Source organism: Pseudescherichia sp. AS216 (assembly GCF_037152055.1).
Lineage (GTDB): Bacteria > Pseudomonadota > Gammaproteobacteria > Enterobacterales > Enterobacteriaceae > Pseudescherichia.
This window is the reverse complement of sequence record NZ_JBBCMV010000002.1, coordinates 399,040-455,211: the sequence shown is the minus strand read 5'-3', so window position 1 is coordinate 455,211 and position 56,172 is coordinate 399,040. Positions and strand designations below refer to the sequence as shown.

57 protein-coding genes and 1 pseudogene (2 of these 58 cut by a window edge) are annotated in these 56,172 nt (G+C 56.9%); 31 read left to right on the top strand and 27 right to left on the bottom strand.

Features of this window, described 5'->3' with window-relative positions; translation table 11 throughout:
- A protein-coding gene (gene thrC / locus WFN61_RS07715) for a threonine synthase (RefSeq protein WP_144816256.1) crosses the window boundary here: on the top strand, positions 1-127 show its 3' end. 1,160 nt of this gene lie to the left of the window's left edge; the window shows 127 of its 1,287 coding nt (coding positions 1,161-1,287); its start codon lies off the left edge, out of view; its stop codon occupies positions 125-127.
- 61 nt (positions 128-188) lie between these two features.
- Here the strand turns inward: thrC and yaaA are convergent, their stop codons facing one another.
- Positions 189-962, bottom strand: coding sequence for a peroxide stress protein YaaA (gene yaaA / locus WFN61_RS07710; protein ID WP_312235200.1), 774 nt, complete (start codon positions 960-962; stop codon positions 189-191).
- Positions 963-1,055: 93 nt separating this feature from the next.
- Positions 1,056-2,483: an alanine/glycine:cation symporter family protein gene (locus WFN61_RS07705; RefSeq protein WP_144816252.1), complete on the bottom strand. Its 1,428-nt coding sequence runs from the start codon at positions 2,481-2,483 to the stop codon at positions 1,056-1,058.
- A 194-nt stretch (positions 2,484-2,677) separates the two neighbouring features.
- On the opposite strand from WFN61_RS07705, the gene tal reads away from it, so the two are divergent.
- The 4 genes from tal (at position 2,678) to WFN61_RS07685 (ending at position 6,308) form a co-directional block, all read left to right on the top strand.
- The gene (gene tal / locus WFN61_RS07700) at positions 2,678-3,631 is read left to right on the top strand and encodes a transaldolase (protein WP_144816250.1); all 954 of its coding nucleotides are present in this window, start codon (positions 2,678-2,680) and stop codon (positions 3,629-3,631) included.
- A 108-nt stretch (positions 3,632-3,739) separates the two neighbouring features.
- Entirely contained in the window at positions 3,740-4,327 is a 588-nt protein-coding gene (gene mog, locus WFN61_RS07695; protein ID WP_238081551.1) for a molybdopterin adenylyltransferase, read from the top strand.
- Between the two features lie 139 nt (positions 4,328-4,466).
- Positions 4,467-5,780, top strand: coding sequence for an MFS transporter (locus tag WFN61_RS07690; RefSeq protein ID WP_144816245.1), 1,314 nt, complete (start codon positions 4,467-4,469; stop codon positions 5,778-5,780).
- 105 nt (positions 5,781-5,885) lie between these two features.
- Positions 5,886-6,308: an Rpn family recombination-promoting nuclease/putative transposase gene (locus tag WFN61_RS07685; RefSeq protein ID WP_337038581.1), complete on the top strand. Its 423-nt coding sequence runs from the start codon at positions 5,886-5,888 to the stop codon at positions 6,306-6,308.
- A gap of 46 nt (positions 6,309-6,354) precedes the next feature.
- Here WFN61_RS07685 and satP read toward each other — a convergent pair whose 3' ends face one another.
- The 3 genes from satP to WFN61_RS07670 all read right to left on the bottom strand — a co-directional run bounded on the left by satP (position 6,355) and on the right by WFN61_RS07670 (position 8,221).
- Positions 6,355-6,921, bottom strand: coding sequence for an acetate uptake transporter (gene satP / locus WFN61_RS07680; protein ID WP_144816241.1), 567 nt, complete (start codon positions 6,919-6,921; stop codon positions 6,355-6,357).
- 147 nt (positions 6,922-7,068) lie between these two features.
- A complete protein-coding gene (msyB, locus tag WFN61_RS07675) occupies positions 7,069-7,782 on the bottom strand; it encodes an acidic protein MsyB (protein ID WP_144816238.1) in 714 nt (237 codons plus the stop codon).
- 34 nt (positions 7,783-7,816) lie between these two features.
- Positions 7,817-8,221, bottom strand: coding sequence for a DUF2541 family protein (locus WFN61_RS07670; RefSeq protein WP_144816236.1), 405 nt, complete (start codon positions 8,219-8,221; stop codon positions 7,817-7,819).
- A gap of 338 nt (positions 8,222-8,559) precedes the next feature.
- On the opposite strand from WFN61_RS07670, the gene dnaK reads away from it, so the two are divergent.
- The 3 genes from dnaK to nhaA all read left to right on the top strand — a co-directional run bounded on the left by dnaK (position 8,560) and on the right by nhaA (position 12,992).
- Positions 8,560-10,476, top strand: coding sequence for a molecular chaperone DnaK (gene dnaK, locus WFN61_RS07665; RefSeq protein ID WP_144816234.1), 1,917 nt, complete (start codon positions 8,560-8,562; stop codon positions 10,474-10,476).
- A gap of 84 nt (positions 10,477-10,560) precedes the next feature.
- Complete coding sequence (dnaJ, locus tag WFN61_RS07660; protein ID WP_144816231.1) at positions 10,561-11,697, top strand: molecular chaperone DnaJ; 1,137 nt, start codon at positions 10,561-10,563, stop codon at positions 11,695-11,697.
- Between the two features lie 125 nt (positions 11,698-11,822).
- A complete protein-coding gene (nhaA, locus tag WFN61_RS07655) occupies positions 11,823-12,992 on the top strand; it encodes a Na+/H+ antiporter NhaA (RefSeq protein ID WP_144816229.1) in 1,170 nt (389 codons plus the stop codon).
- A gap of 59 nt (positions 12,993-13,051) precedes the next feature.
- Here the strand turns inward: nhaA and rpsT are convergent, their stop codons facing one another.
- Positions 13,052-13,315: a 30S ribosomal protein S20 gene (rpsT, locus tag WFN61_RS07650; protein ID WP_042388178.1), complete on the bottom strand. Its 264-nt coding sequence runs from the start codon at positions 13,313-13,315 to the stop codon at positions 13,052-13,054.
- A 79-nt stretch (positions 13,316-13,394) separates the two neighbouring features.
- Here rpsT and WFN61_RS07645 point away from each other — a divergent pair.
- From WFN61_RS07645 to ispH, 6 genes and pseudogenes are all read left to right on the top strand, one after another.
- Positions 13,395-13,635: pseudogene (locus tag WFN61_RS07645) on the top strand (DUF2575 domain-containing protein).
- A gap of 7 nt (positions 13,636-13,642) precedes the next feature.
- Positions 13,643-14,581, top strand: a complete 939-nt coding sequence (gene ribF, locus WFN61_RS07640) for a bifunctional riboflavin kinase/FAD synthetase (RefSeq protein WP_257758515.1) — start codon at positions 13,643-13,645, stop codon at positions 14,579-14,581.
- Positions 14,582-14,619: 38 nt separating this feature from the next.
- A complete protein-coding gene (gene ileS, locus WFN61_RS07635) occupies positions 14,620-17,436 on the top strand; it encodes an isoleucine--tRNA ligase (protein ID WP_144816222.1) in 2,817 nt (938 codons plus the stop codon).
- The gene (gene lspA, locus WFN61_RS07630; protein ID WP_144816220.1) at positions 17,436-17,936 is read left to right on the top strand and encodes a signal peptidase II; all 501 of its coding nucleotides are present in this window, start codon (positions 17,436-17,438) and stop codon (positions 17,934-17,936) included. Before ileS ends, lspA begins: the two co-directional genes overlap by 1 nt.
- Positions 17,937-18,007: 71 nt before the next feature.
- Positions 18,008-18,457 (top strand): FKBP-type peptidyl-prolyl cis-trans isomerase, encoded by a 450-nt coding sequence (gene fkpB / locus WFN61_RS07625; protein WP_042388172.1) that lies wholly within the window; start codon positions 18,008-18,010, stop codon positions 18,455-18,457.
- A 1-nt stretch (position 18,458) separates the two neighbouring features.
- Positions 18,459-19,409, top strand: coding sequence for a 4-hydroxy-3-methylbut-2-enyl diphosphate reductase (ispH, locus tag WFN61_RS07620; RefSeq protein ID WP_144816217.1), 951 nt, complete (start codon positions 18,459-18,461; stop codon positions 19,407-19,409).
- Positions 19,410-19,412: 3 nt separating this feature from the next.
- Here ispH and WFN61_RS07615 read toward each other — a convergent pair whose 3' ends face one another.
- Positions 19,413-20,321 (bottom strand): LysR family transcriptional regulator, encoded by a 909-nt coding sequence (locus WFN61_RS07615; RefSeq protein WP_337038455.1) that lies wholly within the window; start codon positions 20,319-20,321, stop codon positions 19,413-19,415.
- A gap of 92 nt (positions 20,322-20,413) precedes the next feature.
- Between WFN61_RS07615 and WFN61_RS07610 the strand changes: the two genes are divergently transcribed.
- From WFN61_RS07610 to folA, 9 genes are all read left to right on the top strand, one after another.
- A complete protein-coding gene (locus WFN61_RS07610; protein WP_337038453.1) occupies positions 20,414-21,043 on the top strand; it encodes an alanyl-tRNA editing protein in 630 nt (209 codons plus the stop codon).
- A gap of 158 nt (positions 21,044-21,201) precedes the next feature.
- The gene (gene dapB, locus WFN61_RS07605; protein WP_144816211.1) at positions 21,202-22,023 is read left to right on the top strand and encodes a 4-hydroxy-tetrahydrodipicolinate reductase; all 822 of its coding nucleotides are present in this window, start codon (positions 21,202-21,204) and stop codon (positions 22,021-22,023) included.
- 454 nt (positions 22,024-22,477) lie between these two features.
- The gene (gene carA / locus WFN61_RS07600) at positions 22,478-23,626 is read left to right on the top strand and encodes a glutamine-hydrolyzing carbamoyl-phosphate synthase small subunit (protein ID WP_337038451.1); all 1,149 of its coding nucleotides are present in this window, start codon (positions 22,478-22,480) and stop codon (positions 23,624-23,626) included.
- Positions 23,627-23,644: 18 nt separating this feature from the next.
- Entirely contained in the window at positions 23,645-26,869 is a 3,225-nt protein-coding gene (gene carB / locus WFN61_RS07595) for a carbamoyl-phosphate synthase large subunit (protein ID WP_144816206.1), read from the top strand.
- A gap of 186 nt (positions 26,870-27,055) precedes the next feature.
- Positions 27,056-27,289: a YgdI/YgdR family lipoprotein gene (locus WFN61_RS07590; protein ID WP_144816204.1), complete on the top strand. Its 234-nt coding sequence runs from the start codon at positions 27,056-27,058 to the stop codon at positions 27,287-27,289.
- A 195-nt stretch (positions 27,290-27,484) separates the two neighbouring features.
- Positions 27,485-27,706 (top strand): YgdI/YgdR family lipoprotein, encoded by a 222-nt coding sequence (locus tag WFN61_RS07585; protein WP_144816200.1) that lies wholly within the window; start codon positions 27,485-27,487, stop codon positions 27,704-27,706.
- 87 nt (positions 27,707-27,793) lie between these two features.
- A complete protein-coding gene (gene kefF / locus WFN61_RS07580; RefSeq protein ID WP_144816197.1) occupies positions 27,794-28,324 on the top strand; it encodes a glutathione-regulated potassium-efflux system oxidoreductase KefF in 531 nt (176 codons plus the stop codon).
- Positions 28,317-30,179, top strand: coding sequence for a glutathione-regulated potassium-efflux system protein KefC (gene kefC / locus WFN61_RS07575; RefSeq protein ID WP_312273179.1), 1,863 nt, complete (start codon positions 28,317-28,319; stop codon positions 30,177-30,179). Before kefF ends, kefC begins: the two co-directional genes overlap by 8 nt.
- A gap of 141 nt (positions 30,180-30,320) precedes the next feature.
- The gene (gene folA, locus WFN61_RS07570) at positions 30,321-30,800 is read left to right on the top strand and encodes a type 3 dihydrofolate reductase (protein WP_154058558.1); all 480 of its coding nucleotides are present in this window, start codon (positions 30,321-30,323) and stop codon (positions 30,798-30,800) included.
- 110 nt (positions 30,801-30,910) lie between these two features.
- Here folA and apaH read toward each other — a convergent pair whose 3' ends face one another.
- The 6 genes from apaH to lptD all read right to left on the bottom strand — a co-directional run bounded on the left by apaH (position 30,911) and on the right by lptD (position 37,668).
- Positions 30,911-31,759 carry a bis(5'-nucleosyl)-tetraphosphatase (symmetrical) ApaH gene (gene apaH, locus WFN61_RS07565; protein WP_144816190.1) on the bottom strand — a complete coding sequence of 283 codons (849 nt, stop codon included), beginning with the start codon at positions 31,757-31,759 and terminating at the stop codon, positions 30,911-30,913.
- A 3-nt stretch (positions 31,760-31,762) separates the two neighbouring features.
- Entirely contained in the window at positions 31,763-32,140 is a 378-nt protein-coding gene (gene apaG / locus WFN61_RS07560; protein WP_144816188.1) for a Co2+/Mg2+ efflux protein ApaG, read from the bottom strand.
- A 3-nt stretch (positions 32,141-32,143) separates the two neighbouring features.
- The gene (gene rsmA / locus WFN61_RS07555) at positions 32,144-32,965 is read right to left on the bottom strand and encodes a 16S rRNA (adenine(1518)-N(6)/adenine(1519)-N(6))-dimethyltransferase RsmA (RefSeq protein ID WP_337038449.1); all 822 of its coding nucleotides are present in this window, start codon (positions 32,963-32,965) and stop codon (positions 32,144-32,146) included.
- The gene (pdxA, locus tag WFN61_RS07550) at positions 32,962-33,948 is read right to left on the bottom strand and encodes a 4-hydroxythreonine-4-phosphate dehydrogenase PdxA (RefSeq protein WP_337038447.1); all 987 of its coding nucleotides are present in this window, start codon (positions 33,946-33,948) and stop codon (positions 32,962-32,964) included. The genes rsmA and pdxA overlap by 4 nt, the downstream gene beginning before the upstream one ends.
- Complete coding sequence (gene surA, locus WFN61_RS07545) at positions 33,948-35,234, bottom strand: peptidylprolyl isomerase SurA (protein WP_144816181.1); 1,287 nt, start codon at positions 35,232-35,234, stop codon at positions 33,948-33,950. The genes pdxA and surA overlap by 1 nt, the downstream gene beginning before the upstream one ends.
- Before the next feature lie 85 nt (positions 35,235-35,319).
- The gene (gene lptD, locus WFN61_RS07540) at positions 35,320-37,668 is read right to left on the bottom strand and encodes an LPS assembly protein LptD (protein WP_144816179.1); all 2,349 of its coding nucleotides are present in this window, start codon (positions 37,666-37,668) and stop codon (positions 35,320-35,322) included.
- Between the two features lie 197 nt (positions 37,669-37,865).
- On the opposite strand from lptD, the gene djlA reads away from it, so the two are divergent.
- Positions 37,866-38,684: a co-chaperone DjlA gene (gene djlA, locus WFN61_RS07535; protein WP_144816177.1), complete on the top strand. Its 819-nt coding sequence runs from the start codon at positions 37,866-37,868 to the stop codon at positions 38,682-38,684.
- A 49-nt stretch (positions 38,685-38,733) separates the two neighbouring features.
- On the opposite strand, the gene hemW is transcribed toward djlA, so the two are convergent.
- Genes hemW through WFN61_RS07515 form a run of 4 tightly spaced genes read right to left on the bottom strand, consistent with a single transcriptional unit; the run spans position 38,734 to position 41,785 of the window.
- Positions 38,734-39,870 (bottom strand): radical SAM family heme chaperone HemW, encoded by a 1,137-nt coding sequence (gene hemW, locus WFN61_RS07530; protein WP_337038446.1) that lies wholly within the window; start codon positions 39,868-39,870, stop codon positions 38,734-38,736.
- Entirely contained in the window at positions 39,863-40,456 is a 594-nt protein-coding gene (locus tag WFN61_RS07525) for an XTP/dITP diphosphatase (RefSeq protein ID WP_144816173.1), read from the bottom strand. Before WFN61_RS07525 ends, hemW begins: the two co-directional genes overlap by 8 nt.
- A gap of 39 nt (positions 40,457-40,495) precedes the next feature.
- Positions 40,496-41,062 carry a YggT family protein gene (locus WFN61_RS07520; protein WP_144816171.1) on the bottom strand — a complete coding sequence of 189 codons (567 nt, stop codon included), beginning with the start codon at positions 41,060-41,062 and terminating at the stop codon, positions 40,496-40,498.
- 18 nt (positions 41,063-41,080) lie between these two features.
- The gene (locus WFN61_RS07515) at positions 41,081-41,785 is read right to left on the bottom strand and encodes a YggS family pyridoxal phosphate-dependent enzyme (RefSeq protein ID WP_337038444.1); all 705 of its coding nucleotides are present in this window, start codon (positions 41,783-41,785) and stop codon (positions 41,081-41,083) included.
- Positions 41,786-41,804: 19 nt separating this feature from the next.
- On the opposite strand from WFN61_RS07515, the gene WFN61_RS07510 reads away from it, so the two are divergent.
- Entirely contained in the window at positions 41,805-42,797 is a 993-nt protein-coding gene (locus WFN61_RS07510) for a type IV pilus twitching motility protein PilT (RefSeq protein ID WP_337038443.1), read from the top strand.
- 2 nt (positions 42,798-42,799) lie between these two features.
- Here WFN61_RS07510 and ruvX read toward each other — a convergent pair whose 3' ends face one another.
- The 8 genes from ruvX to hprR form a co-directional block, all read right to left on the bottom strand.
- On the bottom strand, positions 42,800-43,216 hold the full coding sequence (gene ruvX, locus WFN61_RS07505; RefSeq protein WP_144816164.1) for a Holliday junction resolvase RuvX: 417 nt from the start codon (positions 43,214-43,216) through the stop codon (positions 42,800-42,802).
- Positions 43,216-43,779, bottom strand: coding sequence for a YqgE/AlgH family protein (locus WFN61_RS07500; RefSeq protein WP_144816162.1), 564 nt, complete (start codon positions 43,777-43,779; stop codon positions 43,216-43,218). Before WFN61_RS07500 ends, ruvX begins: the two co-directional genes overlap by 1 nt.
- 133 nt (positions 43,780-43,912) lie before the next feature.
- Positions 43,913-44,860, bottom strand: a complete 948-nt coding sequence (gene gshB, locus WFN61_RS07495) for a glutathione synthase (protein ID WP_144816160.1) — start codon at positions 44,858-44,860, stop codon at positions 43,913-43,915.
- 31 nt (positions 44,861-44,891) lie between these two features.
- Positions 44,892-45,623 (bottom strand): 16S rRNA (uracil(1498)-N(3))-methyltransferase, encoded by a 732-nt coding sequence (gene rsmE / locus WFN61_RS07490; protein WP_257758508.1) that lies wholly within the window; start codon positions 45,621-45,623, stop codon positions 44,892-44,894.
- 78 nt (positions 45,624-45,701) lie between these two features.
- Positions 45,702-46,400: a deoxyribonuclease I gene (gene endA / locus WFN61_RS07485; RefSeq protein ID WP_144816155.1), complete on the bottom strand. Its 699-nt coding sequence runs from the start codon at positions 46,398-46,400 to the stop codon at positions 45,702-45,704.
- 86 nt (positions 46,401-46,486) lie between these two features.
- Positions 46,487-46,996, bottom strand: a complete 510-nt coding sequence (locus tag WFN61_RS07480) for a SprT family zinc-dependent metalloprotease (protein ID WP_238081503.1) — start codon at positions 46,994-46,996, stop codon at positions 46,487-46,489.
- 50 nt (positions 46,997-47,046) lie between these two features.
- Positions 47,047-48,411 (bottom strand): heavy metal sensor histidine kinase, encoded by a 1,365-nt coding sequence (locus tag WFN61_RS07475; RefSeq protein ID WP_442961816.1) that lies wholly within the window; start codon positions 48,409-48,411, stop codon positions 47,047-47,049.
- The gene (gene hprR, locus WFN61_RS07470) at positions 48,392-49,072 is read right to left on the bottom strand and encodes a response regulator transcription factor HprR (RefSeq protein ID WP_257758506.1); all 681 of its coding nucleotides are present in this window, start codon (positions 49,070-49,072) and stop codon (positions 48,392-48,394) included. Before hprR ends, WFN61_RS07475 begins: the two co-directional genes overlap by 20 nt.
- A gap of 133 nt (positions 49,073-49,205) precedes the next feature.
- On the opposite strand from hprR, the gene hiuH reads away from it, so the two are divergent.
- Positions 49,206-49,616 carry a hydroxyisourate hydrolase gene (gene hiuH, locus WFN61_RS07465; RefSeq protein WP_257758505.1) on the top strand — a complete coding sequence of 137 codons (411 nt, stop codon included), beginning with the start codon at positions 49,206-49,208 and terminating at the stop codon, positions 49,614-49,616.
- 54 nt (positions 49,617-49,670) lie between these two features.
- On the opposite strand, the gene galP is transcribed toward hiuH, so the two are convergent.
- Both galP and metK read right to left on the bottom strand, forming a co-directional pair.
- On the bottom strand, positions 49,671-51,065 hold the full coding sequence (gene galP / locus WFN61_RS07460) for a galactose/proton symporter (RefSeq protein ID WP_144816147.1): 1,395 nt from the start codon (positions 51,063-51,065) through the stop codon (positions 49,671-49,673).
- A gap of 343 nt (positions 51,066-51,408) precedes the next feature.
- Positions 51,409-52,563 carry a methionine adenosyltransferase gene (gene metK, locus WFN61_RS07455; protein WP_144816145.1) on the bottom strand — a complete coding sequence of 385 codons (1,155 nt, stop codon included), beginning with the start codon at positions 52,561-52,563 and terminating at the stop codon, positions 51,409-51,411.
- A 344-nt stretch (positions 52,564-52,907) separates the two neighbouring features.
- Between metK and WFN61_RS20950 the strand changes: the two genes are divergently transcribed.
- The 5 genes from WFN61_RS20950 to WFN61_RS07435 all read left to right on the top strand — a co-directional run.
- Positions 52,908-53,075: a hypothetical protein gene (locus tag WFN61_RS20950; protein ID WP_436880865.1), complete on the top strand. Its 168-nt coding sequence runs from the start codon at positions 52,908-52,910 to the stop codon at positions 53,073-53,075.
- A gap of 94 nt (positions 53,076-53,169) precedes the next feature.
- Positions 53,170-53,301, top strand: a complete 132-nt coding sequence (yqgB, locus tag WFN61_RS07450) for an acid stress response protein YqgB (RefSeq protein WP_144816825.1) — start codon at positions 53,170-53,172, stop codon at positions 53,299-53,301.
- Between the two features lie 8 nt (positions 53,302-53,309).
- The gene (gene speA / locus WFN61_RS07445; protein WP_144816143.1) at positions 53,310-55,286 is read left to right on the top strand and encodes a biosynthetic arginine decarboxylase; all 1,977 of its coding nucleotides are present in this window, start codon (positions 53,310-53,312) and stop codon (positions 55,284-55,286) included.
- 218 nt (positions 55,287-55,504) lie between these two features.
- Positions 55,505-55,849: a type II toxin-antitoxin system PrlF family antitoxin gene (locus tag WFN61_RS07440; protein WP_144816141.1), complete on the top strand. Its 345-nt coding sequence runs from the start codon at positions 55,505-55,507 to the stop codon at positions 55,847-55,849.
- Between the two features lie 8 nt (positions 55,850-55,857).
- Positions 55,858-56,172 carry the 5' portion of a type II toxin-antitoxin system YhaV family toxin gene (locus WFN61_RS07435; RefSeq protein WP_144816139.1) on the top strand. The gene runs 165 nt beyond the window's last position, so only the first 315 of its 480 coding nucleotides appear in the window; its start codon is at positions 55,858-55,860; its stop codon lies beyond the right edge, outside the window.

Genomic DNA, 56,172 nt, shown 5'->3' with positions numbered 1-56,172 from the left:
GGCGATCCTTGGCGATACGCTGGATCTGCCTGCCGCGCTGGCTGAGCGCGCCGAGCTGCCGCTGCTCTCTCACAGCCTGCCTGCTGATTTTGCCGCCCTGCGCGCGCTGATGATGCAAAAAGCGTAAAGGTAACTGCTCTCTCCAGGCCCGGTAAGGCGTCGCCGCCTCCGGGCTTTCGGCGCGGCGTTTAACCTTCGCGACGCTTAAAGACCAGCTCGTTCTTTTTCGACATCTCTTCATCAAAGACGTAGCCGTCCACATCAAATGCCTTAAGCTGCTCCGGCGTCGTCAGACGGTTTTCAATGATGTAGCGGCTCATTAGCCCACGCGCTTTCTTGGCATAGAAGCTAATCACCTTAAAGACACCGTTTTTCTCATCAAGGAATACCGGTTTCACGATCTCGCCAGCCAGCAGCTTCGGCTTCACCGCCCGGAAGTACTCATCCGACGCCAGGTTAACGATGATGTTATCGCCCTGCGCCGCCAGCGCCTCGTTGAGCGTATGGGTGATGGTCTCCCCCCAGAATTGATACAGGTCGCTGCCTTTTGGGTTCTGCAGGCGAATGCCCATCTCAAGCCGGTAGGGCTGCATCAGATCGAGCGGGCGCAGCACGCCGTAGAGGCCGGATAGCATCCGCAGATGCTGCTGGGCAAAGGTAAAATCGTCGTCGCTGAAGGTCTCGGCCTGCATACCGGCATAGACATCGCCCTTAAAAGCCAGGATAGCCTGACGGGCGTTGTCCGGCGTGAAGTCCGGCTGCCAGTCGTGAAAGCGCGTAGCGTTGAGATCCGCCAGCTTATCGCTGATACCCATCAGGGTCTTGATTTGCGGCGCGGAGAGCTGGCGGGCAACGTCAATCAGCTGTTGGGCGTGATCCAGCAGCACCGGCTGCGTATAGCGCTGGGTGGCCAGCGGGCTTTGGTAATCCAGCGTCTTGGCCGGCGAGATCAGAATCAGCATGTCCACTCCTCAGGAAAATATGCGCAGACTGTCGCAAAAAACGGACTTTAGCAAAAAAAGCGCCTGTGTTGATCGATAGTTGCAATTGCTGCCCTAGCGGTCCGGCAGGTTGTCCCACGCACCGGGAGCGAGCTGGCGTTGGATCTCCGGGTAGCGCTGGGGAGTAAACACCGGGCGCACCCCCAGCCTGCGCTGGCGCAGGTAGTCATTGGCGATAATTCTCACCGCCGGCGACAGCAGCAGGATGGCGCTGAGGTTAACAATCGCTATTAGCGCCATCATCACGTCCGCCATCTGCCAGACCATCGGCAGGCTCAGTAGCGATCCGGTTATCACCATCAGCAGCGTGCCGCCGCGCATCAGCCAGAGGTTGCGTCTGCTGTGCAGGCGCAAAAAGATCAGGTTATTTTCGGCATAGATGTAGTTCACCACGATGGTGGTAAAAGCAAACAGCGCGGTAATCACCGCGACAAACCCGGCGGCCCAGCTGCCGGTCAGAGAGACCATAGCCTGCTGCACCAGCTCAATGCCATCGAGGGGAGTGTGCGGCGACGACGCGTTGGCAAGCAGGACAATGAGCGCGCTGGCGGTACAGACGATAAGGGTATCGGTAAAGACGCCGATCATCTGCACGATCCCCTGCGCGGCCGGATGGGGAGGCCACGATGCCGCTGCGGCCGCCGCATTAGGCGTGGTGCCCATTCCCGCCTCGTTCGACAGGATGCCCCGCTGAAAGCCGCTGGTCAGCGCCTGGCTGACGGTATAGCCGAGCGCGCCTGCCGCCGCTTCGTGCCAGCCGAAGGCGCCTCGGAAGATGGCGTTGACGATGCCGGGCAGCTGCTCAACATGCCATGCGCCGATCAGCAGGCTGGCAAGCACCCACACGAGCATCATGGCCGGGACCAGCCACTGCATAATGCGGGCGACACCGCGAATGCCGAGCCTTATCGCCAGCAGCGTGGCGGCAGCTAAAAGCACACCGCTGAGCAGCTCCGGTATCTCCCAGGCGTAGCGCAGAGCATGGGCCACGGTGTTGGACTGAACGGTATTGAAAATGAGTCCATATACCAGCAGAAAGAGGGCGAATATAATGCCCAGCCAGCGCATGCCGAGGCCGCGAGTGATATACCAGGCGGGGCCGCCGCGAAACTGGTTATGTTCGTCACGCTCTTTATAGAGCTGCGCCAGCGCGCATTCGGCAAAGGTTGTTGCCATACCGATCAGCGCAGAGACCCACATCCAGAACACGGCGCCCGGCCCACCGGCGGAGATGGCCAGCGCCACGCCCATCAGGTTGCCGTTGCCGGCGCGCGCCGCGAGGCTGGTGCAGAGCGCCTGGAATGAGGTCAGGCCGCCAGGCTGGGGCGTCACGCTGTTTTTCAGACTTTTGCCGACGTGGCGCAGGTAGCGAAACTGAATAAATCCACTGCGCACGGTAAACCAGATCCCTGCTCCGATAAGCAGGTAGATCATCACCGATTCCCAGAGTATTTCATTGATAAAAAGGAAAAAATCTGGCATTCACATTCCTCTTGTTCATGCCGATCGGCCAGTGTAAGCGCTGCCATTTTTGGCGCGGTGCAACGCGTCGTTGATTGAGTCTACCATACTCCAGGATAGGGCACTGTCTGCGGTTGCGCTGACAGTGCGTCGTGATATCATCAGGGAAGACCGGTTACATCCCCCTAACAAGCTGTTTAAAGAGAAACACGATTATGACGGATAAATTGACCTCCCTGCGTCAGTTCACCACCGTGGTGGCCGACACCGGAGATATCGCGGCAATGAAGCTGTATCAGCCGCAGGATGCTACAACCAACCCTTCTCTGATCCTCAACGCAGCCCAGATCCCTGAATACCGCAAGCTGATTGACGATGCCGTAAGCTGGGCCAAAAGCCAGAGCAGCGACCGCGCGCAGCAGATCGTTGACGCCTCTGACAAGCTGGCCGTGAACATCGGTCTGGAGATCCTGAAACTGGTGCCGGGCCGTATCTCTACTGAAGTAGACGCACGTCTCTCCTATGACACCGAAGGCTCCATTGCCAAAGCCAAGCGTCTGATCAAGCTCTACAACGACGCGGGTATCAGCAACGATCGCATCCTGATCAAGCTGGCCTCCACCTGGCAGGGCATCCGTGCCGCTGAGCAGCTGGAAAAAGAGGGCATCAACTGTAACCTGACCCTGCTGTTCTCCTTCGCTCAGGCACGCGCCTGTGCTGAAGCGGGCGTGTTCCTGATTTCACCGTTCGTTGGCCGTATTCTTGACTGGTACAAATCCAACACCGACAAGAAAGAGTACGCACCGGCAGAAGATCCGGGCGTGGTCTCCGTTACCGAAATCTACGAATACTACAAGCAGCACGGCTACGAGACCGTGGTAATGGGCGCAAGCTTCCGTAACGTTGGCGAAATCATTGAGCTGGCAGGCTGTGACCGTCTGACCATCGCCCCTGCGCTGCTGAAAGAGCTGGCAGAGAGCGAAGGTACCATTGAGCGTAAGCTCTCCTTCAGCGGTGAAGTGAAAGCGCGTCCGGAACGCATCACCGAAGCTGAGTTCCTGTGGGAACACAACCAGGATCCGATGGCGGTAGATAAGCTGGCGGACGGTATCCGCAAGTTTGCCGTGGACCAGGGTAAGCTGGAAGCCATGATCGGCGATCTGCTGTAATCCCGCTGCGTGGCCGGGTCTCCGGTCACGCTCCTGCTTTTCGAGCCTGTCTGTTATTCCCCTCTGCGTGTATCATTCCCGTATCGATATTGTTTGAACGGAAATACTATGAATACGTTACGCATCGGCTTAGTCTCTGTCTCTGACCGCGCCTCCAACGGGGTCTATCAGGATAAGGGTATTCCTGCCCTCGAAGCCTGGCTGGCCTCTGCCCTCGCAACCCCCTTTACTATTGAAACCCGTCTTATTCCGGACGAGCAAGCGATCATCGAGCAGACGCTGTGCGAGCTGGTGGATGAGATGAGCTGCCATCTGGTCCTGACCACCGGTGGCACGGGCCCCGCACGCCGGGATGTCACCCCCGACGCGACGCTTGCCGTTGCCGATCGCCAGATGCCAGGCTTTGGCGAACAGATGCGGCAGATCAGCCTGCACTTTGTTCCCACTGCGATCCTGTCGCGCCAGGTGGGGGTAATCCGCAAGCAGGCGCTGATCCTCAATCTTCCCGGCCAGCCGAAATCGATCCAGGAGACGCTGGAGGGGGTTAAAGAGAGTGACGGGAAGGTCGTTGTACCAGGTATTTTTGCCAGTGTACCTTATTGTTTACAGCTTCTGGAGGGGCCCTACGTGGAAACCCACCCAGAGGTGGTAGCAGCTTTTCGGCCCAAAAGCGCCAGACGCGAAACAATCTCCTGAACAGAGAGCTTTTCCGGGATAAGCGCTGCAATAGGGGCGCTAAAGAGTGGCGTGCTGATTTTTTTACGGTATAGTAATTTTAAGTTTACATATGCCGTAAATAATAAAATCATTCACCCCTCTTTGCACAGGGTTCGCTATGTCTGAAAACGCCCGCCCACTGAATCGCCAGGATTATAAAACGCTCTCGCTCGCTGCCCTTGGCGGCGCGCTGGAGTTTTATGATTTCATCATCTTCGTCTTTTTTGCTGCCGTCGTCGGCGCGCTCTTCTTCCCCGCGGATATTCCAGAGTGGCTGCGCCAGGTGCAGACCTTCGGTATCTTTGCCGCAGGCTATCTGGCGCGACCGCTGGGCGGCATTATCATGGCGCACTTTGGCGATCTGGTCGGGCGTAAAAAGATGTTTACCCTGAGCATCCTGCTGATGGCGGTACCGACCCTGGCGATTGGCCTGCTGCCCACCTACGCCTCTATCGGTATTGCCGCACCGCTGCTCCTACTGCTGATGCGTCTTTTACAGGGCGCGGCGATCGGCGGCGAAGTGCCGGGCGCATGGGTTTTTGTTGCTGAGCACGTGCCTGCCCGCCGGATCGGCATCGCCTGCGGTACCCTGACGGCGGGACTGACCGTGGGCATCCTGCTGGGGTCGGTGGTTGCCACGGTGGTGAACCGCACAATGACACCGGAGATGCTGCACGACTTTGGCTGGCGTATTCCGTTCCTGCTCGGCGGTGCCTTTGGCCTGGTGGCAATGTACCTGCGCCGCTGGCTGCAGGAGACGCCGATCTTCCTGGAGATGCAGCAGCGTAAGGCTCTGGCCCAGGAGCTGCCGGTGAAGGCGGTGGTGGTGAAGCATAAGAGGGCGGTGGCGATCTCAATGCTGCTCACCTGGCTGCTCTCCGCCTGCATCGTGGTGGTGATCCTGATGTCGCCGGTGTGGCTGCAAAAGCAGTACGGGCTTGCTCCGGCTCTGACTCTGCAGGCCAACAGCGTGGCGACCATTATGCTCTGCATTGGCTGTCTGCTGGCTGGGCTGGCGGCGGATCGCTTTGGGGCGAGCAGAACCTTTATCGTCGGCAGCATTCTGCTGGCCTGCACCAGCGGTATCTTCTATCACTTCGCCGGTACGCACCCGGAGCATCTCTCTCTGCTCTATGGCCTGGCAGGGCTGGGCGTCGGGGTCGTTGGCGCGGTGCCCTACGTCATGGTGCGGGCGTTTCCTGCTGAGGTGCGCTTTACCGGGATCTCCTTCTCCTACAACGTCTCTTACGCCATCTTTGGCGGACTGACGCCGATTGCGGTTACCCTACTGATGGGCGTCTCGCCGCTGGCTCCGGCCTGGTACGTGCTGGCGCTGGCGCTGGTGGGCTTAGCATTAGGGATCTGGCTGCGGCAGGATCTGAACTCGCAAGAAATTCCGCCGCGCGGTGAACTTAAGCAAACATCCTTATAGTTTTCCGCTAGCTGCGTTTTTTCCGGGCCTCTTCGCAAGGTATTCACCTCATTCTGACAAAAGCCAGAATGAGGTGAATACTCCGGGCAGGCTCAACGTACGGTCATCCCCGACGATAGCATCCTGACTCATCGCAGAGTGGCGCTCCTTGAGTTTTTACAGAAACATATTCGTGCGCGGGATCTCATGGTATTTCATGAGCATTTGGTTTCCCTACTTTTAGAGGGATACACTACCGGACAGCAGCTCAGAAGTGCTATTAACTATCTTGTTCAGGCTGGAAATAGTGTAGATCAGGGTGCGCTAATTCGTTTGCTGGCGAAAAAAGCCCCGCAACATAAGGGTATTTTAATGACTATTGCAGAACAACTTAGACAGGAAGGCCACGGAGAAGGCGTCCTTGAAGGACGTCAGGAGGCCACAATTCGCATTGCTCTGGCTATGCTGAACCAGGGGATGGAGCGCGCGCAGATCATACAGCTGACCGGCTTATCCGAAGAGGCGCTCGACGCGCTGGTACTCTCCTGAACAAATGAACGATGCTCCTGCGTTAACCGCTGGAGCATCGGATAGATTAGATCCTTTCGCCAATCGGCAGCACGGTACGGCCGTACTGCTCGTTCAGCACTTCACCCATTGCCAGATAGATCGCGCTTGCGCCGCAGACCAGACCAATCCAGCCTGCCACGTGCACGATGCTTTCGTTATCCACCAGGTGTCCCACGCACAGCAGCGCAAACAGCACCGTCAGGCTCAGGAACACGAACTGCAGCATACGTGCGCCTTTCAGCGTGCCGAAGAACATAAACAGGGTGAACACGCCCCATATCCCCAGGTAAACACCGAGGAAGTGCGCGTTGGCGGCATCCGCCAGGCCCATTTTTGGCATAATCAGGATCGCCACCAGGGTGAGCCAGAAAGAGCCGTAAGAGGTAAAGGCGGTTAAGCCAAAGGTGTTGCCTTTTTTATACTCCAGCAGCCCGGCAAAAATTTGCGCGATGCCGCCGTAGAAAATGCCCATAGCCAGGATAATGCCATCCAGCGGGAACATGCCAATATTGTGCAGATTAAGCAGAATAGTGGTCATGCCGAAGCCCATTAAGCCCAGCGGAGCCGGATTAGCCAACTTAGTGTCGCCCATAAATCCTCAAAAAAATCATCATAAAAATGGTGAAAGTAAAGGCCCCGCCACACGATAGTGGAGGCGGGGCGCGGCATCATAATGAGCGGCAATTACTCTGTCTATGATCTGAACAGGGTGAAATGAAATATATTTTTAACGGTGAGATCACTTCTGTACGACGGCGGTGATCCGGCGTAGGCAGGCGATGTGCAGTACAGCGGGAATGGTGACGCGATAGGCGCTGCCGCTGACGGCTTTAACACCGTTTAGCGCCGCCCCCAGCGGGCCGCCAAGGCCCACACCGCGCACCAGCCCGTGGCCGATGACGCTAACGGCGGCGTGGGTACGCAGGATGCGGGTGAGCTGGCTGGAGAGCAGATGAGAAACCCCTTTCGCTAACGCCGGATCCTTCATCAGCAACGGCAGCAGCTCCTCCAGCTCAGTGACTTTCGCCTCAACCTCCTGCAGAAACGCCTGCTGCTGCGCGGCATCCATCTTCTGCCAGGCGTTACGCAGAAAATGCGCCAGCAGATCCTGTTCAATCTCAAAGGTCGAGCTCTCTTTATCCGCCTTGAGCTTTAACCGTTTCGCCACGTCCAGCAAAATGGTCCGGTAAAGCTTGCCATGCCCCCGCAGCTTATTGGCAATGCTGTCGCCACCGTAATGCTGTAGCTCACCAGCAATCAGCTGCCAGTTGCAGCGGTGCTGCTCGGGGTGCCCCTCCATCGCTTTGAATAGCTCGTTATGCTGTAGGGCACTCGACAGCCTCGCCTTTCCCTTTTCGTTATGGGTAAGCAGGCGCGTCAGCTCAGCCAGCTGATCCTCGCGGCAATGCTGCAGAAAATCCAAATCTTCGTCGTTTAGGTATCTGACGTTCATGGTGCGTTATGTCCCATAAAAGAAGCAGCGAGGATTAGTCATCGCCAATGATTTTTAGCGTTGCCATATCAGAGGAGTTCACCGTATGGCCTGAGAAGGTGATCTTTGCCACGCAGCGCTTGTTGTCGTTATCGCTATTGATATTGATCCAGTCGGTGGTCTGCCCCTCTTTCAGTGAGGAGGGCACACTCAGACTCTGGCTGGCGCTTTTTGCGGTTTTGAAGTAGACGGATGCGCCGCTCAGGTCGATATCGCCGTGGTCAGCGGTGAGCTGAATGCGCTTCACCACGCGACAAACCGGCATTTTTAGCGCCAGATCGCTGGTTTCATTTCGTGGCATAGCAATCACGCCCATCACTTTATGATCGTTAGCCTGCGCCGTACTGGTCAGCAGCATGCCCAGTATCAGGGAAGCCGCCAGGGATAATCGGGTTTTCATCATGTTCTCTTACTCGGTTAAACCATTATTAGTCCGCCCCTATAATACCCCTGCAAATATAAAGGTTCATGCAACTAATCTTTTCTTTTTATTACAGTTTTTTGGTGAATGGTTTCTTGATTTTAATCACGGAGGTGAATGCATAATCGGGATGCGGGCAGGCGGGCAAAAAAATTTTCTCGCGCGCCCCTTGATGCGTTGCGTTACGTCCCCATCTTGTAGTCAACCGAAGTGGTGAGTCTGAAAAAAAACAGTTCTGGGCAGTTGAAACCGCAACATTTGCCCTTATTACAGATTCACAACCACATGATGAACAAATTTTTAGTGGAGACGTTTAGATGGGTAAAATTATTGGTATCGACCTGGGTACTACCAACTCTTGTGTAGCGATTATGGATGGCACCACCGCACGTGTGCTGGAGAACGCCGAAGGCGATCGCACCACGCCGTCAATCATTGCCTATACCCAGGATGGTGAAACTCTGGTAGGCCAGCCGGCTAAACGTCAGGCAGTGACAAACCCGCAAAACACCCTGTTTGCGATTAAACGCCTGATCGGTCGCCGCTTCCAGGACGAAGAAGTGCAGCGTGATGAAGCCATCATGCCGTACAAAATCATTGCAGCCGACAACGGCGACGCATGGATTGATGTAAAAGGCCAGAAAATGGCACCGCCGCAGATCTCTGCTGAAGTGCTGAAAAAAATGAAGAAAACGGCTGAAGACTACCTGGGCGAACCAGTGACCGAAGCGGTTATTACCGTTCCGGCTTACTTCAACGATGCTCAGCGCCAGGCGACCAAAGACGCTGGCCGTATCGCGGGTCTGGAAGTCAAACGTATCATCAACGAACCGACCGCAGCGGCACTGGCCTACGGTCTGGATAAAGAAGTTGGCAACCGCACTATCGCCGTATACGACCTCGGTGGCGGTACCTTCGATATCTCTATTATCGAAATCGACGAAGTTGACGGTGAGAAAACCTTCGAAGTGCTGGCAACCAACGGTGATACCCACCTGGGTGGTGAAGACTTCGACAGCCGTATGATCAACTACCTCGTTGAAGAGTTTAAGAAAGATCAGGGCATTGACCTGCGTAACGATCCGCTGGCGATGCAGCGCCTGAAAGAAGCCGCAGAGAAAGCGAAAATTGAGCTCTCCTCTGCGCAGCAGACCGACGTGAACCTGCCGTACATCACCGCAGACGCGACCGGTCCGAAACACATGAACATCAAAGTGACCCGTGCGAAACTGGAAAGCCTGGTAGAAGACCTGGTAAACCGTTCTATCGAGCCGCTGAAAGTTGCGCTGCAGGATGCGGGCCTCTCCGTCTCTGACGTGCAGGACGTGATCCTGGTCGGTGGCCAGACCCGTATGCCGATGGTGCAGAAGAAAGTTGCTGAGTTCTTTGGCAAAGAGCCGCGTAAAGACGTTAACCCGGACGAAGCCGTAGCTATTGGTGCTGCTGTTCAGGGCGGCGTGCTGACCGGTGATGTGAAAGACGTTCTGCTGCTCGACGTGACTCCGCTCTCCCTGGGTATCGAAACCATGGGCGGCGTGATGACTGCGCTGATCGGCAAAAACACCACTATCCCGACCAAGCACAGCCAGGTGTTCTCTACTGCGGAAGACAACCAGTCTGCGGTAACCATCCATGTGCTGCAGGGTGAGCGTAAACGTGCAGGCGATAACAAGTCGCTGGGCCAGTTCAACCTCGACGGTATTAACCCGGCACCGCGCGGCATGCCGCAGATCGAAGTTACCTTCGACATCGACGCCGACGGTATTCTGCACGTTTCCGCGAAAGACAAAAACAGCGGCAAAGAGCAGAAGATCACCATCAAAGCCTCTTCTGGCCTCAACGAAGATGAGATCCAGAAAATGGTTCAGGATGCGGAAGCTAACGCCGAGTCTGACCGTAAGTTCGAAGAGCTGGTACAGACCCGCAACCAGGGTGACCACCTGCTGCACAGCACCCGTAAGCAGGTTACCGAAGCAGGCGATCAGCTGCCGGCTGAAGACAAAACCGCTATCGAGTCTGCGCTGAGCGCGCTGGAAACCTCACTGAAAGGTGAAGACAAAGCCGATATCGAAGCGAAAATGCAGGCGCTGGCCCAGGTTTCCCAGAAGCTGATGGAGATTGCTCAGCAGCAGCACGCTCAGCAGCAGGCGGGTGGCGCTGACGCTTCTGCGAACAACGCGAAAGACGACGACGTGGTCGACGCTGAGTTCGAAGAAGTTAAAGACAAAAAATAATCGCCCTGATGTAGGGTAGAAAACCAGCACGGGCGTAGAGGTTTCCTCTCCGCCCGTGCTCGCATGTTAGGGGCAGATAAACAAATGGCAAAGCAAGACTATTACGAGATTTTAGGCGTTCCGAAAACAGCGGAAGAGCGTGAAATCAAAAAGGCCTATAAGCGTCTGGCAATGAAGTTCCACCCGGACCGCAACCAGGGCGATAAAGAGGCCGAAGCCAAATTTAAAGAGATTAAAGAAGCGTATGAGATCCTGACCGATGCGCAAAAACGTGCGGCCTACGATCAGTACGGTCACGCGGCGTTTGAGCAGGGCGGCATGGGCGGCGGCGGCGGTTTTGGCGGCGGCGGCGCTGACTTTAGCGATATCTTTGGCGACGTATTCGGCGACATCTTTGGCGGCGGTCGTGGTCGCCAGCGCGCGTCGCGCGGGGCTGACCTGCGCTACAATATGGAGCTGACGCTGGAAGAGGCCGTACGCGGCGTCACCAAAGAGATCCGTATCCCGACGCTGGAAGAGTGCGACATCTGTCACGGCAGCGGCGCGAAAGCCGGTACTCAGCCGCAGACCTGTCCGACCTGTCACGGCTCCGGCCAGGTGCAGATGCGCCAGGGCTTCTTTGCAGTACAGCAGACCTGTCCGCACTGTCAGGGCCGCGGTACGCTGATCAAAGATCCGTGCAACAAGTGCCACGGCCACGGTCGCGTGGAGAAGAGCAAAACCCTGTCCGTGAAGATCCCGGCAGGCGTCGATACCGGCGACCGTATTCGCCTCTCAGGCGAGGGCGAAGCTGGGGAGCATGGTGCACCGGCAGGCGATCTGTACGTTCAGGTTCAGGTGAAGCAGCACCCGATTTTCGAGCGTGAAGGCAACAACCTCTACTGTGAAGTACCGATCAACTTTGCCATGGCGGCGCTGGGCGGTGAGATTGAGGTCCCGACGCTGGACGGTCGCGTTAACCTGAAGGTGCCGAGCGAAACCCAGACCGGCAAGCTGTTCCGCATGCGCGGCAAGGGCGTGAAGTCGGTACGCGGCGGTGCGCAGGGCGATCTGCTGTGCCGCGTAGTGGTTGAGACGCCGGTGGGCCTCAGCGAGAAGCAGAAGCAGCTGCTGAAGGATCTTCAGGAGAGCTTCGGTGGCCCAACGGGTGAACATAACAGCCCACGCTCCAAAAGCTTCTTCGACGGCGTAAAGAAGTTCTTTGATGACCTGACGCGTTAAGCGTTAGCGTCTGCGTTCACGAAAGCCTGGGGTAACGCCCGGGCTTTTTCATTATTTCTGTCCCCTCGCAATCCAGACGGTTAAACTGTTTCAGACATTAAGTAAATTCTACAGAAGGAGCCATTGTGAAACATTTGCGCCGCTTTATTAACAGCGATGCGTCCGGGGGCGTGACGCTTATCATTGCCGCCGTGCTGGCTATGCTTTGCGCCAATCTGGGGGCGACTCAAGAGGCCTACCGTGCTTTTCTCGACCTGCCGGTGCAGTTCAGGGCGGGTCCGCTCGATATCAATAAGAACATGCTGCTGTTCATTAACGATGCGCTGATGGCCGTCTTCTTCCTGCTGATAGGGCTGGAAGTAAAGCGCGAGCTCATCCAGGGCGCATTGGCTAGTTTTCACCAGGCGATCTTCCCGGTCATCGCCGCGGTGGGGGGAATGGTTGTCCCGGCACTGATTTTCCTGCTGTTTAACGCTAACGACCCGGTGGTCAGCCACGGTTGGGCAATCCCTACCGCGACCGATATCGCCTTTGCGCTGGGCGTGCTGGCGCTGCTGGGCAGCCGTATTCCGCCCGCGCTAAAGATCTTCCTGATGGCGCTGGCAATTATCGATGACCTGGGTGCCATCGTGATTATTGCCCTGTTCTATACCAGCGATCTGTCAATGGTGTCGCTGGGCGTCGCTGCCCTGGCTGTCGTGGTGCTGGCCGTCATGAATGCCCTCAACGTGCGGCGTACCGGCCTCTATATACTGGTTGGGCTGGTTCTCTGGACGGCGGTACTGAAGTCGGGCGTGCATGCCACCATCGCCGGGGTGATCCTGGGGTTCTTTATCCCGCTAACGAAAGAAGAGGGGGTATCGCCCTCCCGCCAGCTGGAGCATGTGCTTCATCCGTGGGTAGGCTGGCTTATTCTGCCGCTGTTTGCCTTTGCAAATGCGGGAGTACCGTTACAGGATGTGACGCTGAGCGGGCTGGCCTCGATGCTGCCGCTGGGAATTATCGCCGGTCTGCTTATCGGCAAGCCGCTGGGCATTACGCTCTTTACCTGGCTGGCGCTGCGGATGAAGCTGGCAAAACTGCCTCATGGAACAGCCTTCAACCAGATAATGGCCGTCGGCGTGCTGTGCGGCATCGGCTTTACCATGTCTATCTTCATCACTAACCTGGCGTTTGACGGTATCGATCCTGAGCTGGTGGACTGGGCTAAGCTGGGTATTCTGACTGGCTCGCTGCTGTCGGCAGTGATTGGCTACTGCCTGCTGCGGGCGCGTTTTAAAGCGCCAGAGGCATAGTCCAGACGTAAAAAAACCCGCCTTGGCGGGTTTTTTAACAAAGCTCAGCAGACGGGCGATTAAGCCAGTTTGTTGATCTGCGCGGTCAGGTTAGCCTTATGGCGCGCTGCTTTGTTTTTGTGGACCAGACCTTTAGCGGCCTGACGATCCACGATCGGTTGCATTTCGTTAAATGCTTTCTGTGCAGCTGCTTTGTCGCCAGCTTCAATCGCTGCGTATACTTTCTTGATGAAAGTACGCATCATAGAGCGACGGCTTGCGTTGTGCTTGCGTGCCTTTTCAGACTGAACGGCGCGCTTCTTAGCTGATTTGATATTAGCCAAGGTCCAACTCCCAAATATGATCTATGTGGACAATTCAAAGGCCGAGGAATATGCCCTTTCAGCCTTCTTTTGTCAATGGATTTGTGCAAATAAGCGGCGCTACGTTGCGACGCTCGTTACGTGTGATGGGGCAAGATTCTATCAGCTTGCTGGTCATGAATACAGCCTTTCTACGACAAAAATCGCTGTGAAACACGACTTTTTCTTTAGGTAGGCAGGCAGCGCAATGAAATCCTTGGCGCTTTCTGTTTTACAAGGCCAATCGCCGGTTAACCTTAAACGCTGTACAAGGTATACTCGGACGATTTTCACTGTTTTGAGCCAGACATGAAGCTGATACGCGGCACACATAATCTCAGCCAGGCCCCGCAAGGGTGTGTGCTGACTATTGGTAATTTCGACGGCGTGCACCGGGGGCATCAGGCGCTGCTGCGCGGCCTGATCGCCGAAGGGCGTAAACGTAGCCTGCCGGTGGTGGTAATGATTTTTGAACCCCAGCCGCTGGAGCTGTTCGCTGGCGATAAAGCCCCGGCCCGTCTGACACGCCTGCGTGAAAAGCTGCGTTATCTGGCCGAATGCGGCGTCGACTACGTGCTCTGCGTGCGCTTCGATCGCCGCTTTGCTGCCCTGACGGCGCAAAACTTTGTCAGCGACCTGCTGGTGGATCGCCTGGGCGTGCGCTTTCTTGCCGTCGGCGACGATTTCCGCTTTGGTGCTGGTCGGCAGGGCGATTTCTTGTTATTACAGAAGGCTGGCCTGGAGTACGGCTTTGACGTCACCAGCACCCAAACCTTCTGCGAAGACGGCGTGCGCATCAGCAGCACGGCGGTACGCCAGGCGCTGGCGGATGACGATCTGCCGCTGGCCGAGAGCCTGCTAGGGCATCCGTTCTCTATCTCCGGCCGCGTCGTGCACGGCGACGCGCTGGGACGCACCATTGGCTTCCCAACGGCGAACGTGCCTCTACGCCGTCAGGTCTCCCCGGTAAAAGGGGTCTATGCGGTAGAAGTGATGGGTCTGGGCGATAAACCGCTGCCCGGCGTGGCCAATATTGGTACCCGCCCCACGGTCAAAGGCGTGCGCCAGCAGCTGGAAGTGCACCTGCTGGACGTTGTAATGGACCTCTATGGCCGCCATATAGAAGTAGTGCTGCGAAAAAAGATCCGCAGCGAAAAGCGATTTGCCTCGCTGGATGAGCTGAAGGCGCAAATTGCCAAAGATGAGTTAACCGCCCGCGAGTTATTTGGGTTATCAAACCTGGCGTAATGGCTAAACACGTTTTTAATTACGGAACCGAGAATCTGATGAGTGACTTTAAATCAACCCTGAATTTGCCGGAAACAGGGTTCCCGATGCGTGGCGATCTCGCCAAACGCGAACCGGGAATGCTGGCGCGTTGGAACGATGATGACCTGTACGGCATCATCCGTGCCGCGAAAAAAGGCAAAAAAACCTTCATTCTGCATGATGGCCCTCCTTATGCGAATGGCAGCATTCATATCGGTCACTCGGTTAACAAGATTCTGAAAGACATTATCGTTAAGTCCAAAGGACTGACGGGCTTCGATTCGCCTTACGTGCCGGGCTGGGACTGTCACGGTCTGCCGATCGAGCTGAAGGTGGAGCAGGAGTATGGCAAACCGGGTGAGAAGTTCACCGCCGCCGAGTTCCGCGCCAAGTGCCGCGAGTACGCTGCCGCACAGGTTGACGGTCAGCGTAAAGATTTTATCCGCCTGGGCGTGCTGGGCGACTGGTCTCGTCCTTACCTGACCATGGATTTCAAAACCGAAGCTAACATCATCCGTGCGCTGGGCAAGATCATCGGTAACGGCCACCTGCATAAAGGCGCGAAGCCGGTGCACTGGTGCGTTGACTGCCGCTCTGCGCTGGCAGAAGCGGAAGTGGAGTATTACGACAAAACCTCTCCGTCTATCGACGTGGCGTTCAATGCCGTCGATCAGGATGCGGTGAAAGCCAAATTTGGCGTAACGTCGGTAAATGGCCCAATCTCGCTGGTTATCTGGACCACCACCCCGTGGACGCTGCCAGCAGACCGCGCGATCTCGCTCTCTGCTGATTTCGACTATGCGCTGGTGCAGGTAGACGGTCAGGCGCTGATCCTGGCGAAAGATCTGGTGGAAAGCGTTCTGAAACGTGCCCACATCGATAACTTCACCGTGCTGGGCACCGTGAACGGCGCTGAGCTTGAGCTGATGCGCTTCAAACACCCGTTCCTGGATTTCGATGTTCCTGCGATTCTGGGCGATCACGTAACACTGGAAGCCGGTACCGGTGCGGTTCATACCGCCGGTGGTCACGGCCCTGACGACTACAACATCAGCCTGAAATACGGACTGGAAATCGCGAACCCGGTGGGTCCTGACGGCGCTTATCTGCCTGGCACTTACCCAACGCTGGACGGTGTCAACGTCTTCAAAGCCAACGACATTATCGTTGATATGCTGCGCACCAGCGGCGCGCTGCTGCACGTAGAAAAAATGCAGCACAGCTACCCGTGCTGCTGGCGTCACAAAACACCGATCATCTTCCGTGCTACTCCGCAGTGGTTCATCAGCATGGATCAGAAAGGCCTGCGCGCGCAGTCTCTGAAAGAGATCAAAGGCGTGCAGTGGATCCCGGACTGGGGCCAGGCGCGTATTGAATCCATGGTCGCCAACCGTCCTGACTGGTGTATCTCCCGTCAGCGTACCTGGGGCGTGCCGATGTCTCTGTTTGTGCATAAAGAGACGCAGGAACTGCACCCGAACACGCTGGAGCTGATGGAAGAAGTCGCGAAACGTGTTGAAGTGGACGGCATTCAGGCATGGTGGGATCTCGATTCCCGCGACATCCTGGGCGCGGATGCTGACAGTTACGAGAAAGTGCCGGATACCCTGGACGTGTGGTTCGACTCCGGTTCAACGCACTCCTCCGTTGTAGACGTGCGCCCTGAGTTTGCCGGTCACGCTGCCGATATGTATCTGGAAGGTTCTGACCAACATCGCGGCTGGTTTATGTCCTCGCTGATGATCTCCACCGCCATGAAAGGCAAAGCGCCGTATCGTCAGGTGCTGACCCACGGCTTCACCGTGGACGGTCAGGGACGCAAGATGTCGAAATCCATCGGCAACACCGTCTCGCCGCAGGACGTCATGAACAAGCTGGGCGCGGATATTCTGCGTCTGTGGGTGGCCTCGACGGACTACACCGGCGAGATGGCGGTATCGGATGAGATCCTCAAACGTGCCGCCGACAGCTATCGTCGTATCCGTAACACCGCACGCTTCCTGCTGGCGAACCTCAACGGTTTCGATCCGGCAAAAGATATGGTGAAACCGGAAGAGATGGTGGTGCTGGATCGTTGGGCTGTAGGCTGTGCCCAGGCCGCGCAGGAGGATATCCTCAAGGCGTACGACTCTTACGACTTCCATGAGGTGGTGCAGCGCCTGATGCGCTTCTGCTCTATCGAGATGGGCTCGTTCTACCTCGACATCATCAAGGATCGTCAGTACACCGCGAAAGCCGATAGCGTTGCCCGTCGCAGCTGCCAGACCGCGCTGTATCACATTGCCGAAGCGCTGGTGCGCTGGATGGCACCGATCATGTCCTTTACGGCCGATGAGATCTGGGGCTACCTGCCGGGCGAGCGCGAGCAGTATGTCTTTACCGGTGAGTGGTATGAAGGCCTGTTTGGCCTGGCCGAAACGGAAGCCATGAACGATGCTTACTGGAGCGAGCTGCTGAAGGTCCGCGGCGAGGTAAACAAAGTTATCGAGCAGGCGCGCGCCGACAAGAAGGTAGGCGGCTCGCTGGAAGCGGCGGTGACGCTCTATGCCGAGCCCGAGCTGGCGGCGAAGCTGACGGCGTTAGGCGATGAATTGCGATTCATCCTGTTGACCTCGGGTGCTGGTGTTGAAGACTATACTAACGCGCCGGCCGAAGCCCAGCAGAGCGAGCTGCTCAAAGGGCTGAAGGTGACGCTGAGCAAAGCCGAAGGTGAGAAGTGTCAGCGCTGCTGGCACTACACGACCGACGTCGGTAAGGTGGCGGAACACGCAGAAATTTGCGGACGCTGTGTGGTTAACGTCGCCGGTGACGGCGAAAAACGTAAGTTTGCCTGATGAGTAAACCGATCTTTTCAACAGGGCTACGCTGGCTGTGGCTGGTGGTAGTCGTGCTGATTATCGATCTGGGCAGCAAGTTCCTGATCCTCCAGAATTTCAATCTGGGGGAGACGGTATCGCTGTTCCCGTCGCTTAATCTGCACTATGCGCGCAACTACGGCGCGGCGTTTAGCTTCCTCGCCGATAAAGGCGGCTGGCAGCGCTGGTTCTTCGCGGGGATCGCTATGGGTATCTGCGTAGTGCTGGCGGTGATGATGTATCGCGCCAGGGCCTCGCAGAAGCTGAACAATATTGCCTATGCGCTGATTATTGGCGGCGCGCTGGGCAATCTGTTTGACCGCCTGTGGCACGGCTTCGTGGTCGATATGATCGACTTCTACGTCGGCGACTGGCACTTCGCGACCTTTAACCTCGCCGATACGGCTATCTGTATTGGGGCGGCGTTGATCGTGCTGGAGGGCTTTTTGCCTTCGGCAGCGAAGAGAAAAGCGGCATAACCGTAGCGCAAAACCTGTAGGCCCGGTAAGCGTAGCGCCACCGGGCAAACACATTGGAAGGCTATATCTGCATGTCTAATTCTGTACAGAGCAACAGCGCGGTGCTGGTGCATTTCACGCTGAAGCTTGATGATGGCTCCGTTGCCGAATCTACCCGTAACAATGGCAAACCGGCGCTGTTTCGCCTTGGCGACGGCTCGCTGTCGGAAGGGCTGGAGCAGCATCTGCTGGGACTGAAAGCTGGCGAGAAGCGTGCCTTTTCGCTGGAGCCGGATGCCGCCTTTGGTATCAGCAGCCCGGATCTGATCCAGTACTTCTCGCGTCGTGAGTTTATGGAGGCGGGCGAACCGGAAATGGGTGCAATCATGCTGTTTACCGCAATGGATGGCAGCGAAATGCCAGGCGTGATCCGTGAGATTAACGGCGATTCGATCACCGTTGACTTCAACCATCCGCTGGCCGATCGAACCGTTCATTTTGATATTGAAGTGCTGGAAGTCGATCCGGCACTGGAGGCATAAGATGCAGATCCTGTTGGCCAACCCGCGCGGCTTCTGCGCCGGGGTAGACCGCGCTATCAGCATTGTTGAGAACGCGCTGGCAATCTACGGCGCGCCAATTTACGTGCGTCACGAAGTGGTGCATAACCGCTACGTTGTCGACAGCCTGCGCGAGCGCGGGGCGATCTTCATCGAGCAGATCAGCGAAGTGCCGGACGGTGCGATCCTGATCTTCTCCGCCCACGGCGTCTCCCAGGCGGTGCGTAACGAAGCGAAAAGCCGCGATCTGACGGTGTTTGACGCCACCTGTCCGCTGGTGACCAAGGTGCATATGGAAGTGGCACGCGCCAGCCGTCGCGGCGAAGAGTCGATTCTTATCGGTCACGCTGGCCATCCGGAAGTAGAGGGCACGATGGGCCAGTACAGCAACCCGAAAGGGGGCATGTACCTGGTAGAGTCGCCGGAGGATGTGCTGACGCTCAACGTCAAAGACGAAACCCGGCTGTCGTTTATGACCCAGACCACCCTGTCGGTGGATGATACCTCTGACGTCATCGACGCCCTGCGTAGCCGTTTCCCGAAGATCGTCGGGCCGCGTAAGGATGATATCTGCTACGCCACCACCAACCGTCAGGAGGCGGTGCGCGCGCTGGCCGAACAGGCTGATGTGGTGCTGGTAGTGGGATCGAAAAACTCCTCTAACTCCAACCGACTGGCGGAGCTTGCCCAGCGAATGGGGAAAGCAGCGTTTCTGATCGACGACGCGTCCGATATTCAGGAGAAGTGGGTGGCGAATGTCGCCTGCGTCGGCGTCACCGCCGGGGCCTCCGCGCCGGATATTCTGGTGCAGAACGTCATCGCCCGCCTGCAGGCGCTGGGCGGTGGGGAAGCCATTCCCCTTGAAGGCCGCGAAGAGAATATCGTCTTCGAGGTGCCGAAAGAGCTGCGTGTAGACGTGCGCGAAGTCGAGTAACCCTTAAACGATGCCGGTGGGCATCTTTTCGGTCAGATAGCTAATCAGTGCCCGCATTTTTGCGGGCATATGTTTATTCCGCGTCCACAGTAGCCACAGCTCTCCAGAATAGGTGCTGATAAATTCCCACTCGGGCAGCACCTGCACAATCTCCCCACTCTCCAGCGCTTCGCGGGCGGTAAACAGCGGCAGGCTGCCAATGCCAATATGCTGCTTAACCGCGTCCAGGCGCACGCCGGTATGGTTTGCCGCGTAGCGTCCCCGTGTCTGAACGGTCTCCAGCTTTTCCCGCAGACGAAATTTCCAGCGTGCGTCAGCAGGCGTTTCACCGAGAGAGATGCAGCTGTGACGACGCAGATCCTGTGGATGCGCGGGCGTTCCGTGCATGCATAAATACTCAGGCGTGGCGCAGATCGCGTGGGTTACCGGCATCAGGGATTTACCGTACAGCCCTGGTGAAGGGGTGTCGGTGATACGCAGCGCCAGATCCACCCCGTCGTTAATTAAATCCACATAGCGATCCTCCAACCGCAGGGTAACGTCTATCTGTGGATAGCGGGCAAGAAACTCGGGCATCAGGGGGTGGATAACGAAGCGCCCTACGGCTTTCGGTACGCTCAGAGTAAGTTTGCCCTGCGCAACGGTTTGCAGGCTGCCGCCAGAGTCTAGCGCCTGCCTGGCGGCCTCCAGCATCTCCTGGGCATGCTCATAAACGGTTCTGCCCGTCTCCGTCAGGGCCAGCTTGCGGGTAGTGCGATGCAGCAGCTTACAGCCCATCTCCTGTTCAAGTCGGGAGACGCAGCGGCTAATAGCCGAGGGCGTTGCCCCGCTCGCTCGCGCCGCAGCGGAGAAGCTACCCTGTTCAATGATGGTCACAAAGGTCGCAAGATCGGGAAGCAGAAGTGGGTTCATTTGTGCCTGGTATGCAAAAGTGCAGTGATTGAAAAGGGAATTATCGTCCCGGAGATTATGAATATACTGTTCTCAGACAGAGGAGAACAACCATGACTGAACGTCTTTATTACACCAGCGATGCGACTGAGGGTATTGCCCAGGTGCTCAGCTGTAGCCAGGAGCCTGATGGCCGCTACGCCATCGAGCTGGATAAGACGCTGTTTCATCCCCAGGGAGGAGGGCAGCCGGCCGACAGAGGAGAGATCGCTGGCATCCGCGTTGAGAGCGTCGTCCAGCGCGGAGAGAGCGTGATACACATCCTGGCGGAACCGCTTGCCGTAGGCGAAGCGACGCTGCGGGTGGATGCAGAAACCCGCAGGCTGCACTCGCGCTGGCACAGCGCGGGCCATCTGATCGGCTACGCGGCAGAGCGGCACGGCTGGCAGCCGATCAAGGCGCATCACTGGCCGGGCGAGGGGAAGGTCACGTTTACTGCTGGCGAGGGAGCCGCCGTACCGGAGAGCGACATGCTCCTGACAATTATTGAGGCATGGATAAGCGCCGGGCTGCTGCGCCACGTGGCGTTCGAAAGCGATCGACGTAAGGTACGCTTTGGCGATCTGCCTGCCTATCTGTGCGGCGGGACGCATGTTCCTGACCTGCAAGATATCGATAAGCTGGTCATTGGCAGCATTAAACAGAAGAAAGGCCAGCTTACCATCAGTTATCTCCTGCCTTAGCACCTTGCTGCCGCTCAGGCAGCAATCATGTCTTTTGCTGATACTTTCCGACGTTTATCATTAAATTCTAATTATCGGCGTTTTCGGCTGGCGGCCCGTTAGCGGGCTGGTTAATCTGAAGGCGATTTATAGCATTTCATTAACAAAAGAGCACAACTATGCACGAAGCACAAATACGCGTTGCCATTGCGGGCGCAGGTGGGCGCATGGGCCGCCAGCTGATCCAGGCGGCGCTAAACATGGATGGCGTAACGCTGGGCGCGGCGCTGGAGCGGGAGGGCTCGTCCCTGCTGGGCAGCGACGCCGGGGAGCTGGCGGGCGCGGGCAAATCAGGCGTGACGGTGCAGAGCAGCCTTGAGGCGGTAAAAGACGACTTTGATGTGTTTATCGATTTTACCCGCCCGGAAGGTACTCTGACCCATCTGGCCTTCTGCCGCCAGCATGGCAAAGGTATGGTCATTGGTACTACCGGCTTCGACGAGGCTGGCAAGCAGGCTATCAGCGACGCGGCAAAGACCATCGGCATTGTTTTTGCCGCTAACTTTAGCGTTGGGGTCAACGTCATGCTTAAGCTGCTGGAGAAAGCAGCCAAAGTGATGGGCGACTACACCGATATTGAAATTATTGAGGCGCATCATCGCCATAAAGTTGATGCTCCGTCAGGTACCGCCCTGGCCATGGGGGAAGCCATCGCCCATGCGCTGGATAAAGATTTGAAAGAGTGCGCCGTTTACAGTCGCGAAGGCTATACCGGTGAGCGTCAGCCGGGCACCATCGGTTTTGCCACCGTTCGCGCAGGTGACATCATTGGCGAGCATACCGCCATGTTTGCCGACGTGGGTGAGCGCATTGAGATTACACACAAAGCTTCCAGCCGTATGACATTTGCAAACGGTGCGGTTCGGGCTGCTTTGTGGCTTAAATCACAGAATAATGGCCTTTTTGATATGCGTGACGTGCTCGATCTCAACAATTTGTAGCGTTTATTACCCATCGTGATGTGGTTATTGTGATCGCAATGCTTTGATTGCATGGGGCAATATTTTATTGCCCCTTTATTTTGTCTGTTTGATCCATTTTGTGATTTTAAAGCGCTGTAACACTCTCTCTTCCTGCTGTTTTTGATAAAAAAAAGCAGATTCTCACCCTCCAATCCTGTTTTTATCGTTACGTATAAAAAACTGAAATCCTTACATGTACGCAAGCGTTTTCCTGTGCAATTTATCTGGCTTTTTTGCATCTTAAGGTGCAGGTTATCCCTCAGGGTTGCAAAAAAGTAAGAAAAAGTGGTCTGGATGGTAGACTTTTATCAGGGTTGTCTCTAGAATGCCGCCGTTTGCCAAAAATACACCGGTAAGCAGATTTGCATTGATTTGTGGCTTCAATATGAATTAATATGCAAATAAAGTGAGTGAATATTCTCTGGAGGGTGTTTTGATTAAGTCAGCGCTATTGGTTCTGGAAGACGGAACCCAGTTTCACGGTCGGGCCATAGGGGCAACAGGTTCGGCGGTTGGGGAAGTCGTTTTCAATACTTCAATGACCGGTTATCAAGAAATCCTTACTGATCCCTCCTATTCCCGCCAAATCGTCACTCTTACTTATCCCCATATTGGTAATGTCGGCACTAACGAAGCCGATGAAGAAGCGTCCCAGGTTCATGCTCAAGGCCTGATTATTCGTGACCTGCCACTGATTGCCAGCAACTACCGCAATACCGAAGACCTCTCTTCTTACCTCAAGCGCCATAACATCGTGGCCATTGCCGATATCGATACCCGTAAACTGACCCGTCTGCTGCGCGAGAAGGGCGCTCAGAACGGCTGCATCATCGCGGGCGACAGCCCGGATGCCGCGCTGGCCCTGGAGAAGGCGAAAGCGTTCCCCGGTCTGAACGGGATGGATCTGGCGAAAGAGGTCACCACCGCAGAGTCCTACAGCTGGACCCAGGGAAGCTGGACGCTGGCCGGTGAGCTGCCAGAAGCGAAAAAAGAAGAGGAGCTGCCGTTCCACGTGGTGGCTTACGACTACGGTGCGAAGCGCAACATCCTGCGTATGCTGGTCGACAGAGGCTGCCGCCTGACGGTAGTCACGGCGCAGACCCCGGCGGAAGAGGTCCTGAAGATGAACCCGGACGGTATTTTCCTCTCCAACGGCCCCGGTGACCCGGCCCCGTGCGACTACGCCATCGACGCTATCCAGGCCTTCCTGGCAACCGATATTCCGGTGTTTGGTATCTGCCTTGGCCATCAGCTGCTGGCTCTGGCGAGCGGTGCCAAAACCGTGAAGATGAAGTTTGGTCACCACGGCGGCAACCATCCGGTTAAAGATATTGATAACAACACGGTGATGATCACCGCGCAAAACCACGGCTTTGCGGTGGATGAGGCGACGATGCCAGCTAACCTGCGCGTAACGCATACGTCGCTGTTCGACGGTACCCTGCAGGGTATTCATCGTACCGATAAGCCAGCGTTCAGCTTCCAGGGGCACCCGGAAGCGAGCCCAGGCCCGCACGATGCTGCACCGCTGTTCGATCACTTTATCGAATTGATTAAGCACTACCGTTCTACCGCCAAATAATCAGGAGCCGAGAAGACCATGCCAAAACGTACAGACATTAAAAGCATCCTGATCCTTGGCGCTGGCCCGATCGTTATCGGCCAGGCCTGCGAATTTGACTACTCCGGTGCCCAGGCGTGTAAAGCCCTGCGTGAAGAGGGTTACCGCGTCATCCTGGTTAACTCCAACCCGGCGACCATCATGACCGACCCGGAGATGGCGGACGCCACCTACATTGAGCCTATCCACTGGGAAGTGGTGCGCAAGATCATCGAAAAAGAGCGTCCGGATGCGGTGCTGCCAACCATGGGCGGCCAGACGGCGCTGAACTGTGCGCTGGAGCTGGAGCGCCAGGGTGTGCTAGCCGAGTTCGGCGTGACCATGATTGGCGCAACCGCCGACGCGATTGATAAAGCCGAAGATCGCCGCCGTTTCGACGTTGCAATGAAGAAAATCGGCCTTGATACCGCCCGTTCCGGCATTGCGCATAACATGGAAGAGGCGCTGGCAGTTGCCGCTGACGTCGGCTATCCGTGCATTATTCGTCCCTCATTCACCATGGGCGGTACCGGCGGCGGCATCGCCTATAACCGCGAAGAGTTCGAAGAGATCTGCGCCCGCGGGCTGGATCTCTCCCCGACCAACGAGCTGCTGATTGACGAGTCGCTGATCGGCTGGAAAGAGTATGAGATGGAGGTGGTGCGCGATAAGAACGATAACTGCATCATCGTCTGCTCTATCGAAAACTTTGACGCCATGGGTATTCACACCGGTGACTCCATCACCGTGGCCCCGGCGCAGACCCTGACCGACAAAGAGTATCAGATCATGCGTAACGCCTCGATGGCGGTGCTGCGTGAAATCGGCGTGGAAACCGGCGGCTCTAACGTTCAGTTCTCGGTGAACCCGAAAAACGGTCGTCTGATTGTTATCGAGATGAACCCGCGCGTCTCCCGCTCCTCGGCGCTGGCGTCAAAAGCCACCGGCTTCCCGATTGCGAAAGTGGCGGCCAAGCTGGCGGTGGGCTACACCCTCGACGAGCTGATGAACGATATCACCGGCGGCCGTACGCCAGCGTCGTTTGAGCCCTCTATCGACTACGTCGTTACGAAAATTCCGCGCTTCAACTTTGAGAAATTCGTCGGTGCCAACGACCGCCTGACCACCCAGATGAAGTCCGTGGGCGAAGTGATGGCCATTGGTCGCACCCAGCAGGAGTCGCTGCAAAAAGCGCTGCGCGGGCTGGAAGTGGGCGCGACCGGTTTTGACCCGAAGGTGAGCCTGGACGATCCGGAAGCGCTGACCAAAATTCGCCGCGAGCTGAAAGACGCGGGCGCAGAGCGTATCTGGTACATCGCGGATGCATTCCGTGCAGGCCTGTCGGTTGACGGCGTCTTTAACCTGACCAACGTTGACCGCTGGTTCCTGGTGCAAATTGAAGAGCTGGTGCGCCTGGAAGAGAAGGTGGCGGAAGTGGGCATCAACGGCCTCGACGCTGACTTCCTGCGCCAGCTGAAGCGCAAGGGCTTTGCCGATGCGCGTCTGGCCAAGCTGGCGGGCGTGCGTGAAGCAGAAGTCCGCAAGCTGCGTGAACAGTATAATCTGCACCCGGTCTACAAGCGTGTGGATACCTGTGCCGCAGAGTTCTCTACCGATACCGCCTACATGTACTCCACCTATGAGGAGGAGTGCGAGGCGAACCCGACTCAGGATCGTGACAAAATCATGGTGCTGGGCGGCGGGCCAAACCGTATCGGCCAGGGCATTGAGTTCGACTACTGCTGCGTGCACGCCTCGCTGGCGCTACGCGAAGACGGCTACGAGACCATCATGGTCAACTGTAACCCGGAAACCGTCTCCACCGACTACGATACCTCGGATCGCCTCTACTTCGAGCCGGTCACGCTGGAAGACGTGCTGGAGATTGTGCGCATCGAGAAGCCGAAGGGCGTTATCGTCCAGTACGGCGGCCAGACCCCGCTGAAGCTGGCGCGTGCCCTGGAAGCCGCAGGCGTACCGGTTATCGGTACCAGCCCGGATGCTATCGACCGTGCCGAAGACCGCGAGCGCTTCCAGCAGGCGGTTGACCGTCTGAAGCTGAAGCAGCCGGCCAACGCCACCGTGACCGCGATTGAAATGGCGGTTGAGAAGGCGAAAGAGATTGGCTACCCGCTGGTGGTGCGTCCCTCCTACGTGCTGGGCGGCCGGGCGATGGAGATTGTCTACGACGAGATCGACCTGCGTCGCTACTTTATGACGGCGGTAAGCGTCTCCAACGACGCGCCGGTGCTGCTGGATCGCTTCCTCGACGATGCGGTAGAGGTGGACGTAGATGCCATCTGCGACGGCGAGATGGTGCTGATCGGCGGCATCATGGAGCATATCGAGCAGGCGGGCGTACACTCCGGTGACTCGGCCTGTTCACTTCCGGCCTATACCCTGAGCCAGGAGATCCAGGACGTGATGCGCCAGCAGGTGCAGAAGCTGGCCTTTGAGCTGCAGGTGCGTGGCCTGATGAACGTGCAGTTCGCGGTGAAGGACAACGAAGTCTACCTGATTGAGGTGAACCCACGCGCGGCGCGTACCGTGCCGTTCGTCTCCAAGGCCACCGGCGTGCCGCTGGCGAAGGTGGCTGCGCGAGTGATGGCAGGGAAATCCCTGACCGAGCAGGGCGTCACCAAAGAGATTATCCCGCCGTACTACTCGGTGAAAGAGGTGGTGCTGCCGTTTAACAAGTTCCCGGGCGTGGATCCGCTGTTAGGGCCAGAGATGCGCTCTACCGGTGAAGTGATGGGCGTGGGCCGCACCTTTGCCGAGGCGTTTGCCAAAGCGCAGCTGGGCAGTAACTCGACCATGAAGAAACAGGGCCGTGCGCTGCTCTCCGTACGCGAAGGCGACAAAGAGCGCGTCGTTGACCTGGCCGCCAAGCTGCTGAAGTTCGGCTTTGAGCTGGACGCCACTCACGGTACGGCGATTGTACTGGGTGAAGCCGGTATCAACCCGCGTCTGGTGAACAAGGTGCATGAGGGGCGTCCGCACATTCAGGATCGTATCAAGAATGGCGAGTACACCTACATCATCAACACCACCGCAGGCCGTCAGGCGATTGAGGACTCCAAGCTGATCCGTCGCAGCGCTCTGCAGTATAAGGTGCACTACGACACCACGCTGAACGGCGGCTTCGCCACGGCGATGGCGCTAAATGCGGATGCCACCGAGAAAGTCACCTCGGTGCAGGAGATGCACGCGCAGATCGTTAAATAAGCGCTGGCAAATGTTACCCAAACCCGCTTCGGCGGGTTTTTTCATTTTACGCGTCGCGAGTGGCTATGAGGCATGGAATAATGTTCGCTGCCTAAGAGTGTTCTGTATTTCCCTGATACATCAGGCAAATAGTCTACAGTTAGTCAGGAAGACAACTGAAATTCACCTAAAAGCAGGGAGAACACCATGCAAAAGCGCATTCTCATTACATCTATTTTGGCCGCAGCAACGTTATTTACCGTAGCGGGTTGTTCCTCTAATCAGGCTGTAAAAACCACCGACGGCAAAACCATTGTGACTGACGGAAAACCGAAGGTAGACAGTGACACCGGTATGGTGTCGTACAAAAATGCCACAACAGGCCAGACAGAACAGATCAATCGCGACCAGCTGAAAAATATGAGCGAACTCGATAACTAATTCTGCACCGTCAGCGATATCGATCGTAGCCCGGCAGCATAATAGTGCCGGGCTTTTTTATTATTACTGTCTGAATCATCACCCAGATGAATATATTTCTAATCGCTTCGTCGTTAGCATTTTAATATATTTTTGCGATATTAAATAATATATCGCTTCGCTACACTCCTCTCTCCACGATTAAAGGAGAGTGTTATGAAGAGGATTGCTGCTGTTCTGTTGCTGGGGGCCGTATCGCTTTCGCTGGTAGGCTGCTCCAGCGACTACATTATGTCGACCAAAACCGGCGAGATGATTGTTACCCAAGGCAAGCCTGAAATTGATAAAGATACCGGCATGACCCGCTACGTTGACCAGCAGGGCTATAGCCGCCAGATTAAAACCTCCGATGTCTCCCAGCTGATCGAAAAAGAGTAAGCAAAGCGGATCTTTCTTCTGTAAGCGCACCGATTAACTGTCTAAACTCACTGCAATTACAACAGTGCAGTTTAGACAGGTTAATGAATGATTCTAATTATTTATGCTCATCCCTATCCGCGGCATTCACACGCGAATAAGCGGATGCTTGAGCAGGCAAGAACCCTGGATGGCGTAGAAGTCCGTTCGCTTTACCAACTCTATCCCGACTTCAATATTGATATCGCCGCCGAACAGGAGGCTATATCGCGTGCCGATCTGGTGGTCTGGCAGCATCCTCTTCAGTGGTATAGCGTTCCGCCACTGCTCAAGCTGTGGATGGATAAAGTGCTCACGCACGGCTGGGCCTACGGCGAGGGCGGTACCGCCCTGCACGGCAAACATCTGCTCTGGGCGGTGACCACCGGCGGCGGCGAGCACCACTTCGATATTGGATCGCATCCCGGCTTTGAGGCGCTGGCGCAGCCCCTGCAGGCCACGGCGATCTATTGCGGCATGAAGTGGCTGGCCCCTTTCTCGATGCATAACACCTTCGTAAACGATGATGAAACCCTGAACGCCAAGGCGCGTCACTACAAGCAGCGGCTGATGGAGTGGCAGGAGGTCAATCATGGATAGCCATACCCTGATACAAGCGCTGATCTATCTGGGATCGGCGGCGCTGATCGTGCCGATTGCGGTGCGGCTGGGCCTCGGCTCAGTGCTCGGCTATCTGATCGCGGGCTGTATTATCGGCCCATGGGGGCTGCGGCTGGTCACCGATGCCGAGTCAATTCTGCACTTTGCTGAAATCGGCGTGGTGCTAATGCTGTTCGTCATCGGTCTTGAGCTGGATCCTCAGCGGCTATGGAAGCTGCGGGCCTCGGTGTTTGGTGGCGGTGCATTGCAGATGCTGGTCTGCGGTCTGCTGCTGGGCGCGTTCTGTATGGCATTGGGCTTGCGCTGGCAGGTGGCGGTGCTGATCGGCCTGACATTGGGGCTCTCCTCGACGGCAATCGCAATGCAGGCAATGAACGAGCGTAACCTGATGGTCTCCCAGATGGGACGCAGCGCCTTTGCCGTTCTGCTGTTCCAGGATATCGCCGCCATTCCGCTGGTGGCGATGATCCCCCTGCTGGCGGCCAGCGGCGGAGCCACGACCCTGGGGGCCTTTGCCCTCTCAGCGCTGAAGGTAGTCGCCGCGCTGGCAATCGTCGTGCTGATTGGCCGCTACGTTGCGCGTCCGGCGCTGCGCTTTGTCGCCCGCTCTGGCCTGCGGGAAGTTTTCAGCGCCGTGGCGCTGTTCCTGGTCTTTGGCTTCGGGCTATTGCTGGAGGAGGCCGGGCTGTCGATGGCGATGGGGGCATTCCTGGCCGGGGTACTGCTGGCGAGCTCCGAGTACCGCCACGCGCTGGAGAGCGATATCGAGCCGTTTAAAGGCCTGCTGCTGGGGCTGTTCTTTATCGGCGTCGGCATGTCTATCGACTTCGGTACCCTCGTCACCCACCCGCTGCGCATTATCATTCTGCTGGTGGGCTTCCTGGTGATTAAAATCCTGATGCTGTGGCTGATTGCCCGCCCGTTAAAGGTGCCGAGCAAGCAGCGGCGCTGGTTCGCGGTTCTGCTGGGGCAGGGGAGCGAATTTGCCTTCGTGGTGTTCGGCACGGCGCAAAGCGCTAACGTGCTGGATCCCGAGTGGGCCAAAGCGTTGACCCTGGCGGTGGCGCTCTCAATGGCCGCGACGCCGCTGCTGCTGGTGCTCCTGACCCGGCTTGATAACAAAACCACCGGTCAGCAACAAGAAGCAGATGAGATTGATGAAGAGCAGCCGCGGGTCATTATTGCGGGCTTCGGCCGTTTTGGTCAGATTGCCGGCCGTCTGCTGCTCTCCAGCGGAGTGAAAATGGTCGTTCTCGATCACGATCCCGATCATATTGAAACCCTGCGCAAGTTTGGCATGAAGGTCTTCTATGGCGATGCGACCCGCGTGGATCTGCTGGAGTCCGCCGGAGCAGGCAAGGCCGAGGTGCTGATCAACGCCATTGACGATCCCAAAGCCAACCTGCAGCTGACCGAGCTGGCTAAAGAGCACTTCCCGCATCTGCATATCGTTGCCCGCGCCCGCGACGTCGATCACTTTATCCGCCTGCGTCAGGCGGGCGTCGAGCGTCCGGAGCGTGAAACCTTTGAAGGCGCGCTGCGTACTGGCCGGCTGGCGCTGGAGGGGTTGGGGCTGGGAGAGTATGAGGCCCGGGAGCGCGCCGATCTGTTTCGCCGCTATAATTCAGACATGATAGAGGAGATGGCGCAGGGTGAAGATGATACCCAGGCGCGGGCGGCGGTGTTCAAACGCACCAGCGCCATGCTGACGGAGATCATCACCGAGGATCGGGCACACCTCTCTCATACTCAGCGGCACGGCTGGCAGGGCACGGAGGAGGGTAAACACTCCGGCGATGTCAGCGACGAGCCGCAGGCTAAGCCGACGGTTTAATCATCTCCGCTGGCGGCCCCCAGGCAACTGCGGGCCCGCCAGCAGAATGAAAAATTTTCGTTCTCTTTACCTTTCCGCCAGTCGACGAGCGTGAGTGCTTTCCGTATAGTGGCGACAATTTTTAGCTCCGGGATATATACAATGATCAGTCTGATTGCGGCGTTAGCGGTCGATCGCGTAATTGGTATGGAAAATGCCATGCCGTGGAATTTGCCTGCCGATCTCGCCTGGTTTAAACGCAATACCTTAAACAAGCCGGTGGTGATGGGTCGCCTGACCTGGGAGTCCATCGGGCGTCCGCTGCCGGGGCGTAAAAACATCGTCATTAGCAGCCAGCCGGGCAGTGACGATCGCGTTCAATGGGTTAGCTCCATTGAGGACGCCATTGCCGCCTGCGGCGATGCAGAAGAGATTATGGTGATCGGTGGCGGGCGCATCTACGAGCAGTTTTTGCCCAAGGCCCAGCGTCTCTACCTGACGCATATCGATGCGGAAGTGGAAGGCGATACCCATTTCCCGGACTACGAGCCGGACGACTGGGAGTCGACCTTTAGCGAGTTTCACGATGCCGACGCGCAGAACTCCCACAGCTACTGCTTTGAGATCCTGGAGCGCCGTTAACGTTTAGCTGATGGAAACGCCTGATGGCGCTTCGCTTATCAGGCCTACGAAAGGTGTAGCATTGTAGGCCGGGCAAACGCAGTGCCGCCCGGCGTTGTAAACTCAGCTCATCAGGAGGCAACCACCTCGCCTTCACCCAGATCCAGGTGGCGGCTCGACGCCTGGGTAAAGTAGGCTTTATCTTCCCAACGCAGGCAGGTCAGAACGCCACCCCAGCAGCAGCCGGTATCCAGGGCGTAAACGCCTTCCGGTGTGCCTTTCCCCTCCAGCGATGCCCAGTGACCAAACACCACGCTGTACTCCTGCGTCACCGGACCGGGGATCACAAACCACGGTTTCAGCGGGGCAGGGGCGTTATCAGGCATGTCTTTGCAGTACATGTCGAGCTGGCCATTCGGGAAACAGTAGCGCATCCGCGTAAAGGCGTTGGTGATGAAACGCAGGCGTGCAAGACCGCTCAGCTCCTGGCTCCAGTTATTGGGCAGATCGCCATACATCGCATCTAAAAACAGCGGATAGGAGTCGCTGGCCAGCACCGCTTCGGCATCCCGTGCGCAGGCCAGAGCCGTCGGCAGATCCCACTGGGGGGTGATCCCTGCATGGGCCATCACCAGCTTTTTCTCTTCGTCCACCTGCAGCAGCGGCTGGCGACGCAGCCAGTTCAGCAGCTCATCGGCATCCGGCGCCTCCAGCAGCGGCGTAATACGATCCTTTGGCTTGTTTTTACTGATGCCGGCAAACACGGCCAGCAGATGCAGGTCATGGTTGCCCAGCACAACGCGTACGCTATCGCCCAATGATTTCACGAAACGCAGCACCTGCAGGGATGCCGGGCCGCGTGCAACCAGATCGCCCGTTAGCCAGAGGGTGTCGGTTTTAGGGTCAAACGCGACCTGTTTTAACAATGCGATCAGTTCATCGTAGCAACCGTGAACGTCGCCAATAAGATATGTCGACATGGATTAATGGATGAGTGTTGAAACGGCAAGTCGGAAGACCGGTATGTCGATGCGGAACGGATTGCCCTCAGCATCGATCATCTCATAGTGGCCCTGCATGGTACCCAGCGGCGTTTCGATAACGGCCCCGCTGGTGTATTGGTACTCTTCGCCGGGCGCAATGTGCGGCTGGACGCCAACCACACCTTCGCCCTGTACCTCGGTTTCACGGCCGTTGCCGTTGGTGATAAGCCAGTAGCGCCCCAGCAGCTGCACGGGCGCGCGTCCCAGATTGCGGATGGTCACCGTATAGGCGAAAACATAGCGCTGTTCATCAGGTGCCGACTGCGATTCGATATAGACACTCTGTACGTGAACACATACCCGGGGCGAATTGATCATGGCTTAACTCTCCTTCGGCGGCGCGTTATCCGTCAGGTAGTTTGCCAGCTGGCAGTACTGGGCGACAGAGACGTTCTCTGCCCGCACCGCCGGGTCAATACCTAACGACGTGAGAACCTCCGGCGTAAACAGATTGCCGAGGCTGTTGCGGATGGTTTTACGGCGCTGGTTAAACGCTTCGGTGGTGATGCGGCTCAGCACGCGAACCTCTTTAACCGGGTGCGGCATCGTGGTATGCGGTACCAGGCGCACCACCGCAGAGTCGACTTTAGGCGGCGGGGTAAAGGCCGTCGGCGGCACTTCCAGCACCGGGATCACCTGACAATAGTATTGTGCCATCACGCTTAAACGACCATACGCTTTGCTGTTCGGGCCTGCAACCAGACGATTTACCACCTCTTTTTGCAGCATGAAGTGCATATCGGCGATGGCATCAGTATAGCTAAACAGGTGGAACATCAGCGGTGTGGAGATGTTATAGGGCAGGTTACCAAAGACACGCAGCGGCTGGCCCAGGGTCAGGGAGAGCTCGCCAAAGTTCATGGTCATGGCATCCTGCTGATAGATGGTCAGTTTTGGCCCGAGGAACGGATGCGTTTGCAGGCGCGCGGCCAGATCGCGGTCCAGCTCGATGACGGTCAGCTCGTCCAGGCGCTCACCCACCGGCTCGGTCAGCGCGGCGAGGCCGGGGCCGATTTCGACCATGGCCTGGCCTTTCTGTGGGTTAATGGCTGAAACAATGCTGTCGATGACAAATTTATCGTTAAGGAAGTTTTGCCCGAAACGTTTACGGGCCAGGTGCCCCTGATGGACTCTGCTATTCATTGAGTATTAATAATCATTTTGATGGCGAGATTAAGCGCCGTAATAAAACTGCCGACATCGGCTTTCCCCTGGCCCGCGAGTTCTAGCGCGGTGCCGTGGTCTACGGATGTGCGAATAAAGGGTAAACCGAGCGTAATGTTCACACCGCGGCCAAAGCCCTGGTATTTTAGCACGGGCAGGCCCTGATCGTGATACATCGCCAGCACCGCATCGGCCCGATCGAGATATTTAGGCTGGAACAGGGTATCGGCAGGCAGCGGACCGCTGAGGTTCATGCCCTCGGCGCGCAGCGCTTCAAGCAGCGGAATGATGATATCAATCTCTTCGCTGCCCATATGGCCACCTTCGCCCGCGTGTGGGTTCAGGCCGCAAACCAGCACGTGCGGATGGGCAATACCAAATTTGTTTTGCAGATCGTGATACAGAATGGTGATGACATCGCGCAGCAGCGCCGGGGTAATGGCGTCGGCCACCTCCCGCAGCGGCAGGTGCGTGGTCGCCAGCGCCACGCGCAGCGCCTCGGTTGCCAGCATCATCACCACTTTGGCGGTGCCGGAGCGCGCTTCAAAAAACTCGGTGTGCCCGGTAAAGGGCACGCCAGCATCGTTAATCACCCCTTTGTGCACCGGGCCAGTCACCAGCGCAGCAAATTCGCCGCTCAGGCAGCCGTCGCAGGCGCGGGCCAAGGTATCAACAACGTAGCTACCGTTAGCCACGCTAAGCTGGCCTGGAACAACCTGCGCGTGCAGAGCAACGGGCAGCACCGTTAGGGTGCGGGCCTGCTGCGGCTGCGCGGGCAGGTTGGCATCGTAGGGGAGGAGCGTCAGCGGCAGACCGAGCATTAACGCCCGGTCGGCTAAAAGCTGCGGGTCGGCGCAGATCACCAGCTCCATTGGCCAGTCGCGCTGGGCCAGCTGGACGACCAGCTCCGGACCAATCCCGGCGGGTTCGCCGGGAGTGATAACGATGCGCTGAACGTTCATTAGTTGCTCAGGATCTTCACGTAGGCGCTGGCGCGCTGCTCCTGCATCCAGCTGGCCGCTTCTTCAGAGAATTTGCGGTTCATCAGCATGCGGTAGGCACGATCCTTCTGCGCGGCGTCGGTTTTATCGACGTTACGCGTGTCCAGCAGTTCAATCAGGTGCCAGCCAAACGAGGAGTGAACCGGCGCGCTCATCTGGCCTTTGTTCAGCTTCATCAGCGCATCGCGGAAAGCCGGATCGAAGATATCTGCTGCTGCCCAGCCGAGATCGCCGCCCTGGTTAGCCGAGCCGGGATCCTGGGAGAAGGACTTCGCTGCCGCGGCAAAGCTGGTTTTGCCACTCTTAATGTCCGCTGCAATTTGCTCCAGCTTCAGGCGAGCCTGATCATCGGTCATGATCGGCGACGGCTTCAGCAGAATATGGCGAGCGTGAACTTCCGTCACGGAGACGCTTTTGCTCTGGCCGCGCAGATCGTTAACCTTCAGAATGTGGAAGCCTACACCGGAACGGATCGGCCCAACGATGTCGCCTTTTTTCGCCGTGCTCAGCGCTTGAGCAAAGATAGACGGCAGCTCCTGAATGCGGCCCCAGCCCATCTCGCCGCCTTTCAGCGCCTGTGGATCGGCCGAGTAGGTGATCGCCAGCTTGCCAAAGTCATCTCCGCCGCGGGCCTGCTCAACGATCGAGCGTGCCTGGCTCTCCGCCTCGTTAACCTGATCGGAGGTAGGATTTTCCGGCAGCGGAATAAGAATGTGGCTCAGATTCAGCTCAGTGCTGGCGTCGTTCTGGTTACCTACCTGCTGGGCAAGCGAGTCAACCTCCTGCGGCAGAACGGTGATGCGACGACGCACCTCGTTGTTACGCACCTCGGAAATCAGCATCTCCTTGCGGATCTGGCTGCGGTAGGTGTTGTAATCCATACCGTCATAGGCCAGACGGCTACGCATCTGATCCAGCGACATGTTGTTCTGCTTGGCGATATTGGCGATAGCCTGATCGAGCTGCTCATCGGTGACTTTGACACCCATTTTGGTGCCCATCTGCAGAATGATTTGATCCATGATCAGCCGCTCCAGGATCTGATGACGCAGCGTGGCGTCATCAGGAAGCTGCTGGCCCGCCTGTCCGGCGTTAAGCTTTACGGATTTCATCAAACCATCAACGTCGCTTTCCAGTACAACGCCGTTATTCACGACGGCAGCGACCTTATCGACAACCTGCGGCGCGGCGAAACTGGTATTCGCAACCATGGCGATACCGAGAAGCAGCGTTTTCCAGTTCTTCATACTTTTTCCATTTCAATTAACCGCAATGCGGATTACGTGGCAAATCAACTTCATAACTCATCTACTTCACAAATAAGCGACTACATTATAAAGAGCTACTGTAAGGCAGAATATTCGAACGCAGCATCTGCTGAGTGCCCAGCCCGTAGTTCGAGCTCAGACCACGCAGCTCGATGTTAAAGCCGACGACGTTGTCGTAGATGCTTTGGTTGTTCTGGTCTTCCCACCCGTTAAGCTTACGTTCGTAACCGAAGCGGATAGCGTAGCAGCAAGAGTTGTACTGCAAACCAAGCATCTGGTCCGCAGGTTTGTTCTGCTTGGTGTCGTAATAGTAGGCACCCACAATCGACCAGCGATCTGCGATTGGCCAGCTTGCAACACCGCCCACCTGCGAGATGCCGTCCTTGCTCTGATCGGCATACGCGTAGTTAGGCAATGTGGCCTGGATATATTCCGCACTGGCGTAGCGGTAGCTCAACTGCACCATTCTGTCCGCATCACGGCGGTACTCCAGCGTGCCATTACCGTTTGCTACGCTATCAAGGCGGTTATCGTACTGAACACCGCCGCGCAGGCCCCAGCGCTCGCTCATGCGCCAATAGGTATCGCCTGCCCATACAACTGAACCTGTTTGGTCGTTATTTTCCCAGGTCATGTTTTTATCACCGGTGTGAGACTCGGTGAAGTAGTAGATTTGACCCACGGAAATGTTAAAACGTTCAACCGATTGTTGATCATAAACGCGTGACGTGATCCCGGTTGTGACCTGGTTCGCTGATGCGATACGGTCGAGGCCGCCGTAGGTTCTGTCGCGGAACAGGCCGCCGTAATCAAACTGTAGCAGGGATGAGTCGTAGTTATTGATATGGCTCTGGTCGCGGTAGGGAACGTAGAGATACTGCGCGCGCGGTTCCAGCGTCTGGCTGTAACCTTCCATCCAGTTCATATCACGCTCAAATACCAGTTTACCGTCAACCTTAAATTGGGGCATCACACGGCTCACCGACTCTTTATAGTCGGTGTTGCTCACCTGGTTAAAGTAGTCGAGCTTTTTCTGCTGGTAGTGAGTCGCCAGCAGTTTTGCTTCAGTATTGATGCTGCCCCATTGGTTAGAGAGCGGCAGATCAATTGTCGGCTCCAGATGTAAGCGCGTTGCTTCCGGCAGATCCGAGTTGGTATTAACAAAGTGAACCGCCTGGGCATAAACGTGGGTATCAAACGGCCCAACGTCGTTGTGATAGTAGTTCACATCCAGCTGCGGTTCTGCAGCATAAGAGTTACTGTTTCGCGTATCAAATACCTGGAACTGCTTGGTGGTCACCGTGGCATCAAAGTTTTCCAGTGCGTAGCCAACGCTAAATTTCTGCGTGGCGTAACCGTCGGTGCTGGAGCCGTAGGTCGACGTAAAATCGTTAAAATAGTGCGGATCGCTGACCTTGGTATAGTCGACGTTGAAGCGCCATACCTGATCCATCACCCCACCATGCTGCCAGTAGAAGAGCCAGCGGTGCTTATCGGTTTCGGTTGGATAATCGTTTTGATAAACATCATCCGACGGCAGGTAGTCGAACTCCATCAGGCCTGCGCCTGCCTGGGTCAGGTAGCGGAATTCGTTCTGCCACTGAATGCTGCCCCGTTTGTCCATATAGTGCGGCGTAATGGTGGCATCGAAGTTCGGCGCAATGTTCCAGTAGTACGGCAGCGTAAACTCAAAGTAGTTCTTGGAGCTGTATCTGGCGTTCGGGATCAGGAAGCCTGAGCGGCGCTTGTCGCCAATTGGCAGCTGCAGATAGGGGCTGTAGAACACCGGTACCGGACCCAGCTTAAAGCGTGCGTTCCAGATCTCGGCGACCTGCTCCTCGCGATCCTGAATCACTTCGCTACCCACCACGCTCCAGGTGTTTGACCCCGGCAGACAGGAGGTAAAGGTTCCGTTATCCAGAATGGTATAGCGGTTCTCACCGCGCTGCTTCATCAGGTCAGCGGTGCCGCGGCCCTGGCGTCCGACCAACTGGTAGTCGCCGTTCCAGACGTTGGTGTCTTTGGTATTCAGGTTAGCCCAGGCTTTTGGCCCTTTCAGGATCACCTGGTTATCATCATAGTGCACGTTGCCCAGCGCATCGACGGTACGGACCGGCGCGGTCTGGCCCTCCGGCTGCTGCTGGTGAAGCTGCATCTCGTCCGCCTGCAGACGGCTATTACCCTGTTGAACATCGACGTTGCCGGTAAATACGGCATCTTCAGGATAGTCACCCTTCGCGTTATCGGCGTTAATGGTGACGGGCAGCTTATTCGTTTCGCCCTCTACCAGAGGACGGTTATAGCTCGGGACGCCCAGCAGACATTGCGAGGCGAGATCGGCCGCCAGCCCCTGCTGACTGTACAGGGCTGAGCCAATCATTGTGGCCAGAAGGGTGGGAATACGTTTTTTCATACGTTGTATTTGTTGTTCCGTCATCAGTGGCTTTTCAGCTTGCAAGCGCTCAGAGACTAACTTACTCACCTGCACAGCGCTAGTGTTAATCCTGCCCGCTTTCGAGCCTGGTAGAGAAGGCTGTGCCTGTGCACGGCATAGAATGACGGGTATGATAATGCAAATCTTAGCCGACGGCATGACCATTTGGGGAGTATATGCAGTATTGGGGAAAAGTGATTGGCGTCGCCATCGCATTAATGATGGGCGGCGGTTTCTGGGGCGTGGTCCTCGGCTTACTCATTGGGCACATGTTTGACAAGGCGCGCGGCCGTAAAATGGCGTTTTTTGCCAACCAGCGCGAGCGTCAGACGCTCTTTTTCGCCACCACCTTTGAGGTGATGGGGCATCTAACCAAATCCAAGGGGCGCGTTACCGAGGCGGATATTCAGGTGGCAAGCCTGTTTATGGACCGGCTCAACCTGCACGGCGATTCACGTGCCTTAGCCCAGCAGGCGTTTCGCGTCGGCAAAACCGATAACTATCCGCTGCGGGAAAAGATGCGTCAGTTCCGCAGCGTCTGTTTTGGCCGCTTTGATCTGATTAGGATGTTTCTGGAAATTCAGATCCAGGCGGCGTTCGCTGACGGTTCGCTGCATCCAAATGAGCGTGCGGTGCTGTACGTCATTGCCGAGGAGCTGGGGATCTCCCGCGTCCAGTTCGACCAGTTCCTGCGCATGATGCAGGGTGGGGCGCAGTTTGGCGGCGGCTTTAACGGACAGCAGCAGTCAAACGGCGGCTGGCAGCAGGCTCAACGCGGGCCGACCCTCGAGGATGCCTGCAACGTGCTGGGCGTGAAGCCCACCGATGACGCTACCACCATCAAGCGCGCCTACCGCAAGCTGATGAGCGAGCACCATCCGGATAAGCTGGTGGCAAAAGGGTTACCGCCGGAGATGATGGAAGTTGCGAAGCAGAAAGCGCAGGATATTCAGAAAGCGTACGAGCTGATCAAAGAGCAGAAGGGTTTTAAGTAACCCGGCTCGCCGGTGAGCTCGTGCTGATGTCAGTACGAGCTCACACAGGCTATTCAGCGAGAAACAGCTCCAGCAGCGAGTTCAAAAACAGCTTGCCGTGCTCTGTTATCTGCCACGCCTCAGCGGACTCGGTTACGTAGTTGAGCGCCAGGGCACGTTCGATCTGCGGGCGGATCGCAGACTCATCCAGCCCGGTATAGCGGGTAAACTCCGCCCGTGGCGCAGCCTCCAGCAGACGGAAGCGGTTCATAAAGAACTCAAACGGCTTGTCAGCGGTCTCGACCTCATGCTGCCGGTCGCGATAGGTTCCCTGCATATAACCCCGCGGATGGCGCGTTTTGGCGGTGCGCAGGATCCGCCCATTCGGGAAGGTCACCTTGCCGTGTGCGCCGCAGCCAATACCGAGATAGTCCCCGAAGCGCCAGTAGTTCAGGTTATGCTGACACTGGTAGCCCGGCTTCGCATAGGCCGAGGTCTCATACTGCTGATAGCCTGCCGCCGTCAGCAGCTGGTGTCCTTGCTCGAAGATCTCCCACAGCGAGTCGTCATCCGGCAGCACCGGCGGCCGGGAGCCAAACAGCGTGCCCGGCTCAATGGTCAGCTGATACCAGGAGAGATGCGGCGGGTTCAGATCGATAGCCTGACGCAGATCGTCCAGCGCCTCTTCCAGCGTCTGATCCGGCAGGCCGTGCATCAGATCGAGGTTAAAACTGCGCAGCCCCAGACCCGTTGCCAGCCGGGCAGCGCGCTTCGCCTCCTCCGGACCGTGGATACGCCCCAGCCGCGTCAGCTTGGCTTCGCTAAAGCTCTGCACACCAATGGAGATGCGGTTAACGCCCGCCCGCTGGTAGTCGACAAAGCGGTCGGCCTCCACTGTACCGGGGTTGGCCTCCATGGTGATCTCGGCGTCAGCGGCCAGATTGAGACGCGCCCGCACGCCGTCGAGCAGGGTTTGCATTGCCGGGCCTGAGAGCAGGCTCGGCGTCCCGCCGCCGATAAAGATCGTCTTCACCTCACGCCCCTGCGCCCAGGGCGCATCAGCGTCAAGATCGCTCAGCAGATGCTGAACGTAGTCATCATGGGGAACTTCGCCCTTTAGCGCGTGCGAGTTGAAGTCGCAGTAGGGACACTTCTGCACGCACCAGGGGATATGGATGTAAAGGCTCAGAGGTGGCAAATCAGCCATTACGCAGGGCTTCCAGTAACAGTTTCAGCGCCTGTCCCCGGTGAGAGACGGCGCGCTTCTCGTCAGCGCTCAGCTCGGCAGCGGTTTTACCTGCCTCTGGCACAACGAAGATAGGATCGTAGCCAAAGCCGCCGCTGCCCGCAGGCGCACGGGCGATGGTGCCCTGCCAGCTGCCGTGGCACACCAGCGGGGTCGGATCGTCGGCGTGGCGCATATAGACTAGCACACAGTGAAACTGGGCCTGGCGCTCACCGTCCGGCACGTCCTGCAGCTCGACCAGCAGCTTCTCCAGATTCTGCTGGTCGGTTGCATCTACGCCAGCAAAGCGCGCGGAGTAGATCCCCGGCGCGCCACCGAGGGCGTCAACCGCCAGCCCGGAGTCGTCGGCAATCGCCGGCAGGCCGGTAACCTGCGCAGCATGGCGCGCTTTAATAATGGCGTTCTCGATAAAGGTCAGGCCGGTTTCGTCGGCGGACTCCACGCCCAGCTCGGTTTGCGCCACCACGTCGAGACCAAAATCGTTGAGCAGCGAGGCCAGCTCGCGCACTTTACCGGCGTTGCCGGTGGCAAGAACAACTTTTTGCATAGTTACATCCTGATTCGTGTAAACCGCGACCGCTGGCGCTTACAGCGCCATCCACAGCCCCGGCAGCAGCATATTTCCGGTACCCTGCAACAGCTCGGCAATGCCCATGTTGATGACATAGAGCAGCAGTACCAGGATCATCGGCGAGAAGTCGATCCCGCCCATGGACGGCAGCAGTCGGCGGATAGGGCGCAGCAGCGGCTCGGCGAGCTGCATCAGCACAAACTCAACCGGGCTGCGGCCCTGGCTGACCCAGCTCATGATGGCCATCAGCAGCAGCACCCAGAAGATCAGCTGGCCGATGGTTTTCAGCAGGATCAGTACGGCAGCAATCCAGATAATCGGCTGGAAGGTCACCACCATAAACAGCACGATAGCCTTAAGCACGCACAGCACAAACGTCAGCAGCAGCGAGGCGCTGTCGAGGGGGCCCATCGCCGGGATAATGCGGCGCAGCGGCCCTACCACCGGCTGGGTGATCTTCACGATAAACTGTGAGAACGGGTTATAAAAATCTACGCGGGCCCACTGCATCCAGACCCGTAACAGCAGCACCATCGTATAAAGCTCAATTACCGTTGAGAGCAGGAAAGTCAACGTCTTCATGGCGTTCCTCAGTTTTCCTTAATTTTTTGTATAGTCACGGGCACCAAATATGGCGGTGCCGATGCGTACCAGGGTGCTGCCCGCCGCGATGGCGGCTTCCATATCGTCGCTCATCCCCAGAGAGAGCGTATCTACCGTTGGGTAGCGCAATTTAAGCGCGTCAAATGCTACAGCCATTTGCTGTGCCACCGCAAACTGCCTTTCATAATTTGACACAGGGGCGGGGATTGCCATCAGCCCGCGCAGGCAGACGCCCGGCAGGTCAGCGACCTGGGCGGCGAGGGCATCCAGCTCAGCAAGGGGAATACCGGACTTGCTCTCTTCATCGCTAATATTGATTTGAATCAGGATGTTAAGCGGCGGCATTCCTGCGGGGCGCTGGTCGCTCAGACGGCTGGCGATACGCAGGCGATCGACGGTATGGCACCAGTCAAAATGCTCTGCCACGAGGCGGCTTTTGTTGGACTGCAAGGGACCAATAAAGTGCCATTGCAGCCCCGTTACGCCCTGCTCCTGGAAGTGGCGAATTTTATCCACCCCCTCCTGAACATAGTTTTCACCAAACGCGCGCTGTCCGGCGTCGATAGCCTCTGCGACGGCGCTCGCAGGTTTGGTTTTGCTGACTGCAAGCAGAGCAACATCTTCTGAAGCACGGCCGCAGCGCAGCGCAGCGGCTGAGATTTTGTCCCGGACCTGTGCCAGGTTATGCGCGATATCGTTCATCTTTTCCGGAGGCTTAATCATGGATATGGAAGACATAGTGGCCCTTAGTGTAAAGCATAACGTTTCGGATCTACACCTGTGCAGCGCCTGGCCGCCGCGCTGGCGCAGGCAGGGTAAGCTTGAAGATGCCCCGTTTCCGCCGCCGGATATCGAGGCGATCCTCCGCGACACCCTGACGGACGAGCAGCAGGGGGAGTGGTGGGCCAACCGGCAGGTAGACTTTGCCCTTGCGCTGGCGAGTCAGCAGCGGCTGCGGGCCAGCGCCTTTATGCACCATCACGGTATTTCCCTGGCGCTGCGCCTGCTGCCCACTACGTGTCCGAAGCTCTACGCTTTGGATACGCCGCCAGCGCTGGAGCAGATCCTGGCCTGTGACAGCGGGCTGGTGCTGGTCACCGGCGCAACCGGCAGCGGTAAATCCACGACCCTTGCGGGGATGGTAGACTATCTCAACCACCGCCTGGCAGGGCACATTCTCACCCTGGAGGATCCGGTGGAGTTTGTTCATCAGGGGGCGCAGTGCCTGATCGAGCAGCGGGAGATAGGCCAGCACTGCCCGTCGTTTGCTGACGGCCTGCGCGCCGCGCTGCGTGAAGATCCGGACGTCATTTTAATCGGCGAGCTGCGGGACAGCGAGACCATTCGTCTGGCGCTGACCGCTGCCGAGACCGGGCATCTGGTGTTGGCTACGCTGCACACTCGGGGGGCGGCCCAGGCGGTAGAGCGGCTGATCGATACTTTCCCGGCGGAGGAGAAAGCCTGGGTGCGTAGCCAGCTGGCGGGCAGCCTGCAGGCGGTGCTGGCGCAAAAGCTGGAAGTCGATAAGCAGGGCGGACGCGTAGCGCTGTTTGAGCTGCTGGTCAACACCCCGGCGGTGGCGAACCTGATCCGCGATGGCAAAACCCACCAGCTTCCGGGCCTGATGCAGACCGGACAGCTGGCGGGGATGCAGACCTTCAGCCAGAGCCACCAGCAGCGGGTCGCCGCCGGGCGGCTGGCAGAGAAGGGCTGAGATCAGACGTGCTGTTCGAAGTAGCTTTCGAGAATGATCACCGCCGAGGCGGAGTCAACGCTGCCTTTGTTCAGCGCCCGGAAGCCACCGTGGGCGAAGAGTCCTGAACGCGCCTCAACGGTGCTCAGGCGCTCGTCGTGCAGGGCAACGCGGACCCCGAAGCGGCCGTGGATCTTATTGGCAAAGTTGCGCGCCCGGGCGGTCAGGAGCTGTTCGCTGCCGTCCATGTTCAGCGGCAGACCGACCACGACTTCATCCGGCTGCCACTCTTTAAGCAGACGCTCAATCAGGTTCCAGTCCGGGGTGCCGTTTTGCGCCTTCAGCGCCGTCAGCGGACGGGCGGTGCCGGTAATGCGTTGGCCGATCGCCACGCCGATGCTTTTGGTGCCGAAATCAAAGGCTAACAGAGTCCCGCTCATCAGGCGTGTCCCGCCACGCCGGGCATGGTGGAGATATCAATGCCGATCAGCTTTGCCGCATCGCGCCAGCGGTCGGCGATAGGCGTTTTGAACAGGATATTCTGGTCTGCCGGAGCGGTGAGCCAGGCGTTGTCGAGGATCTCCTGCTCAAGCTGGCCTTTCTCCCACGAGGAGTAGCCGAGGGCCACCAGCACGTCGGCGGGCTGCTCGTCGGTGCCGAGTGTCTCCAGCACGTCCCGGGAGGTGGTGATCACCGTGTTATCCGAGATGCGAATACTTGAGGAGAATTTTGCCGGCGGCGTATGCAGGATAAAGCCGCGATCTTCTGCCAGCGGGCCGCCAAGCAGCACCGGCTTATCCAGACGGATCGCCGGATTACGCCCTTCGGGCTTGATTTTGAGCTTGTCCAGTACCCCTTCGACCTTCAGGTTCTCCAGCGGCTTATTGATGATGATCCCCATCGCGCCATCTTCGTTATATTCGCAGATATAGACCACGGCACGGCGGAAAAAGGGATCCTGGAGAGCAGGCATGGCAATCAGAAAGTGATGCTGTAAATTCATTGTCAGAGGTTCTGTTCCTGGTTCAAAAAGCAACAAGTACCCAGTATGCGGTGAAAGCCCCCGCTTTGCTATCCCTGCGGATCGCAAATCCGGGTCTTTCACCTGCAAACAGGCCGTTACGGGCGGGCTGAATTTAGTTGCCGAGACGCTTTTCAATCGCGTCCATCAGCATACCGGTAATGGAGACCGGGAACTCTGCTTCGATTTCACGAATGCAGGTCGGGCTGGTGACGTTAATCTCCGTCAGGCGATCGCCGATGATATCCAGACCTACAAAGATCAGCCCTTTGGCTTTCAGGGTAGGGGCAACGCGGCGGGCGATATCCCAGTCGCTGTCGGTTAATGGACGTGGTTCACCGCGTCCCCCGGCGGCCAGATTGCCACGGGTTTCGCCGCCCTGCGGAATACGCGCCAGGCAGTAGGGAACGGGTTCGCCGTCGACAACCAGCACGCGCTTGTCGCCGTCTTTGATCGCCGGCAGATAGTTCTGCGCCATGCAGTAGCGGGTGCCGTGCTCGGTCAGCGTTTCAGCGATCACGCCGAGGTTAGGATCGCCCTCTTTCACGCGGAAAATCGACGCGCCGCCCATGCCGTCCAGCGGTTTCAGAATGATGTCGCTGTGCTTCTGCCAGAACGCCTTAAGCTGCGCCTTGTTGCGGGTCACCAGCGTTTCCGGAGTCAGCTCCGGGAACCAGGCGGTGAACAGCTTCTCGTTGCAGTCGCGCAGGCTCTGAGGCTTGTTGACAATCAGCGTGCCTTTCTCTTCCGCGCGCTCCAGAATATAGGTGGCGTAGACAAATTCGGTATCAAACGGCGGATCCTTACGCATCAGCACGACGTCAAGATCGGCCAGCTCGATATCCTGCTCGCCGTTGAACGTATACCACTGGTCATAGTTCTGCTCTACGCTCAGGGTGCGCGTGCGAGCCCGGGCCTGGCCGTTGATCAGATAGAGATCCGCCATCTCCATATAGTGCAGCTCATAGCCACGACGCTGGGCTTCCAGCAGCATGGCAAAGCTGGAGTCTTTTTTGATGTTAATGCCTGCGATGGGATCCATCACAATGCCGAGCTTAATCATTCGCTTTCTCCGTTTAAACCTGTAGCCAGTCTTACCCCAAGTCACCGAAACGCACCTGAAGTGCGGTAATGGCGGTGAGCGCGGTGGTTTCAGTGCGCAAAACGCGTGGTCCTAACAGGATATCAGTAAACTGATAGTCTGCGGTCATGGCGATCTCGTTCGCCGTCAGGCCGCCTTCCGGGCCAATCAGCAGCCGCACGCGCTCAACCGGCAGCGGCAGCGTATTGATGCTGGCGCTGGCGCGCGGATGCAGATTCAGCTTTAGCCCCTCATCAGGCTCGGCGCACCAGGCTTCCAGATCCATAGCCGGACGTATCTCCGGGATCCGGTTGCGGCCACACTGCTCGCAGGCAGCAATAGCAATTTTCTGCCACTGCTGGATCTTCTTGTTCAGGCGTTCAGGATCCAGTTTAACCCCGCAGCGCTCAGAAAAAAGTGGCGTAATGAGGCTTACACCCAGTTCGATCGATTTCTGGATGGTGAATTCCATCTTTTCGCCCCGGGACATCACTTGGCCGAGATGAATATGCAGCGGCGACTCGCGATCGTCGGTTTCACCGGCGATGAGGCTCACCACCACGCTTTTCTTATCGGCGCGCACGATCTCCGCCTCAAAAAGCTGGTTGCTGCCGTCAAAGAGCTGCAGAGGCTGGCCTGCGCCCATGCGCAGCACGCGACCGACGTGATTGGCCGCATCGTCGCTTAGCGCAACCTGCTGGCCAACGGTGAGGAGTTCAGGGTGATAAATGCGGGGTTTACGCATGAAAACATCGTCCGGGATAGAGAGTGCGGCAAGGCTGCCGCACGGTTAACAAGATGCCGCTAGTGTAGGTTAGCTCTTTCACCCCTGACAAGCGCGCTGCACGTAGGGATTCGCATTACCCTGCACCTTGTTGATTCGCCTGTCGCGCTCGCACTCCCAGGGCGTGACGGGATAGATCTTGTTCCAGGCCTCAAACAGCTGCGTTTGCTGGCGGGAGAGCGACAGCGAATAGCGATCGCGCATATAGAAGTAGATGCGGGCGATGGCCCCGCGAGCGCGAGCAGGCGGTTCAGCCAGCTTCTCTTTGAAGTCGACCTTCATGTCGCACTGGCCGTACTGTCCCTCGCCGCCGTTCCACTGGCTGTACATAAAGTTGCCGCGATCGCCGTTGACCTCGCCGACGGCGGGCTGCAGGTTATGCATGTCGCTCTCCATCTGGCGATAGACCGGATCTTTCGCACAGTTTTTACGTCCGCCGTCCTGCCAGCACTGGCGCTGGTGGCCGAACTGCCAGGCGGGCACGACGTGCTCCCACTCAATACGGCTGGCGCGGTTGGCATTTTTACGCACCTTATAGCCGCAGGAGGCGAGATCGACCACGCCTTTCTTGCCTTGCCAGATAATGGTGCAGCCGCAGTAGAAGTCCCCCGGCGCGTCGGCGTTGATTTTTACGCCTGCCGCCTTGGCTTGGGCGAAACTGTGAATACCCTCAGCCAGCGCAGAGTGGGAGAGGCTCGCTGCCAGCAGGGTAAGGGTGAGAAGATAGGGGCGGGACATGACAAACTCCATTACAAAAGATCGTCGCACCCTAGCGAATGCGGTTCTCAGATGCAATCAGTCAGTTCACAAAAGCGTTTGCTTGTTCAGGCTGAGGCCGGTTCGGCAACCAGCGGCTCGCCGCAGTGGACGCAGCGGTAGACCGCTTCACCGCGCAGGATGCGGTTGTGGCGGCGCACGGTCAGCTGATGCTGCTGGCAGGCGCAGCGGTAGGGCCACGTATTACGCTGTACCGAGGCCAGCTCAAACTGATGGGTGCGGCGGGCGGGGACGCCGAGCACGCTCTCCATCATCCACTTCCACTCTTTGCCGTGTGGCGCAACGCGGCCAAAATGCTTCCACACCAGCAGGTGTGCCAGCTCGTGCGGGACAACTTCGTCAATAAACGCCTGCTGGTTCTCCAGCAGCAGCACCGGATTCAGGCGGATCTCATAGCTGGCAAGCCAGGCCGTACCCGCCGCCGCGCCGCGCTGCTGATAGACCAGCGTGGGTTCCGGATAGTGACGTTCAAGGTAGCGGTTGGCCTGGGCAAGCTTGTCCCGCAGGCTGCGCATAACAGCCTGCTGGAGGGCGATGGGGATGCGGGGTGTTTTCATAACGTCAGAGGATAATCGCTAAAAAAAGCGGCTGCAACAGCACCCGCTGCTCAGACAGGAAAACGCAGGGAGAAGATATGCTCTCCATCGGCAAAGCGGTAGTCTGCTGAGCCTCCGTGCAACTCCATAATCGCTTTCACCATGGATAACCCCAATCCATAGCCGGAGGAGTGCCGGGCGTTATCGCCTCGCCAGAAACGGTTAAATAGCTTGTCGGGTGCCTCCAGCTCGGCGCCTGGATTAATCACTTCAATAACCGTTTCGCCGTTTTTCATCCACGTATTTATGTGGATCAGCGCATTTTCCGGGGAGTACCTTACCGCATTGCTGAGCAGGTTTAACAGTACGCGCTGGAGCAGGATCCGATCGGCCTGAAGCGTGCCCTCGCATGCGGTGACGAAGGTGATATTTTTTTCGTCGGCCTCATACTCCAGGAAATCGATCAGATTACCTATCGCCTCAGCAGACGAAACCGCCTCTTTTTTGAGCAGGATATTATTATGCTCGGCGCGGGCGAGGAAAAGAATATTTTCAGTTAAGCGGGAAAGCCCCTCCAGCTCTTCAATATTATTCGCCAGCGCCTGCTGGTATTCATCAATGGTGCGCTCTTTGTTCAGGACGACCTGGTTATGGCCAAGCAGAATATTGACCGGCGTACGTAATTCATGGGCCAGATCGTCAGCAAACTGATTGAGCCGGGTAAAATCATCATCCAGCTTCTGACGCATAATATTTAACGCGCTACCCAAGGGTTTCAGTTCAATGGGCAGGGTTTTTTCATCCAGAGGCTGGCTAAGTCCGCGACTGTCTATATTCGCCGTTAACCGGCTCAGCGCGTGAATAGCTTTCAGACCGTTCCTGATCAAGAGCGGGCTTAATGCCGAGCAGAGCAGAATAGCGATGATGCAAATCATGATGCTGTTATCGCGATACTGTTCAAGCATATATTGACGCTCTGACGCGAGCCTGGCGACGGTAATGGTCACGGGCTGGTCATAGCTGAGCGCGGCGATCCGCACCGCTGAAAGCTGCGTGCCGGCGATATCGCGTTTGGCGATCGTCGCTAAATCAGGCTTGTTCAGCGAGGGTAGGGCGTCCAGCAGGGACGGATCCACGCCCGTATGATTGACGGAAATACTCCGCGCGTCGGGGGAGTGGATGAGCAGAATATCCTGACGGGTATCCATCATCCGGTTAAAATAGAGCGGTAGATTTTCGGCTTTGGCACCATCCAATAACAGCTGCCTGATCTGCTCGGCGCGGTTAACCAGCGTGATATCATCCCGCCACGTTAATTCGTGGCTTAACGCCCGATATAACGTCCAGCTTACGCCGGTGCAGGCTAACGCCATCACCAGTACAAATGACAACGTCAGGCGTAACGTCATTGATAACTCAGGTTTCACTGTTTTCATCTGCCCCGAATCTATAGCCCATACCTCTGACGGTGCTGATCAATTTAGTCGCAAAAGGATCGTCAACTTTTGCCCGCAGGCGGCGAATCGCGACATCAACCGTGTTGGTTTCACTGTCAAAATTAATTCCCCATACCTCGCTGGCAATCACCGCGCGGGGAATAATTTCGCCGGCCCTGGAGACCAGCAGCCATAGCAGGAGAAACTCCTTGCGGGTCAGGACGATCGTTTTTCCATCACGGGAGACGCTTTGCTTAACGGAGTCCATCTCCAGCCCGTTTGATTTCAAATGCGTATGGGCAACGGGATTATTTCGCAGCTGGGCACGCACCCTGGCTAACAGCTCAGCAAAGGAGAAGGGTTTAACCAGATAATCATTGGCTCCCAACTCCAGCCCTTTGACTCTGTCCTCGACCGCATCCCGCGCGGTAAGGCAAATAACCGGGGTTTGATGCGCCGTTCTTATCGCTTTAAGAACCTGCCAGCCATCCAGGCCCGGCAGCATAATATCCAGAATAATCAGCGAATAGGGCTCATGCAGCGCGAGGCGTAACCCATCTCTGCCGTCGCTTACCGTATCCACGACATAGCCCGCCTCGGTCAGTCCCTGACTGACCCAGTCGCTGGTTTTTTGATTATCTTCAATAAGTAGAATCTTCATGGATTCACTATGTCATAAGCGGCCGTCAGCGGGTAAAAATATCATCAAAGATGACGGAAATGTAATCCTGGTGTCAGGTTAACCGCGCGCGGGTCATATACATTTCAGGTACCTACTTGAACTGGAGCAACACATGAAAAAGTATATCCTGAGCGCAGCGCTGCTCGCTGTTATTTCCGCATCCCCTCTTGCAATGGCAGCGGCCAGCAATATTCTGAGCGTGCACATTCTCGATGAGCAAAGCGGTAAACCTGCCTCTAACGTTGAGGTGGTACTGGAGCAGAAAAACAGCGACGGGTGGCAAAAGCTTAATAGCGGCTATACCGACAAAGATGGTCGAATTAAAGCGCTGTGGCCGGAGCAGGAAGCGAAACCGGGTGATTACCGCGTGACGTTTAAAACCAAGCCCTGGTTTGACAGCAAAAAGCAGGAGAGTTTTTTCCCGGAGATCCCGGTTGAATTCCACATCAGCAAAACAGATGAGCACTACCACGTTCCGTTGCTGTTAAGCCCGTATGGCTACTCAACGTATCGGGGAAGTTAATAACGGCGGGTGAGGTAAAAAAGCTTCCTCTCAGGCGAGAGGAAGCTCATCAGGTTAGTTGCTTGCGCCAATCTCGCGCAGCTTACGTCCTTTCATCAAGTTACGCTCGATGTGTTCCAGCGAGACGTGCTTGGTTTCAGGTACCAGCCACAGGGTCAGGATAATGAACAGTACGTTCAGTCCACCGTAGACCCAGAAGGTGTTGGCGTTGCCCAGCGAATTAAGCATGGTCAGGAAGGTCGCGCCGACGATCATGTTGGCAATCCAGTTGGTCGCGGTAGAGCAGGTGATACCGAAATCACGCCCTTTCAGCGGCTGGATCTCAGAGCACAGTACCCAGATCAGCGGACCGGCGCTCATGGCGAAACCAATGATAAACATCAGCAGCATCGCGACGGCAAAGTACTGTGCCGTAGGCGAGTGAATACCGATGTGCATCATGGTGCCCAGAATACCCATACCGGCAGCCATCACCAGGAAGCCCAGCACCAGCGTCGGCTTACGGCCCCAGCGGTCCACCAGTCCGATAGCGATAAAGGTCGCCAGCACGTTGGTCAGGCCAACGATAACCGTACCCCACATCTGCTCGGTGGTATTGGTGTAACCCGCCAGCTCAAAGATCTTCGGCGCGTAATACATGATGACGTTCATCCCGGTGAACTGCTGCATCACCTGCAACAGCACGCCAAGGAATACTGCGCGGCGGAAGTTGCTGTTCTCTTTAAACAGCGCCCAGCCACTCTGTTTTACCTTTAAGCTTTCGCGGATCTCATCCAGCTCGTGCCTGGCTTCAGCGCTGGTATCACGCAGGCGCAGCAGCACGCGCTCGGCATCGTGGAAGCGGCGTTTGGCAGCAAACCAGCGCGGGCTATCCGGCAGGAAGAAGACGCCAATCAGCAGCAGAATGGCCGGAATGATGATCACGCCGAGCATCCAGCGCCATGCGCCGCTGTAGCTAAAGGCGGTATCAGAGAGGTAGGCACCCAGGATACCGATGGTGATCATCAGCTGGTACATCGAAATCATACTGCCGCGGATCTTCTCCGGGGCGATTTCAGAGAGATAGAGCGGAGCAGTGTAGGAAGCCACGCCGACCGCCAGACCCAGCAGTACGCGGGAGAGGATCAGCACTTCAACGTTGGGTGCAGCCGCTGAGAAGAGCGAGCCGAGCACAAAGAGGATCGCGCCAATCATCAGGCTCTTTTTACGGCCCAGCTTGAAGGAGAGCCAGCCACTACCGACGGCACCGACAGCGGCACCAAACATCATGGAGCTCACTACCCACTCTTGCATATGTGAACTAATTTGGAACTCGTCAGCGATAAAGGGCAGCGCGCCCGCAATAACGCCGATATCAAGGCCGAAAAGCAGTCCAGCCAGCGCGGCGAGAAAACAGACAAAGAAGGTCATTGCCTTGTTTGAGCGCCCCGATTTTTTATTGTCAGGCATATCGCCCTCCAGTTGGGTTATCAATTTTAACGGTATAAAGGTTAGGTTAGAGCTGCGTAAAAAGATGTGAACTCAATCACACCAGTGTAATCGGTTACACTAGGCTCAAAGATTGTCACCAGAAAGTAACAAGACAAATCATAGAGTTAATGAATAGTAGCGTAATCTTGTGTAAAGGGAGTCAGACTATACCGAAATATAATGTAACAAACACGCTGCGAAGCGCATTTTGCCTGATATGGGCAAATGGACCCGCAATGAGTGCGTGTAATCGTTATCAACAGAGCGGTATAAAAAAGGCCAGCGCGAGGCTGGCCTGAGGGAGAGAGGGAGCGCGTCTGGCTTATTTCAGGCCAGCGGCCTCACGCAGTACGGCAGCTTTGTCGGTTTTTTCCCATGGGAAGTGTTCACGACCAAAGTGACCATAAGCGGCCGTCTCTTTGTAGATCGGGTGCAGCAGGTCCAGCATCTGGATCAGACCATACGGACGCAGATCGAAGAACTCGCGTACCAGCAGAGTCAGCTGCTCAGAGGCGATCTTCTCGGTGCCGAAGGTTTCCACCATGATAGAGGTCGGCTCGGCCACGCCGATGGCGTAGGAGACCTGAATTTCACAGCGGTCCGCCAGGCCAGCAGCAACGATGTTTTTCGCTACGTAGCGCGCCGCGTAGGCCGCAGAGCGGTCAACCTTTGACGGATCTTTACCAGAGAACGCACCGCCGCCGTGACGGGCCATGCCGCCGTAGGTATCCACGATGATTTTACGGCCGGTCAGGCCGCAGTCACCCATCGGGCCGCCGATAACAAAGCGGCCGGTCGGGTTGATAAAGAATTTGGTTGAGGTGTTCAGCCACTCTGCCGGCAGGATCGGCTTGATGATCTCTTCCATCACGCCTTCCTGCAGCGATTTCTGGTCGATATCTTCAGCGTGCTGGGTAGAGAGCACCACCGCGTCGATGCCAACGATCTTGCCGTCATCGTACTGGAAGGTGACCTGGCTCTTCGCATCCGGGCGCAGCCACGGCAGGGTACCGTTTTTACGCACTTCAGCCTGGCGCTGTACCAGACGGTGCGCGTAGGTGATCGGCGCTGGCATCAGCACGTCGGTTTCGTTAGTGGCATAGCCAAACATCAGGCCCTGGTCGCCTGCACCCTGCTCCAGCGGATCGGCACGGTCAACGCCCTGGTTGATATCCGGAGACTGCTTACCGATAGCGCTCAGTACCGCACAGGAGTTCGCGTCAAAGCCCATATCCGAGTGGACATAGCCAATGTCACGCACGGTGTTGCGGGTGATCTCTTCGATATCAACCCATGCGCTGGTGGTGATCTCACCGCCGACTAAAACCATGCCGGTTTTAACGTAGGTTTCACACGCCACGCGTGCTTTTGGATCCTGTTCAAGAATTGCATCCAGAACCGCGTCGGAAATCTGGTCAGCAATTTTGTCGGGATGCCCTTCGGAAACGGACTCGGACGTAAAAAGGTGTTTTGCCATGTTCTCTTCACCCTGGGGGAAATTTTGTTAGCTCAGACGCCGTGCCTGTATGGGCCTTTATGAGGCGTGCAGGTTAGTGACACAGGAAGTCTGAGGGTTAATCGGTATGGATGGATTAACATCTGGACGGCTATTTTAGGTCACTTCTTGACCCCGTTTCCAGCATTTTTTGATATTCATCGCACTATGAGTGAAAACGATGCTGTCACTTTCTCTGCACACGCGGCAAAAGGGGCTTTTTTATTTTGCTTTTTCACCCCGTTATCGGTATAAAACGCCGCACGCGGCTTGTATGCCTTGACCAGCCGCTAACCAGCTGGTTGGCGTGGAGGTGATACCAAATAATGAACCGTTGTTTATCGCTTAGTTTACTGCTTAGCTTGCCGCTAAATCTGCCGCGCCGTTCTGGCGTGCATGCATTTCCCGCTACCCGCAAATCTACTCTGCAAACCTGCCGATGTTATACCCATTTCGGCGCTTCTCAGGACTCCAGGGCCGGTTACGCCTGGTGACACCTGAACAAGGGCGCTCTTGTTAATTCAGGAGTTTTCTCGTGGTTTCGCCGAACCTTGTCATACAGAGTTCGGATACGTGTTTTACAATGATATGAACAAGAAACCGGTCGCACGGTCCACGCTTCAGCATAATACGCTGGATAACCGGGCTGTTTATGGGTTGTTATCGCCTCTACGGAACGCGATAGTAGTCAACTGTTTTACACTTACTAATACAATTTGAGGTTCGCTATGTCTGACGACATCTCTTCAGTTTCGCCTTCGTCAGCGGGCGAACAAGGTGTACTACGTTCCATGCAGGAGGTAGCGATGAGCTCCCAGGAAGCCAGTAAAATGCTGCGCACATACAATATTGCCTGGTGGGGCAATAACTACTACGACGTCAACGAGCTGGGCCACATCACCGTCTGCCCGGATCCTGACGTACCGGACGCGCGCGTTGACCTCGCTCAGCTGGTGAAAGCCCGCGAGGCCCAGGGGCAACGTCTGCCTGCGCTGTTCTGCTTCCCACAGATCCTACAGCACCGTCTGCGCTCAATTAACGCCGCGTTCAAGCGCGCCCGTGAGTCCTACGGCTACAAAGGCGACTACTTTCTGGTCTATCCGATTAAGGTTAACCAGCACCGCCGCGTCATTGAGTCCCTGATCCACTCCGGCGAGCCGCTGGGCCTGGAGGCCGGTTCGAAGGCTGAGCTGATGGCGGTCTTGGCGCACGCCGGCATGACCCGCAGCGTTATCGTCTGTAACGGCTATAAAGACCGGGAATACATTCGCCTGGCGCTGATCGGCGAGAAGATGGGCCACAAGGTCTATCTGGTCATTGAGAAGATGTCGGAAGTGGCTATCGTGCTGGAAGAGGCCGAGCGTCTGAACGTGGTGCCGCGTCTCGGCGTGCGTGCGCGTCTGGCGTCCCAGGGCTCTGGCAAGTGGCAGTCCTCCGGTGGCGAAAAATCCAAATTCGGCCTTGCGGCCACGCAGGTGCTACAGCTGGTGGAGATCCTCCGCGAGCGCGGACGCCTCGACAGCATTCAGCTTCTGCACTTCCACCTTGGTTCGCAGATGGCGAACATTCGCGATATCGCCACCGGCGTACGTGAATCGGCCCGTTTCTACGTTGAGCTGCACAAGCTGGGCGTGAATATCGAGTGCTTTGACGTGGGTGGCGGCCTGGGCGTGGACTATGAGGGCACCCGCTCCCAGTCTGACTGCTCGGTCAACTACGGCCTGAACGAGTATGCGAATAACATCATCTGGGCCATTGGTGACGCCTGCGAAGAGAACGGCTTGCCGCATCCGACGGTGATCACCGAGTCCGGCCGCGCCGTGACCGCGCACCATACCGTGCTGGTGTCGAACATTATCGGCGTAGAGCGTAACGAATATACCGAAGCGACGCCGCCTGCTGAGAATGCGCCACGTGCCCTGCAAAGCATGTGGGAGACCTGGCAGGAGATGCACGAGCCGGGCACCCGCCGTTCGCTGCGCGAGTGGCTGCACGACAGCCAGATGGATCTGCACGATATTCATATCGGCTACTCCTCTGGCGCATTCAGTTTGCAAGAGCGCGCCTGGGCAGAGCAGCTCTATCTGAACATGTGCCACGAGGTGCAGAAGCAGCTGGATCCGAGCAACCGCGCGCACCGTCCGATTATCGATGAGCTACAGGAGCGGATGGCGGACAAAATGTACGTCAACTTCTCGCTGTTCCAGTCGATGCCGGATGCATGGGGTATTGACCAGCTCTTCCCGGTGATGCCCTTGGAAGGGCTGGATCAGATCCCGGAGCGTCGTGCTGTGCTGCTGGACATCACCTGCGACTCCGATGGCGCTATCGATCACTACGTAGACGGGGACGGGATCGCCACCACCATGCCGATGCCGGAGTACGATCCTGACAACCCGCCGCTGCTGGGCTTCTTTATGGTGGGCGCATACCAGGAGATCCTCGGCAACATGCATAACCTGTTTGGCGATACCGAAGCGGTTGACGTATTTGTCTTCCCGGACGGCAGCGTCGAGGTGGAGCTCTCCGACGAAGGGGATACGGTGGCGGATATGCTGGAGTACGTGCAGCTCGATCCGAACACGCTGCTGACCCACTTCCGCGATCAGGTGAAGCAGACTGGGCTGGACGATGCGCTGCAACAGCAGTTCCTCGAAGAGTTTGAAGCGGGACTTTACGGCTACACCTATCTCGAAGACGAGTAATCTCGTTCGCCCGGCGGCCTTCTGCTGCCGGGCATCTCCTGCCTGTTTTTCTACTCCTGATTAGCTTTCATCTTTAGTAATGCATATGCATTGCAATGCACTTGCATTGCTTTTGTCGATGAGCTACGCTTTGCAACACGGGAAACCGTCAATGCTCGCTATCCTTTATTGTTGTAGTAGCTATGTAAACTTGACTCGTTAGAGCGGAGCAAACCCAAATGAACCTTTTAACTCAAGCCGGAGTGTCTCTGCGTGCGTCTTCGAAACTCACCGCCCGCAGCCAGACGACTATCCCTGCTTCAGTTAGAGACGCGATGAAGTTAAAACCTGGGGAAGAGATCGAATATGCCGTGCTTCCCGATGGTCAGGTGCTTATGTGTCGCAAAAATTCTGCGGAAAATGAAGATCCGGTAATAGGCTCTTTCCTGCGATTTCTTGAGAACGATATGCAAGAAAATCCAGGCCGCATTAAACCGTTACGCGCTTCACTTCTGGCGCGCGCGGAGTCTTTAACTGCTGATATGGATATCGACCTCGACGCTCCGCTTACCGATGAAGAGTAAGTGGACAAATGAACGGAAAGACGACCGAAATTAATGGTTGGAAGTTGTATACCCACCCCTGCTTTGATTCACAATTTGAAGCGCTGGTGGCGCAGGTAGAAGAGCTTAAGCAAAAGAACCCGGATAACTATCAAAAGAGAGCCGCCACGAAATTGCTCGCCGCGATTTTGAAGGTTATCAAACTGGAAATCTGCGGCAACCCAATGGATGCCAGGTTCAGGCAAGGAGAGACGCTGGGGGAAGAAAATAAACACTGGTTTCGTGCCAAGTTTCTTGGCCAGTACCGGTTGTTTTTTCGATTCAGTGAGCAGCATAGAACCATT

Bases quoted from the DNA above. Each gene is read 5' to 3' on its own strand.
- yaaA (WP_312235200.1), bottom strand. From the start codon at position 962: ATGCTGATTCTGATCTCGCCGGCCAAGACGCTGGATTACCAAAGCCCG.
- WFN61_RS07705 (WP_144816252.1), bottom strand. From the start codon at position 2,483: ATGCCAGATTTTTTCCTTTTTATCAATGAAATACTCTGGGAATCGGTG.
- tal (WP_144816250.1), top strand. From the start codon at position 2,678: ATGACGGATAAATTGACCTCCCTGCGTCAGTTCACCACCGTGGTGGCC.
- mog (WP_238081551.1), top strand. From the start codon at position 3,740: ATGAATACGTTACGCATCGGCTTAGTCTCTGTCTCTGACCGCGCCTCC.
- WFN61_RS07690 (WP_144816245.1), top strand. From the start codon at position 4,467: ATGTCTGAAAACGCCCGCCCACTGAATCGCCAGGATTATAAAACGCTC.
- satP (WP_144816241.1), bottom strand. From the start codon at position 6,921: ATGGGCGACACTAAGTTGGCTAATCCGGCTCCGCTGGGCTTAATGGGC.
- msyB (WP_144816238.1), bottom strand. From the start codon at position 7,782: ATGAACGTCAGATACCTAAACGACGAAGATTTGGATTTTCTGCAGCAT.
- WFN61_RS07670 (WP_144816236.1), bottom strand. From the start codon at position 8,221: ATGAAAACCCGATTATCCCTGGCGGCTTCCCTGATACTGGGCATGCTG.
- dnaK (WP_144816234.1), top strand. From the start codon at position 8,560: ATGGGTAAAATTATTGGTATCGACCTGGGTACTACCAACTCTTGTGTA.
- dnaJ (WP_144816231.1), top strand. From the start codon at position 10,561: ATGGCAAAGCAAGACTATTACGAGATTTTAGGCGTTCCGAAAACAGCG.
- ribF (WP_257758515.1), top strand. From the start codon at position 13,643: ATGAAGCTGATACGCGGCACACATAATCTCAGCCAGGCCCCGCAAGGG.
- ileS (WP_144816222.1), top strand. From the start codon at position 14,620: ATGAGTGACTTTAAATCAACCCTGAATTTGCCGGAAACAGGGTTCCCG.
- lspA (WP_144816220.1), top strand. From the start codon at position 17,436: ATGAGTAAACCGATCTTTTCAACAGGGCTACGCTGGCTGTGGCTGGTG.
- fkpB (WP_042388172.1), top strand. From the start codon at position 18,008: ATGTCTAATTCTGTACAGAGCAACAGCGCGGTGCTGGTGCATTTCACG.
- ispH (WP_144816217.1), top strand. From the start codon at position 18,459: ATGCAGATCCTGTTGGCCAACCCGCGCGGCTTCTGCGCCGGGGTAGAC.
- WFN61_RS07615 (WP_337038455.1), bottom strand. From the start codon at position 20,321: ATGAACCCACTTCTGCTTCCCGATCTTGCGACCTTTGTGACCATCATT.
- WFN61_RS07610 (WP_337038453.1), top strand. From the start codon at position 20,414: ATGACTGAACGTCTTTATTACACCAGCGATGCGACTGAGGGTATTGCC.
- dapB (WP_144816211.1), top strand. From the start codon at position 21,202: ATGCACGAAGCACAAATACGCGTTGCCATTGCGGGCGCAGGTGGGCGC.
- carB (WP_144816206.1), top strand. From the start codon at position 23,645: ATGCCAAAACGTACAGACATTAAAAGCATCCTGATCCTTGGCGCTGGC.
- WFN61_RS07590 (WP_144816204.1), top strand. From the start codon at position 27,056: ATGCAAAAGCGCATTCTCATTACATCTATTTTGGCCGCAGCAACGTTA.
- WFN61_RS07585 (WP_144816200.1), top strand. From the start codon at position 27,485: ATGAAGAGGATTGCTGCTGTTCTGTTGCTGGGGGCCGTATCGCTTTCG.
- kefF (WP_144816197.1), top strand. From the start codon at position 27,794: ATGATTCTAATTATTTATGCTCATCCCTATCCGCGGCATTCACACGCG.
- kefC (WP_312273179.1), top strand. From the start codon at position 28,317: ATGGATAGCCATACCCTGATACAAGCGCTGATCTATCTGGGATCGGCG.
- folA (WP_154058558.1), top strand. From the start codon at position 30,321: ATGATCAGTCTGATTGCGGCGTTAGCGGTCGATCGCGTAATTGGTATG.
- apaH (WP_144816190.1), bottom strand. From the start codon at position 31,759: ATGTCGACATATCTTATTGGCGACGTTCACGGTTGCTACGATGAACTG.
- apaG (WP_144816188.1), bottom strand. From the start codon at position 32,140: ATGATCAATTCGCCCCGGGTATGTGTTCACGTACAGAGTGTCTATATC.
- rsmA (WP_337038449.1), bottom strand. From the start codon at position 32,965: ATGAATAGCAGAGTCCATCAGGGGCACCTGGCCCGTAAACGTTTCGGG.
- pdxA (WP_337038447.1), bottom strand. From the start codon at position 33,948: ATGAACGTTCAGCGCATCGTTATCACTCCCGGCGAACCCGCCGGGATT.
- surA (WP_144816181.1), bottom strand. From the start codon at position 35,234: ATGAAGAACTGGAAAACGCTGCTTCTCGGTATCGCCATGGTTGCGAAT.
- lptD (WP_144816179.1), bottom strand. From the start codon at position 37,668: ATGAAAAAACGTATTCCCACCCTTCTGGCCACAATGATTGGCTCAGCC.
- djlA (WP_144816177.1), top strand. From the start codon at position 37,866: ATGCAGTATTGGGGAAAAGTGATTGGCGTCGCCATCGCATTAATGATG.
- hemW (WP_337038446.1), bottom strand. From the start codon at position 39,870: ATGGCTGATTTGCCACCTCTGAGCCTTTACATCCATATCCCCTGGTGC.
- WFN61_RS07525 (WP_144816173.1), bottom strand. From the start codon at position 40,456: ATGCAAAAAGTTGTTCTTGCCACCGGCAACGCCGGTAAAGTGCGCGAG.
- WFN61_RS07520 (WP_144816171.1), bottom strand. From the start codon at position 41,062: ATGAAGACGTTGACTTTCCTGCTCTCAACGGTAATTGAGCTTTATACG.
- WFN61_RS07515 (WP_337038444.1), bottom strand. From the start codon at position 41,785: ATGAACGATATCGCGCATAACCTGGCACAGGTCCGGGACAAAATCTCA.
- WFN61_RS07510 (WP_337038443.1), top strand. From the start codon at position 41,805: ATGGATATGGAAGACATAGTGGCCCTTAGTGTAAAGCATAACGTTTCG.
- ruvX (WP_144816164.1), bottom strand. From the start codon at position 43,216: ATGAGCGGGACTCTGTTAGCCTTTGATTTCGGCACCAAAAGCATCGGC.
- WFN61_RS07500 (WP_144816162.1), bottom strand. From the start codon at position 43,779: ATGAATTTACAGCATCACTTTCTGATTGCCATGCCTGCTCTCCAGGAT.
- gshB (WP_144816160.1), bottom strand. From the start codon at position 44,860: ATGATTAAGCTCGGCATTGTGATGGATCCCATCGCAGGCATTAACATC.
- rsmE (WP_257758508.1), bottom strand. From the start codon at position 45,623: ATGCGTAAACCCCGCATTTATCACCCTGAACTCCTCACCGTTGGCCAG.
- endA (WP_144816155.1), bottom strand. From the start codon at position 46,400: ATGTCCCGCCCCTATCTTCTCACCCTTACCCTGCTGGCAGCGAGCCTC.
- WFN61_RS07480 (WP_238081503.1), bottom strand. From the start codon at position 46,996: ATGAAAACACCCCGCATCCCCATCGCCCTCCAGCAGGCTGTTATGCGC.
- WFN61_RS07475 (WP_442961816.1), bottom strand. From the start codon at position 48,411: ATGAAAACAGTGAAACCTGAGTTATCAATGACGTTACGCCTGACGTTG.
- hprR (WP_257758506.1), bottom strand. From the start codon at position 49,072: ATGAAGATTCTACTTATTGAAGATAATCAAAAAACCAGCGACTGGGTC.
- hiuH (WP_257758505.1), top strand. From the start codon at position 49,206: ATGAAAAAGTATATCCTGAGCGCAGCGCTGCTCGCTGTTATTTCCGCA.
- galP (WP_144816147.1), bottom strand. From the start codon at position 51,065: ATGCCTGACAATAAAAAATCGGGGCGCTCAAACAAGGCAATGACCTTC.
- metK (WP_144816145.1), bottom strand. From the start codon at position 52,563: ATGGCAAAACACCTTTTTACGTCCGAGTCCGTTTCCGAAGGGCATCCC.
- WFN61_RS20950 (WP_436880865.1), top strand. From the start codon at position 52,908: ATGAACCGTTGTTTATCGCTTAGTTTACTGCTTAGCTTGCCGCTAAAT.
- yqgB (WP_144816825.1), top strand. From the start codon at position 53,170: ATGAACAAGAAACCGGTCGCACGGTCCACGCTTCAGCATAATACGCTG.
- speA (WP_144816143.1), top strand. From the start codon at position 53,310: ATGTCTGACGACATCTCTTCAGTTTCGCCTTCGTCAGCGGGCGAACAA.
- WFN61_RS07440 (WP_144816141.1), top strand. From the start codon at position 55,505: ATGAACCTTTTAACTCAAGCCGGAGTGTCTCTGCGTGCGTCTTCGAAA.